The sequence below is a fragment of the Brevundimonas sp. TWP3-1-2b1 genome, from assembly GCF_049896165.1.
In the GTDB taxonomy this organism is placed as follows: Bacteria; Pseudomonadota; Alphaproteobacteria; order Caulobacterales; family Caulobacteraceae; genus Brevundimonas; species Brevundimonas subvibrioides_B.
On record NZ_JAFCTT010000021.1, the window covers coordinates 1 to 53,863 of the forward strand.

At 68.3% G+C, this 53,863-nt stretch carries 58 protein-coding genes and 1 pseudogene (1 of these 59 cut by a window edge); 20 read left to right on the forward strand and 39 right to left on the reverse strand.

The genetic code is table 11. From position 1 onward, the window contains the following. Positions 1 to 1,721 (reverse strand): DNA topoisomerase (ATP-hydrolyzing) (locus ACP7AB_RS15835; RefSeq protein WP_426046187.1); only part of this gene is annotated, 1,721 nt, incomplete at its 3' end. A 133-nt stretch (positions 1,722 to 1,854) separates the two neighbouring features. On the opposite strand from ACP7AB_RS15835, the gene ACP7AB_RS15840 reads away from it, so the two are divergent. Then, positions 1,855 to 2,424, forward strand: a complete 570-nt coding sequence (locus ACP7AB_RS15840) for a superoxide dismutase family protein (RefSeq protein ID WP_425990659.1) — start codon at positions 1,855 to 1,857, stop codon at positions 2,422 to 2,424. Between the two features lie 131 nt (positions 2,425 to 2,555). Here ACP7AB_RS15840 and ACP7AB_RS15845 read toward each other — a convergent pair whose 3' ends face one another. From ACP7AB_RS15845 to ACP7AB_RS15865, 5 genes are all read right to left on the reverse strand, one after another. Further along, entirely contained in the window at positions 2,556 to 3,464 is a 909-nt protein-coding gene (locus ACP7AB_RS15845) for a DMT family transporter (RefSeq protein WP_425990661.1), read from the reverse strand. Between the two features lie 81 nt (positions 3,465 to 3,545). Continuing rightward, complete coding sequence (gene ssb, locus ACP7AB_RS15850) at positions 3,546 to 4,046, reverse strand: single-stranded DNA-binding protein (protein WP_303697072.1); 501 nt, start codon at positions 4,044 to 4,046, stop codon at positions 3,546 to 3,548. A gap of 108 nt (positions 4,047 to 4,154) precedes the next feature. Next, positions 4,155 to 4,589, reverse strand: coding sequence for a hypothetical protein (locus tag ACP7AB_RS15855; RefSeq protein WP_425990663.1), 435 nt, complete (start codon positions 4,587 to 4,589; stop codon positions 4,155 to 4,157). Then, positions 4,589 to 5,287, reverse strand: coding sequence for a hypothetical protein (locus ACP7AB_RS15860; RefSeq protein ID WP_425990665.1), 699 nt, complete (start codon positions 5,285 to 5,287; stop codon positions 4,589 to 4,591). Before ACP7AB_RS15860 ends, ACP7AB_RS15855 begins: the two co-directional genes overlap by 1 nt. A 91-nt stretch (positions 5,288 to 5,378) precedes the next feature. Continuing rightward, positions 5,379 to 8,195 carry a transcriptional regulator gene (locus ACP7AB_RS15865; protein ID WP_425990667.1) on the reverse strand — a complete coding sequence of 939 codons (2,817 nt, stop codon included), beginning with the start codon at positions 8,193 to 8,195 and terminating at the stop codon, positions 5,379 to 5,381. A gap of 112 nt (positions 8,196 to 8,307) precedes the next feature. On the opposite strand from ACP7AB_RS15865, the gene ACP7AB_RS15870 reads away from it, so the two are divergent. After that, positions 8,308 to 8,436, forward strand: coding sequence for a hypothetical protein (locus ACP7AB_RS15870; protein ID WP_425990669.1), 129 nt, complete (start codon positions 8,308 to 8,310; stop codon positions 8,434 to 8,436). 3 nt (positions 8,437 to 8,439) lie between these two features. Here the strand turns inward: ACP7AB_RS15870 and ACP7AB_RS15875 are convergent, their stop codons facing one another. The 11 genes from ACP7AB_RS15875 to ACP7AB_RS15925 all read right to left on the reverse strand — a co-directional run bounded on the left by ACP7AB_RS15875 (position 8,440) and on the right by ACP7AB_RS15925 (position 15,872). Continuing rightward, positions 8,440 to 9,273 (reverse strand): flagellin, encoded by an 834-nt coding sequence (locus ACP7AB_RS15875; protein ID WP_425990671.1) that lies wholly within the window; start codon positions 9,271 to 9,273, stop codon positions 8,440 to 8,442. 137 nt (positions 9,274 to 9,410) lie between these two features. Then, positions 9,411 to 9,701, reverse strand: a complete 291-nt coding sequence (locus ACP7AB_RS15880) for a flagellar protein FlaG (protein WP_425990672.1) — start codon at positions 9,699 to 9,701, stop codon at positions 9,411 to 9,413. A 75-nt stretch (positions 9,702 to 9,776) separates the two neighbouring features. Beyond that, complete coding sequence (locus tag ACP7AB_RS15885; protein WP_425990673.1) at positions 9,777 to 10,610, reverse strand: flagellin; 834 nt, start codon at positions 10,608 to 10,610, stop codon at positions 9,777 to 9,779. A gap of 405 nt (positions 10,611 to 11,015) precedes the next feature. Then, positions 11,016 to 11,501, reverse strand: coding sequence for a hypothetical protein (locus tag ACP7AB_RS15890; RefSeq protein ID WP_425990677.1), 486 nt, complete (start codon positions 11,499 to 11,501; stop codon positions 11,016 to 11,018). Continuing rightward, positions 11,498 to 11,881 carry a M15 family metallopeptidase gene (locus ACP7AB_RS15895; protein ID WP_425990679.1) on the reverse strand — a complete coding sequence of 128 codons (384 nt, stop codon included), beginning with the start codon at positions 11,879 to 11,881 and terminating at the stop codon, positions 11,498 to 11,500. The genes ACP7AB_RS15890 and ACP7AB_RS15895 overlap by 4 nt, the downstream gene beginning before the upstream one ends. Then, entirely contained in the window at positions 11,878 to 12,162 is a 285-nt protein-coding gene (locus ACP7AB_RS15900) for a hypothetical protein (RefSeq protein ID WP_425990681.1), read from the reverse strand. The genes ACP7AB_RS15895 and ACP7AB_RS15900 overlap by 4 nt, the downstream gene beginning before the upstream one ends. Next, complete coding sequence (locus tag ACP7AB_RS15905) at positions 12,155 to 12,322, reverse strand: hypothetical protein (protein ID WP_425990683.1); 168 nt, start codon at positions 12,320 to 12,322, stop codon at positions 12,155 to 12,157. Before ACP7AB_RS15905 ends, ACP7AB_RS15900 begins: the two co-directional genes overlap by 8 nt. Before the next feature lie 5 nt (positions 12,323 to 12,327). Then, positions 12,328 to 13,776, reverse strand: a complete 1,449-nt coding sequence (locus tag ACP7AB_RS15910; RefSeq protein WP_425990685.1) for a DUF2793 domain-containing protein — start codon at positions 13,774 to 13,776, stop codon at positions 12,328 to 12,330. Positions 13,777 to 14,054: 278 nt separating this feature from the next. Beyond that, entirely contained in the window at positions 14,055 to 14,783 is a 729-nt protein-coding gene (locus tag ACP7AB_RS15915) for an anti-sigma factor (RefSeq protein WP_425990687.1), read from the reverse strand. Next, a complete protein-coding gene (locus ACP7AB_RS15920; RefSeq protein ID WP_425990689.1) occupies positions 14,780 to 15,337 on the reverse strand; it encodes a sigma-70 family RNA polymerase sigma factor in 558 nt (185 codons plus the stop codon). Before ACP7AB_RS15920 ends, ACP7AB_RS15915 begins: the two co-directional genes overlap by 4 nt. Before the next feature lie 73 nt (positions 15,338 to 15,410). Next, positions 15,411 to 15,872, reverse strand: coding sequence for a DUF4112 domain-containing protein (locus tag ACP7AB_RS15925; RefSeq protein WP_425990690.1), 462 nt, complete (start codon positions 15,870 to 15,872; stop codon positions 15,411 to 15,413). 68 nt (positions 15,873 to 15,940) lie between these two features. Here ACP7AB_RS15925 and ACP7AB_RS15930 point away from each other — a divergent pair, with 68 nt between their 5' ends. After that, the gene (locus ACP7AB_RS15930; RefSeq protein ID WP_425990692.1) at positions 15,941 to 16,909 is read left to right on the forward strand and encodes an endonuclease/exonuclease/phosphatase family protein; all 969 of its coding nucleotides are present in this window, start codon (positions 15,941 to 15,943) and stop codon (positions 16,907 to 16,909) included. On the opposite strand, the gene ACP7AB_RS15935 is transcribed toward ACP7AB_RS15930, so the two are convergent. The 6 genes from ACP7AB_RS15935 to ACP7AB_RS15960 all read right to left on the reverse strand — a co-directional run bounded on the left by ACP7AB_RS15935 (position 16,881) and on the right by ACP7AB_RS15960 (position 21,918). Beyond that, the gene (locus tag ACP7AB_RS15935; RefSeq protein ID WP_425990694.1) at positions 16,881 to 18,083 is read right to left on the reverse strand and encodes a CCA tRNA nucleotidyltransferase; all 1,203 of its coding nucleotides are present in this window, start codon (positions 18,081 to 18,083) and stop codon (positions 16,881 to 16,883) included. The two genes, ACP7AB_RS15930 and ACP7AB_RS15935, sit on opposite strands and share 29 nt — an antisense overlap. After that, complete coding sequence (locus ACP7AB_RS15940; protein WP_425990696.1) at positions 18,080 to 18,745, reverse strand: CoA pyrophosphatase; 666 nt, start codon at positions 18,743 to 18,745, stop codon at positions 18,080 to 18,082. Before ACP7AB_RS15940 ends, ACP7AB_RS15935 begins: the two co-directional genes overlap by 4 nt. Further along, a complete protein-coding gene (locus ACP7AB_RS15945; RefSeq protein WP_425990698.1) occupies positions 18,742 to 19,305 on the reverse strand; it encodes a DUF1285 domain-containing protein in 564 nt (187 codons plus the stop codon). The genes ACP7AB_RS15940 and ACP7AB_RS15945 overlap by 4 nt, the downstream gene beginning before the upstream one ends. A 173-nt stretch (positions 19,306 to 19,478) precedes the next feature. After that, entirely contained in the window at positions 19,479 to 19,970 is a 492-nt protein-coding gene (locus ACP7AB_RS15950; RefSeq protein WP_425990700.1) for a GNAT family N-acetyltransferase, read from the reverse strand. Positions 19,971 to 20,047: 77 nt separating this feature from the next. Then, the gene (locus ACP7AB_RS15955) at positions 20,048 to 20,830 is read right to left on the reverse strand and encodes an enoyl-CoA hydratase (RefSeq protein WP_425990702.1); all 783 of its coding nucleotides are present in this window, start codon (positions 20,828 to 20,830) and stop codon (positions 20,048 to 20,050) included. Beyond that, positions 20,827 to 21,918: an MBL fold metallo-hydrolase gene (locus ACP7AB_RS15960; RefSeq protein ID WP_425990704.1), complete on the reverse strand. Its 1,092-nt coding sequence runs from the start codon at positions 21,916 to 21,918 to the stop codon at positions 20,827 to 20,829. Before ACP7AB_RS15960 ends, ACP7AB_RS15955 begins: the two co-directional genes overlap by 4 nt. A 128-nt stretch (positions 21,919 to 22,046) precedes the next feature. On the opposite strand from ACP7AB_RS15960, the gene ACP7AB_RS15965 reads away from it, so the two are divergent. From ACP7AB_RS15965 to ACP7AB_RS15995, 7 genes are all read left to right on the forward strand, one after another. Then, a complete protein-coding gene (locus ACP7AB_RS15965; RefSeq protein WP_425990771.1) occupies positions 22,047 to 23,006 on the forward strand; it encodes a hypothetical protein in 960 nt (319 codons plus the stop codon). A gap of 99 nt (positions 23,007 to 23,105) precedes the next feature. Beyond that, entirely contained in the window at positions 23,106 to 24,071 is a 966-nt protein-coding gene (locus ACP7AB_RS15970; protein ID WP_425990773.1) for a hypothetical protein, read from the forward strand. Between the two features lie 114 nt (positions 24,072 to 24,185). After that, positions 24,186 to 25,106 carry a hypothetical protein gene (locus ACP7AB_RS15975; protein ID WP_425990706.1) on the forward strand — a complete coding sequence of 307 codons (921 nt, stop codon included), beginning with the start codon at positions 24,186 to 24,188 and terminating at the stop codon, positions 25,104 to 25,106. 56 nt (positions 25,107 to 25,162) lie between these two features. Next, complete coding sequence (gene xth / locus ACP7AB_RS15980; protein WP_426046188.1) at positions 25,163 to 25,957, forward strand: exodeoxyribonuclease III; 795 nt, start codon at positions 25,163 to 25,165, stop codon at positions 25,955 to 25,957. A gap of 1 nt (position 25,958) precedes the next feature. Beyond that, positions 25,959 to 26,471 (forward strand): hypothetical protein, encoded by a 513-nt coding sequence (locus tag ACP7AB_RS15985; RefSeq protein WP_425990710.1) that lies wholly within the window; start codon positions 25,959 to 25,961, stop codon positions 26,469 to 26,471. 222 nt (positions 26,472 to 26,693) lie between these two features. Continuing rightward, positions 26,694 to 27,599, forward strand: coding sequence for a cobalamin biosynthesis protein CbiG (locus ACP7AB_RS15990; RefSeq protein WP_425990712.1), 906 nt, complete (start codon positions 26,694 to 26,696; stop codon positions 27,597 to 27,599). Between the two features lie 93 nt (positions 27,600 to 27,692). Further along, a complete protein-coding gene (locus tag ACP7AB_RS15995) occupies positions 27,693 to 28,202 on the forward strand; it encodes a hypothetical protein (protein ID WP_425990713.1) in 510 nt (169 codons plus the stop codon). Positions 28,203 to 28,233: 31 nt separating this feature from the next. On the opposite strand, the gene ACP7AB_RS16000 is transcribed toward ACP7AB_RS15995, so the two are convergent. The 4 genes from ACP7AB_RS16000 to ACP7AB_RS16015 all read right to left on the reverse strand — a co-directional run bounded on the left by ACP7AB_RS16000 (position 28,234) and on the right by ACP7AB_RS16015 (position 32,939). Next, complete coding sequence (locus ACP7AB_RS16000) at positions 28,234 to 28,641, reverse strand: response regulator (RefSeq protein ID WP_425990715.1); 408 nt, start codon at positions 28,639 to 28,641, stop codon at positions 28,234 to 28,236. Next, positions 28,638 to 30,227, reverse strand: coding sequence for a sensor histidine kinase (locus ACP7AB_RS16005; protein WP_425990717.1), 1,590 nt, complete (start codon positions 30,225 to 30,227; stop codon positions 28,638 to 28,640). The genes ACP7AB_RS16000 and ACP7AB_RS16005 overlap by 4 nt, the downstream gene beginning before the upstream one ends. 98 nt (positions 30,228 to 30,325) lie before the next feature. After that, positions 30,326 to 32,026 carry a DNA repair protein RecN gene (gene recN, locus ACP7AB_RS16010; RefSeq protein WP_425990719.1) on the reverse strand — a complete coding sequence of 567 codons (1,701 nt, stop codon included), beginning with the start codon at positions 32,024 to 32,026 and terminating at the stop codon, positions 30,326 to 30,328. 52 nt (positions 32,027 to 32,078) lie between these two features. Further along, positions 32,079 to 32,939: an outer membrane protein assembly factor BamD gene (locus tag ACP7AB_RS16015; RefSeq protein WP_425990720.1), complete on the reverse strand. Its 861-nt coding sequence runs from the start codon at positions 32,937 to 32,939 to the stop codon at positions 32,079 to 32,081. Between the two features lie 202 nt (positions 32,940 to 33,141). On the opposite strand from ACP7AB_RS16015, the gene ACP7AB_RS16020 reads away from it, so the two are divergent. From ACP7AB_RS16020 to ychF, 7 genes and pseudogenes are all read left to right on the forward strand, one after another. Next, positions 33,142 to 34,074, forward strand: a complete 933-nt coding sequence (locus tag ACP7AB_RS16020) for a ribose-phosphate pyrophosphokinase (RefSeq protein WP_425990722.1) — start codon at positions 33,142 to 33,144, stop codon at positions 34,072 to 34,074. A gap of 78 nt (positions 34,075 to 34,152) precedes the next feature. Beyond that, positions 34,153 to 35,373, forward strand: coding sequence for a hypothetical protein (locus ACP7AB_RS16025; protein WP_425990724.1), 1,221 nt, complete (start codon positions 34,153 to 34,155; stop codon positions 35,371 to 35,373). A gap of 135 nt (positions 35,374 to 35,508) precedes the next feature. After that, positions 35,509 to 36,579 carry a hypothetical protein gene (locus ACP7AB_RS16030; protein WP_425990726.1) on the forward strand — a complete coding sequence of 357 codons (1,071 nt, stop codon included), beginning with the start codon at positions 35,509 to 35,511 and terminating at the stop codon, positions 36,577 to 36,579. A 136-nt stretch (positions 36,580 to 36,715) separates the two neighbouring features. Continuing rightward, positions 36,716 to 37,327, forward strand: a pseudogene (locus ACP7AB_RS16035) (50S ribosomal protein L25/general stress protein Ctc); the annotation flags it as partial. Between the two features lie 162 nt (positions 37,328 to 37,489). Continuing rightward, positions 37,490 to 38,104, forward strand: a complete 615-nt coding sequence (pth, locus tag ACP7AB_RS16040) for an aminoacyl-tRNA hydrolase (RefSeq protein WP_425990728.1) — start codon at positions 37,490 to 37,492, stop codon at positions 38,102 to 38,104. 266 nt (positions 38,105 to 38,370) lie between these two features. Further along, positions 38,371 to 38,853, forward strand: a complete 483-nt coding sequence (locus tag ACP7AB_RS16045) for a copper chaperone PCu(A)C (RefSeq protein ID WP_425990730.1) — start codon at positions 38,371 to 38,373, stop codon at positions 38,851 to 38,853. A 79-nt stretch (positions 38,854 to 38,932) separates the two neighbouring features. Beyond that, entirely contained in the window at positions 38,933 to 40,027 is a 1,095-nt protein-coding gene (gene ychF, locus ACP7AB_RS16050) for a redox-regulated ATPase YchF (protein WP_425990732.1), read from the forward strand. A 4-nt stretch (positions 40,028 to 40,031) separates the two neighbouring features. Here ychF and ACP7AB_RS16055 read toward each other — a convergent pair whose 3' ends face one another. From ACP7AB_RS16055 to petA, 8 genes are all read right to left on the reverse strand, one after another. Next, positions 40,032 to 40,529 carry a hypothetical protein gene (locus ACP7AB_RS16055; protein ID WP_425990734.1) on the reverse strand — a complete coding sequence of 166 codons (498 nt, stop codon included), beginning with the start codon at positions 40,527 to 40,529 and terminating at the stop codon, positions 40,032 to 40,034. A 78-nt stretch (positions 40,530 to 40,607) separates the two neighbouring features. Next, positions 40,608 to 42,254, reverse strand: coding sequence for a M28 family peptidase (locus ACP7AB_RS16060; RefSeq protein WP_425990736.1), 1,647 nt, complete (start codon positions 42,252 to 42,254; stop codon positions 40,608 to 40,610). A 247-nt stretch (positions 42,255 to 42,501) separates the two neighbouring features. Continuing rightward, the gene (locus ACP7AB_RS16065) at positions 42,502 to 44,145 is read right to left on the reverse strand and encodes a M28 family metallopeptidase (protein ID WP_425990737.1); all 1,644 of its coding nucleotides are present in this window, start codon (positions 44,143 to 44,145) and stop codon (positions 42,502 to 42,504) included. A gap of 33 nt (positions 44,146 to 44,178) precedes the next feature. Continuing rightward, on the reverse strand, positions 44,179 to 44,880 hold the full coding sequence (locus ACP7AB_RS16070) for a TMEM175 family protein (RefSeq protein ID WP_425990739.1): 702 nt from the start codon (positions 44,878 to 44,880) through the stop codon (positions 44,179 to 44,181). A 19-nt stretch (positions 44,881 to 44,899) separates the two neighbouring features. Next, positions 44,900 to 45,487, reverse strand: coding sequence for a DUF1579 domain-containing protein (locus ACP7AB_RS16075; RefSeq protein WP_425990741.1), 588 nt, complete (start codon positions 45,485 to 45,487; stop codon positions 44,900 to 44,902). Between the two features lie 120 nt (positions 45,488 to 45,607). Further along, entirely contained in the window at positions 45,608 to 46,480 is an 873-nt protein-coding gene (locus ACP7AB_RS16080) for a cytochrome c1 (RefSeq protein ID WP_425990743.1), read from the reverse strand. A gap of 5 nt (positions 46,481 to 46,485) precedes the next feature. Further along, the gene (locus ACP7AB_RS16085; RefSeq protein ID WP_425990744.1) at positions 46,486 to 47,814 is read right to left on the reverse strand and encodes a cytochrome b; all 1,329 of its coding nucleotides are present in this window, start codon (positions 47,812 to 47,814) and stop codon (positions 46,486 to 46,488) included. 11 nt (positions 47,815 to 47,825) lie between these two features. Next, complete coding sequence (petA, locus tag ACP7AB_RS16090) at positions 47,826 to 48,371, reverse strand: ubiquinol-cytochrome c reductase iron-sulfur subunit (protein ID WP_425990746.1); 546 nt, start codon at positions 48,369 to 48,371, stop codon at positions 47,826 to 47,828. A 196-nt stretch (positions 48,372 to 48,567) separates the two neighbouring features. Here petA and ACP7AB_RS16095 point away from each other — a divergent pair, with 196 nt between their 5' ends. Next, positions 48,568 to 49,011 carry a tRNA (cytidine(34)-2'-O)-methyltransferase gene (locus ACP7AB_RS16095; protein WP_425990747.1) on the forward strand — a complete coding sequence of 148 codons (444 nt, stop codon included), beginning with the start codon at positions 48,568 to 48,570 and terminating at the stop codon, positions 49,009 to 49,011. A 35-nt stretch (positions 49,012 to 49,046) separates the two neighbouring features. Beyond that, positions 49,047 to 49,580: a hypothetical protein gene (locus ACP7AB_RS16100; protein ID WP_425990749.1), complete on the forward strand. Its 534-nt coding sequence runs from the start codon at positions 49,047 to 49,049 to the stop codon at positions 49,578 to 49,580. A gap of 4 nt (positions 49,581 to 49,584) precedes the next feature. On the opposite strand, the gene ACP7AB_RS16105 is transcribed toward ACP7AB_RS16100, so the two are convergent. The 3 genes from ACP7AB_RS16105 to ACP7AB_RS16115 all read right to left on the reverse strand — a co-directional run bounded on the left by ACP7AB_RS16105 (position 49,585) and on the right by ACP7AB_RS16115 (position 52,859). Beyond that, positions 49,585 to 50,838 carry a dipeptidase gene (locus ACP7AB_RS16105; protein ID WP_425990750.1) on the reverse strand — a complete coding sequence of 418 codons (1,254 nt, stop codon included), beginning with the start codon at positions 50,836 to 50,838 and terminating at the stop codon, positions 49,585 to 49,587. Between the two features lie 64 nt (positions 50,839 to 50,902). After that, the gene (locus ACP7AB_RS16110) at positions 50,903 to 52,198 is read right to left on the reverse strand and encodes a M20/M25/M40 family metallo-hydrolase (RefSeq protein ID WP_425990752.1); all 1,296 of its coding nucleotides are present in this window, start codon (positions 52,196 to 52,198) and stop codon (positions 50,903 to 50,905) included. 193 nt (positions 52,199 to 52,391) lie between these two features. Then, a complete protein-coding gene (locus ACP7AB_RS16115) occupies positions 52,392 to 52,859 on the reverse strand; it encodes a hypothetical protein (RefSeq protein ID WP_425990754.1) in 468 nt (155 codons plus the stop codon). 102 nt (positions 52,860 to 52,961) lie between these two features. Between ACP7AB_RS16115 and hemF the strand changes: the two genes are divergently transcribed. Further along, positions 52,962 to 53,849, forward strand: coding sequence for an oxygen-dependent coproporphyrinogen oxidase (gene hemF / locus ACP7AB_RS16120; protein WP_425990756.1), 888 nt, complete (start codon positions 52,962 to 52,964; stop codon positions 53,847 to 53,849). 10 nt (positions 53,850 to 53,859) lie between these two features. Here the strand turns inward: hemF and ACP7AB_RS16125 are convergent, their stop codons facing one another. Further along, positions 53,860 to 53,863: the 3' end of a glutamine amidotransferase-related protein gene (locus tag ACP7AB_RS16125; RefSeq protein WP_425990757.1), read on the reverse strand. It continues 725 nt past the right edge of the window; only the last 4 of its 729 coding nucleotides appear in the window; its start codon lies off the right edge, out of view; it ends in the stop codon at positions 53,860 to 53,862.

A 53,863-nucleotide genomic window follows, 5' to 3' on the forward strand; every position in this document is an offset into this window, starting at 1 on the left:
GTCATGCCGGACTTGCCCTTGCCGCCGCGATGCTGGGTCCGATAGGCGTTCAGGGCGACGCGCTTGACGTAGCCGCCGTGGGTGACGGTGACGACCATGTCCTCGCGCGGGATCAGGTCCTCGTCTTCCAGTTCGAAGTCGCCTTCGCCGATGGTCGTGCGACGGGGCACGGCGAACTCATCGCGCACCTTCAGAAGATCCTCGCGGATGATGGCGATGATGTTCTTGCGGTCCGACAGGATCGTCAGGTGGCCCTGGATGGTGTCGGCCAGGCCGCGCGCCTCGGCGAAGATGTCGTCGCGGCCGAGGCCGGTCAGGCGGCTGAGCGTCAGGCCAAGGATGGCGCGGGCCTGTTCGTCAGTCAGCTTCAGGCTGTCGCCGTCGATCAGGACGGAGCGTGGATCGGCGATCAGCTCGACGAGGGCGATCATGTCGCCGACAGGCCAGGCCTTGGCCTGCAGCCGCTCACGCGCCTCAGCCGGATCGGCCGAGGACCGGATGATGTGGATGACCTCGTCGATATTGGCCACGGCGACGGCCAGACCGACCAGGACGTGGCCGCGGTCACGGGCCTTGGCCAGCTCGAACTTGACGCGACGGACCACGACCTCTTCGCGGAAGTCGAGGAAGACCTCGAGCATCTTGCGCAGGCCCATCTGTTCCGGGCGGCCGTGGTTCAGGGCCAGCATGTTGACGCCGAACGACGACTGCATGGCGGTGTAGCGCCACAGCTGGTTCAGGATCACGTCGCCGGACGCATCGCGCTTCAGTTCAATGACGATCCGCATGCCCTGGCGATCCGATTCGTCGCGGACGTCGGAAATGCCTTCGAGGCGTTTCTCGCGGACCATCTCGGCGATGCGCTCGATCAGGGTCTGTTTGTTGACCTGGAACGGAAGCTCGGTGACCACGATGGCCTCCCGGTCCTTGCGGATGGTCTCGACCGAGGCGACGCCGCGCACGATGACCGAGCCGCGACCGTCGCGCAGGGCGTTGCGGGGCGCGGTGCGGCCCAGGATTTCCCCACCGGTGGGGAAGTCGGGACCCGGCACGATGTCCAGCAGGGCGTCGTCGGAGATGTTGGGGTCGTCCAGCAGGGCCACGGCCGCATCGACGATCTCGCCCAGATTATGCGGCGGGATGTTGGTCGCCATGCCGACGGCGATGCCGCCCGCGCCGTTGACCAGCAGGTTCGGGATCCGCGCCGGCAGGACGACGGGCTCCAGCTCCTTCTCGTCGTAGTTCGGCTGGAAATCGACGGTGTCCTTGTCGATGTCGTGCAGCAAGGCGCTGGCCGCCGGGGCCATCCTGGCCTCGGTGTATCGCATCGAGGCGGGCATATCGCCGTCGACCGAGCCGAAATTGCCCTGGCCGTCGATCAGCATCAGCCCCATCGAGAACGGCTGGGCCATGCGGACCAGGGCCATATAGACCGAGGCGTCGCCGTGCGGGTGGAACCGGCCGAGCACGTCGCCGACGACGCGGGCGCATTTCGAATAGCTGCGCTCGGGCGTCATGTTCAGGTCATGCATCGAGTAGAGGATACGACGGTGAACCGGCTTCAGGCCGTCACGGGCGTCCGGCAGCGCGCGGCTGACGATCACGCTCATGGCGTAGTCGAGGTAGGAGCGTTTCAGCTCGGCCTCGATCGAGATGATGGAAATGTCCGAGCCGCCCGAACCGGCTGGCGGTGCGGCGTTTTCGTAGCTGTCGTCGGTCAAGGATTTTAGGCTTTAGATGGCCGGAATCGGAACGTGATCCGCTATGACGATTTCTAGCACCCGTGGGCCCGCGAGGCAAAGTTTCGCAGGCTTTTTCACAGGCGCCCGGCCTATCCGTGAAAGGACCAAATCCATGCGCACCGCAGCCCTTGCCGTCGCCCTCCTCGCGGCCCCGCTGGGAGCCTGCGTCAGCGTCACCGCCAACGACTACGGCGATCACACGATGATGCGGGCGACGCCGGGTGACTTCGGCGAGGCGACCCTCGTCAACGCCTCCGGCGCGCGAATCGGCCGGGCCGTCCTGACGCAGGGCGCGACGGGCCTGCTGATCCGGATCGAGGCGACCGGCCTGACGCCGGGCTGGCATGGGGTGCATATCCACGCCGTCGGCGAATGCGCCGCGCCCTTCACCTCGGCCGGAGCCCATGTGAACCACGGCGAACCGAAGGCCCCGCACGGCCTGATGAACGCAGGAGGGCCCGATGACGGGGATCTGCCCAACATCTTCGCGGCGCCCGACGGCTCGGTCTCGGCGGAGCTGTTCACCAGCCGCGCCCGGATCGCCGACGAAGGCCCGGGTCAGTGGCTGTGGGATGCGGACGGCTCGGCCATCGTCATCCACGCCAAGGTCGATGACCATGTCAGCCAGCCGATCGGCGGCGCCGGCGACCGGGTGGCCTGCGGCGTGATGGCGGCGGGCTAGAGCCTGATCGTTTGAGACGGAAGCGCTTCGCGCTTCTCTCGAAAGCGTGAATCAGGCTCTCGCTGATAACTGGAGCAGGATCCACGGCATCAGCGGAATCGCGAAGCGATTCCTCTCCAGCCGATCCTGCTCTAGGCCTTCGCCGCGCCTGCCCGCAGGCCCCGCTCCGCGAGCGCGACCACAGCCACGCCGGCCATGGTCAGGGCGGCGCCGGTGAGGATCTGCGGCGTCAGCACATCGCCCAGCAGGCCCCAGCCGATGGCGATCGAGACCACGGGCGTGGCGAGGAAATAGGGCGTCACCCGCCCCGCCTCGCGCTTCTGCACCAGCCAGAACACCATACTGGTGGCAAAGACCGACGAGATGATCCCAGCCCACAGCATACAGACCCAGATCAGCGGCGTCGCGGCCCGCACAGCCTCGACCTGACCGGTCTCGAACATGGCCGAGCCGAACGCGAGGGTCGGCAGGGCGACAAAGGCGAGCAGCCCTTGCATCTTCAGCGGCGGGATCGAGGTGGTCCGGCGCGCGATCACGGTCGTAATCCCCCAGAAGGCCGCTGCAGCGATAATCACCAGGATGGCGGGCCAGTCATGCAGGGCATGGGGATCGGCCGACATCCAGGCGACGCCGATCAGCGACACGACCATGCCGATCAGGGCGGCGATCGACAGCCGCTCGCCCAGCAGCAGGAAGGCGAACAGGGCCGTGAAGGGGATCCAGAGCTGGGACGCGACCGAGACCGGGCTGACGTCTTCGGCCAGGGCGAACCCCAGATAGAGCAGACCGTAGTGCAGGGGTCCGCCAAGGATGACGATCAGGACCAGGCTCTTCCAGTTCGGAAAGGGCGGGCGCACGAAGGGGATCAGGCACAGGGCGGCGATGGAGAAGCGAATGGCTCCGGTCAGCAGCGGTGGCAGCACCTCGGTCGCCACCTTGGCGGCGGCATTGTTAGCCCCCCAGATCACCACGATGGCGGCGATCGCGCCGATCTCCATCAGGGACAGGGGGCTGTGGGGCTTGTCGGGAGTTACGGGCACGGACGGCCTATCGCATGCCCGAACAAAAACGTCGGCTCACAATGCATGAGCCGACGTTTCGATTGCGCTGGACCGGTCTGTTTAGAACGGGATGTCGTCGTTGAGGTCGTAGCTCTCCTTCGGGCCGGAGGGCTTGTTGGCGCCGCCGGTGGAGAAGCCCGAGGAGTAGTCGTCGTCGTTCGAGCGACCGCCCGAACCCTGACCGCCGCCTTGAGAAGCGCCGCCGCCGTCACGGCCGCCCAGCATGGTCAGCTGACCGTTGAAGCGACCGATGATGATTTCGGTGGTGTATTTCTCGACGCCGTCCTTGTCGGTCCACTTGCGCGTCTGGAGCGAGCCTTCGACATAGACGGTCGAGCCCTTTTTCACATAGTTTTCAACGACCTTGACGATGTTGTCGTTGAAGACCGAAACACGGTGCCATTCGGTCTTCTCCTTGCGCTCGCCCGATGACTTGTCACGCCAGGTCTCGGAGGTGGCCAGGGAGAAGTTGGCGATACGGTCGCCGTTCGGCATGGAGCGGATTTCCGGATCGCGACCCAGATTGCCGATGAGGATGACCTTGTTGACGCTTCCCGCCATGATGAAATTCTTTCTCTGATCGCTCCGGCGCGACTGTGCGACCGGGCTGAAAATCCTGGTCCCGCGAGGCGCGCCCGCGAAACCGTTAACACGTGTTCCGAGTTTGTTCTACTGTCCCGGGAACGAGGGCGGGGCGCGTTCCTCGACCACGACGCCCAGTTCGGTGACGCCACGCTCGATGGCGCCCGGCACCGCCAGGCGACCGTCGCCGGTCCGCGCCAAGGCGAAGAACCGCGCCCCCTCCAGCGTCCGCGCGAACGAGACGCCCCGACGGTCGACGAAGATGAACTGGCCCTGATAGGCGCCGGTGACCTCCTCGCGCGTGCTGCCCAGGCTGCGGAAACGCAGACGCATTTCCTCCAGCCGGGCGGCGCACATCTCGATCTGGACCTGATCACGCGCGACGACGTTGAAGACCGGCTCGCCCTCAGACTGCTCAACCGCATAGCAGACGCCGGTATCGGTCGGGGCCTTCACCGCCTGGGCGCAACCCGCGAGGAGCGGGATCGCCAGGATCGATGCGATCAGGATGGGGCGGATCATCAGTTCAGGCTCGGGAACTGGCAGCTGCGATCCTGGTCGGCCAGGATGCGGAAGCGCGTGTTGTCATTGGACTGTTCGACGCGCCGGGGCACCAGACGCAGGGTCAGGTTGCCGTGGCGGCCGTACTGGGCGTCGCCAGGGCGGACGCAGGTTCCCGCGTACAGGGCCTGGACGCACTGGTTCAGGCTCATCTGGCCCAGCTCACGCCAGTCCGAGCCGGTGAAGCGCAGGCAGGATGCTCCGGACGCACGCTCCACGCGCGGCTGGGGCTGCGGCTGGGGCTTTTCGGGCAGGGTCGTGTCGTAGGGATCGACGACGCCGCTGCCGGCTGTCCCGGCCGCATCGGGCAGGGCTGGCGGCGGGGCGAAGGACGCCGTAGGGGCGGCGGCGAGGGCGCCCGTCTCGTCGAGACCCACATCCAGGGCGTCCGTGGCCAGGCCGTTGCGTCGGGCGCAGTCGGACAGGGTCGCCATGCCGATGAACTGGCCATCGACAAAGCAGCGCAAGGCTCGTGTCGGCTCCAGCGACGGCGCATCGCCGACATTGACCGTCAGCCCGCCGGGGCCTTCGGTTTCCGGCGCTTTCGGTGCGGCCGGTTCACGGCTTCCGCCGAACACCAGGGCCAGCACCACGGCCGCCAGGACGGCGAGGCCCACACCGATGGCGATGATGACGCGATTGTCGTTGGGCAGTTGCATGAAGCGGAGCTCGCTGGGCGTCGGGCCTTGAAGGCCTCAATAACCCCGCCCCGCCCCGGGGCGTCAACTGCGAAGCGAAAACGGCGCCCGCTTATCCGGTCAGGCGGGCGAGCGCAGCCTGATAGTTGGCGAGCTGGTTGGTCAGATAGGCGGGGACGGGACCGGACGCCGAAGCAGTCGCGTCCTGGGGCGCCAGTCCGCGATAGGCGTCGCGGATGACCTTGAGCGCGCCCTGAAGCTTTTCGCCGGCCGCCGTGATCGCAGCCTCGTTGTTCAGGGTCAGGTTGCCGGGCAGGTCCAGGCCGAAAGTCTTCACACTGGTGTCGGCCGAGGCCAGCCCGACATAGCCCGCCGACAGGCCGAGCCCCATCAGGGCGTCCCTGCCAGTCTCGCCGGCGGTCAGGATCGCGCCGGTCTTGCCGTCCTTGGCCATGATCGACAGGCGCTGGACGCCGCCGGTGGTGGTCGTGGTCTCGCCGTCCCTGCCGGTGACCGCGCCGCCTTCGGAGGCGACGGTGACCTTCAGCTTGCCGCCGGACGCCACGCTGATCTTGCGGGCCAGGGTCGCCAGGGTGTCCTTGGCGTCGATGGTCACAGCCTGGGCCCGGCCGCCGTTGGCGGGCGTGATATAGAAGCGGTCGCCGACCCGCAGGGAGGTGGCGTCGGTCAGTTTTTTGGAATCGCTCTGGTCGATCTCGCCCTGCGGCAGGCCCAGACGGTCCAGGACGCTGGCCCCGCCGGACGCGACAGCCAGGGTCATCGGCCTGGCCTGGTCGCCGTCTCCGGACCAGGTGCGGGTGTATTCGACCGCGCCGGTCAAGGGGTCGAGCCGGGTCAGATAGGCCTTGGTCGGGTCCGTGTCCTTTGCGGCGGGATCGCGGTCGGCGATGCCGGTGATCCAGACCTTCCCGTCATGCACCTTCACGTCGGCGGCCGTGTCGTCGCCCGCGTCGCCGTACCAGCTCAGCCGATCGGTCCCGGTGGCCGTCAGGTCGGTGGAGATGGCGGCGACGAAGACGTCCTTGCCGCCCGAATGGGCCGTGGTCGTGGTCCCGGCAGCGAGACCGCTGTCGCGGCTGGTCCCGGTCAGGATGACCTTCCCGTCGGCGACGGCGATGCCGGCGATCTCGCCCGAAATGGCGCCGAGGTCACGCGTCGAGGCCAGGGTCGGCACGCCCTCCGCGTCCAGGGTGAAGCGGCGCACCACGGCGCGGCTGTCCTCGACGCCGGCTGTATAGAGGTTGGAGCCGTCGATGGTCATCGCATCGACGCTGTCGTCGCCGCCGGTGCCGAACTGGCTCTGGCCGATCGCCTTGGAGACGATGCCCGCTGTCGGATAGGGCTCGCCCGCCTTGAAGGCCTGGACATATCCATCCCAGCCGCCGACCGAGACCGATCCGGGAATGGCCGATTTCGACCGCCCGCCGATATAGACCAGGCCGTCGGCGCCGAAGGAGACGCTGGTCGCCTCATCGGCCGCGCGGGCGCCGCGACGCTGGGTCCACCGCTCCTCGCCGTCCTTGTTGAACACGGTGACGAAGCTGTCGGCGACGTTGGCGACATCTCCGGTCCTGCCCGCGTCCGTGGTCGAGGTGTTCAGCGCCCCGGTAACCGAACCGGCGACCGCGACATCACCGTTGTCGTCGATTGCGATGGCATAGCCGCTGGCGGTCGAGGCGGCCCCCAGGGTGCGGGTCGCGACCAGCCGTCCAGCCGAATCGTACTTCATCAGGGCGACGTCCTGGACGCCCTTGATCGGCTGGCTCGTCCCGCCGGAGGTGACGTCGCCGACGATCCACAGCGAGCCGTCCGGCCCGACCGCGCTGGCGCGGACGGCTGTGACGCCCTCGGGCATCTTCTCCTGGGATATGCGGCCGTCGACCCATTGGGTCTCGCCGACGTTGCCGCCGGCGGGCTGGGCCGCCGTCCCGCCGTCGCTCTGGAACTTCAGGATCTGGTTGATGGTGGTGGCTGGAACGGTGGTCTTGGTGGTCGATACGCCGTTGACCGTCGTGGTCACGGTCGTGGCCGGGGCGCCGGCGGACTGGACGACATAGACGGCGTCCGATGTCTCGGAGGCGGTGAAGCCGACGGTCTCGGTCGAGGTCCCGCGGATCGCGAGCGCCCACCTGTCGGGGCCCGCCGGCAGGGTCACGGGCTTTCCTGCGACCTGGATGACCTTGGGCTCCGCCTTGATCTGGTCGCGGCCGATACGGGTCTGGAAGCCGGCGGCCTCCAGCTTGCCGTTGATGAAGCTCGTGACAAAGTCCATCGTCCGGGGCGTCGAACCCATATCAGACAGATCGATCGGCACGGCTGTGGTCTGGGTCGAAAGCCCGACCGGCGCCTTGATGGTGATGTTGAACCTGGTGTCGCCCTGGAAGGCCTTCACCGGCGTGTCCAGCGCGCCTTCGTGGATCGGGCCGGTGATCGAGTTGGAGCTGTCACGAGGGACGCCGGCGGTCGTCTTGGAGGTCGAGGACGACCTGCCCTGCACCATGCGCAGCGCGTCGAATTCGGCCTTGCCGAGGTAGGAGCCGATTTCGGCGAGGCCCGAGGCGAATCGTTTCTGGGTCAGGGCCAGGTCGGTCGTGCTCAGGCCCTTCACCGAGGCGCGATTGGCCAGGGCGTTGAGCGACTCCAGCCCCTGATAGAGGGCGAACAGCTTCCTGTAGTCGGCCGAGGCGCCCTTCACGTCGAGCTGGGCGGCGTCCTCGTTGACGAAGGCGCGGCCGCCGAGCGCGGCGCGAACGAGGGCGTCCGCCTTGGGCGCTGTCGCCTGGGCCGAGGTGCTCCACGGCGCGGTCGGCTGGGCCTTCTTCGTGACAAGCTTCGTCAGCGCAGCCGAGGATGCGGGGTCATACGAACCGCCGAACAGACCCATCAGATAGCTGTTGTTGATCGCCACTCGATCCTCCGCGGAGGACGGTACGCGAGCGGGCTCAATGCGAGATTAATGTTCGACCAGGGAACGATGGAATGCGAATCGTGTTCTGATCTCGTCGGACAGGAGTGAGATCATGATCTTCCCGAAGTCACTAATCCAGAACCTGCTGGCCCTGTACGGGTTCGGAGACCGCTCGCAGCCGCCGCGCCGCCGCCCTGCCCCCGTGGTGATCGGGCACACCCCGGGCTCGGGCCGCTTCTGATCCTTACTGGAACAGGGACAGAATGATCTGCGGCGCCTGGTTGGCGATCGACAGGGCCTGAGCTCCGAGCTGCTGCTGCACCTGCAACGCCTGCAAGCGCGCGCTCTCCTTGGCGAGGTCTGCGTCCACCAGATTGCCAATGCCCGATTCGATCGTGTCTGCGAGCTTCGAGACGAAGGTATTGTGCGCCGAGATTTGCTTGGCCTGGGCTCCGAGGTCGCCGAGCGCCGAGTTCAGCTTGCTGATCGAATTGTCCAGCTTGCTGAGCGCCGTGGTCGCGCCGGTGATCGTCAACAGGCTGTCAGCCAGACCAAGCGTCAGGATGGATCCGCTGAGGGTCAGGTTCTTGCCCGACAGGGTCACGAACGACGAGGCGTCGGCGTTGGCGAGGAACTTCAGCCCGTTGGTCAGGGAGCCGTTCAGGACGTTGCCGCCGTCGAACTCGGCGTTCTCCACGGCCGACTTGATGGCGCGGAGCAGGGCCTGGAAGTCGGCGTTGAGCAGTTCGCGGGACTGGGTCTTGAGCGAGACGTCCTTGGCCGCGACGACCTTCTCTTTCAGCTGGTTCAGCAGGTCGGAGATCGATTCGCCCGCCGACATGGCGACGTCGGCGATGGAGGTGGCGCGGTCCAGGCTCTGCTTCACGGCGGAAAGGGCGCCGAGGTCGGCGCGCTGGCCCTGGGCGATGGCCCAGATTGCGGCGTTGTCCTTGGCTCCCTGGATTTTCAGCCCGGTGGCGACCCGATTCTGCACCCCGGTCAGGTTGTCGTTGGTGCGGGACAGGTTCTGCAGCGCGACGGCGGCGGCGGCATTGGTGTGAACGCTGTTCGTCGTCATAGGTCTTCTAGCCCCGGGTTATCGCCGGAAGGCTAGGTCAGTAACAGTCACCGTATGGTTAACGCCTGTAAACCACGACGATTAACCGCGGCGGGCGATCCCGGGCGGTCTGGAAGGTTGGGCCGGCGTCTGAAAAATCAGGCGCTGGTGTCGATCAGGCCCCCGGCCGTGTAGCCTCCGCTTTCGGCCATTCGCAAAACCTGCTCTCGCGGGAACTGGCGGATGACCTCACCGGTGGTGCTGTCCAGGGTCTTGTAGATGAAGGTTCCGTGGATGGGCCCTTCCTCGATGATCAGACGATACCGGGCGGCCTCTTCAGCCTTCTGTTCGGCGCGGTCCTGATCGAAGTCGTTGCTCGTGGTCGCGGCCCCGGTGGCTGCGACGACGGGCAAAGCGGCGGCGCCTATCCTCTTTGCATTGGTGTCCATGGCTCCTCACGCCGGGTCTTCCGGCGTCCCCTAGGGAACGGTCGGGCGGGACCGAAGTCCCGCCCTTCCATTGGCTTATCGGAACAGGCCGAGCAGGATCGAGGTCGAGGAGTTGGCGATCGACAGAGCCTGCACACCCAGCTGTTGCTTGGTTTGCAGCGACTGCAGTCGCGCGCTTTCCTTGGCCAGATCCGCATCGACCAGGTTGCCCACGCCGTTTTCCAGAGCGTCGGAAAGCTTGCCGACGAACGTGCGGTGCGTGTCCAGCGACTTGGCGCCGGTGCCCAGGCGAGCCAGAGCGGACGACACGTTGTCGATGGAGGCGTTGACGGCGGCCAGAGCGGTGGTCGCCAGGGTCGAGGTGCCGATGGTGGCAGTAGCCGCGAGGGTCACGTTGGCGCCGCCCAGCGACAGGTTTTCACCCGCCACCTTGATGGTGGAGCCGGCCGTGTTCGACAGAGCCTTGTAGCCATTGGTCGTGGTCGAGTTGTCCAGCAGGTTCACGCCGTTGAACTTGGCGTTCGAGACCACCGTGGTGATCTGGTCGCGGATGGACTTGAAGTCTTCGTTCAAGGCCTTGCGCGAGGCCGTGGACAGCGACTTGTCAGTCGCCGACAGGGCCTTTTCCTTCAGCTGGACCAGCAGGTCGGAGACGGATTCACCGGCAGCAATGGAAACGTCGGCGATGGACGAACCGCGATCCAGGCTGTCCTTGACGGCGCCGAGGGCACTGATCTCACCGCGCTGGCCCTGGGCGATAGCCCAGATAGCGCCGTTGTCCTTGGCCGAGTTGACCTTTTTTCCGGTATTGATGCGGCCCTGCACGACGCCCAGCTCGGCGTTGGTGGATTGCAGGTTTTGCAGGGCGACGAGGGCGCCCGAGTTCGTGTTCACGCTGTTCAGCGCCATGACGAAAGTCCTTGTTTCAAGGTGTCCGACCGTCATTTTGACCGTCGAGAGCATTTTGCTCAGCAGCATCAGAAGCAATTGGCGCGCCAACCGTCGCAAGTTCGACAAACCACCAGCGCGTTGAAATAACTACGGTACTTTGCCTTAACCACGCTTCTCGCCCGGCAGGTTTTGCCGGTTTGCCGGCCGGACGGCAGGAAATGCCGGGCACCCGGCAGGTTTTGCCGGGCGTTTCGTCCGGACGAAACGAAAACACCCTGACGAAACGGACGAAACGGACGACGTCAGGGACGCTTCGCCGCCTCTCCCGCCCGTCGCTCGGCCAGCAAGGTCTCGACCGCCAGTCGCCGCGCGGCGTCGCAGTCCGCGATCTGGCGGCCCCGGGTCATATAGCCGGCCTCCAGGTCACCCAGGGTCGGGGCGGCGGGAAGACGATGCAATTCGCACGGCCGGCTCGCCATCGCCGGCAGGGTGAGGCGCGGCGGGGCAACCGACGAGATCGGGCGCGATCCGGCACAGCTCGCGGTCATGGCCGCGCAGGCGATCAGCGCGATCGGCAGGCAAGGGAAGGGAAGAGTCATCGGCGGTTCTCGCAGTCTGGATGGATCGGGCGGTGGCGCGTTCCAGCGTCACGGCGGACTGGACGGCGGCGTCGAGGCGGGCGACCTGGCCGGCCTGACCCTCGGCCTCGGCGGTTCGTGCGGCGGCCTGCTGCGTGGCGGCGGCGACCGAGGCCTCGGCGCGGTCGAGCCGTCGCCGGTCGAGGCCGAACGGATCCCAGCGGAAGCCGAGACCGCCGAGGACGACGGCAGCGACGGCGAGGACAAAGACGCCGAGGACCAGCCAGCCCATCGGCGCCAGCGTCCGCAGGACCGGAGACAGGCCGATCATGGGAACAGCCGCCGGTCGAGCTCGAAATGCGGCCCGTCGCGCAGGCGCGGCCAGTCGCCGCCCCAGACCAAGGCCACACCCTTCGCCTTCGCCGCCGTCTTGATGGCCTCGGCGATGCGCGGATAGAGGGGCCAGTCCCAGCGGATCGCACCATCGATCATGGCGGCGACATCGACCGCGTGGCCGGTTATGTGCCGCGAATTCAGGGTGCGGCTGGCTCCGGCGCGGACCAGACACGCCTGTCGGGCCGTTGTCCTCAGACCTTCGGTGACCATGATGTCGACCGGCGTGATGTGGATCGCCGCCTCGATGACGCCGACGAGGGCGGGATGGACGCCCCTCATCCGGGCGCGGGAACGTTCGGACAGACGGAAGCTCATTTCAGGGCTCCGAGACGCAGACGCAGATTGACCAGCAGGGCGACCAGTTGCTGGGCCGTCGGCGCGACCAGATAGAGGATCAGGGTCAGGGCCAGCAGCGACATGAGGCCCGAGGCCACGGCCGGGAGGGCGTGGGATTCGGTCCGGTCGATGACGGCGGACAGCGACCGCCACAGGGCGAAGCTGGCCGCGAAGACATAGAGCCGGCGCCACAGCCATCTGGCCTCCGCCAAAGGCAGGGATGGAGGCCGGGATGAGGGCTGGGGGTCGTTCTCAATCATTGTCAGGCTCCTCGTCGGAGGCGGGATGGATCCTGGACCAGTCGGCTCCACAGACGGCGCGGCTCTCGTCGCGGGACAGGCGGCGGGGCGCCTCCAGCGCGTCGAAATCCAGCAGAGGGCCGACACCGTCGAAGAAGGGGTCGGCGTCGGGATGCGGCATCGGCCTCATCCCTGAATCAGGATCACGACGACACCGCCCGAACCGGCGCCACCCGCACCACCGGAGATGACGCCCGCGCCGCCCCCTCCCCCGCCCGCGCCATAGCCGCCCGCCACGCCGCCCGCCGGACCTGCGCCGGAGGTCACCGCGCCCGCGCCGCCGCCGCCGCCGCCGGCCACCGCGATGCTCGAGGCCGGCGCCGATCCGCTCGAACCGGTCGTCGAAACGCCGCCCGCGCCCCCGGAAGCGGGACTGGCGAGAACACCACCCGCGCCGCCGGGCCCGCCGGCTCGCGCCACACCGCCCGCATCGAGTCCGCCGCCGCCTCCGCCCCCGCCTGGAGACCCCGGGCTCTCGAGACTGCGACCCGTCTCGGCCGTGGCGATGGCCGAGGCCGCACCGCCGGGGTTGCCGCCGTGGATGCCGGGTCCGGCCGCGCCCCCGGCGCCGCCCGCCGCGCCGCTCGCGCCGGGCTGGCCGCCGCACGCGGTCAGGAGAGTGACGCCCGAGGCGGTGATGAGGGTGTCGCCGCCGGTTGCGCCGGACGCCCCGCCCGCGCCGAGGGTCACAGTCAGGTGGCCGGGCAGGTCCTCTACGCGCCAGACCGCCCGGGACAGGCCGCCCCCGCCGCCCCCGCCCCCGCCCTGACGCACGCCGCTCGCGCCCGAGGCTCCCGCACCGCCTCCGCCCCCGCCTCCGAGCGCGGTGACGATCAGCAGCCGGGCCCAGTCGGGCGCGACGAAGTCGCCGCCGGCTGTGAGGCGCACCGTCTCGGCCCGCGTGGCGCCGCAGGAGAACCAGACGCGGGCGTCGTCCTTGTCGATGCGCAGGGCCTCGCGCCAGGTCCCGCCGTCGGGACTGACCTTCAGGCGCAGGTCGTCGTCGCCGATCAGGCCGAGTTCGGCGCGCCCGCCGTAGCCGCTCTGGAACAGCAGAGAGAGAACGTCGGCGGCGCCCGTCTTGTTGAAGGTGAAACGCAGGTCGCCGTCGCCGCCGTCACCCGTCGACAGGGCCGTCCACAGCGCCTTGTTCAGCCTGGCCGCGAAGGGATTGTCGGCGTCGGCCGCGGTGTTGAGGCCGAACCGGGTCAGGTCCTGCAGACGGACCGGAAACGGTGTCCAGCCGTCGTCACCGCGCACGACGAGGGCGCCCTCGTCCAGCACGACGGCCAGCGTCCCGACCGGCGCGGGCACGCGGGTCCAGCCGCCCAGTTCGGCGCGGGCGAGATCCCCATCCGACCACCCCGACCAGACGGCGCCGGTCGGGGTCGCGGGCAGGATGTAGAGGGCGCCGTCGTCCGGGTCGGCGGGCTGGGCCACGACGGTGCGGCTGACCACAGCCGTCTGGGCCAGAACGTCCAGTCGGGTCAGGGCCTCGTTGAGGGTGACATGTTTCTGCAACTGACCGGCCGCCAGATAGGGCAGGTCCAGTCGCGCGCTGTGGTTCGAAGCCATTTCGATCTCCGTTGGAATGCGGAGATCAGTGTGCGGGCGCCCCGGAGGCCCGCGCGTTGAAAGGCTCTAAAAAGAGCCGGCCGTTGAATTCATTGGGGTCCTGGGTCGATCCGTTGATGGGTATCGCCGGAAAACGGAGTGCGGGGAGACCATGGAAGGGCTGGGAGGCCTCCCCGCTGACCGGATCGCGGCTGTCAGGACCCACGACGCCGCGCGAGGCGGCGGCGTAACGGCCCGGTCCCGAACAACTACGGACGGCTCGCCGGGCCGGATGCTGTCTACAGGGACTGAAGCGCGCCGGTGGCGACCACCGGGCCATCCGGCTTGTCGGCGGCGGGGGTGTGACCGGGCGCCTCCATCGAGATGGCGACGGCGACCGCCTGACCCGCCGTAGAGGCCAGGACGTCGGTCAGATGGTGATGCGAGGCGGCCGAGCCGTCGATGGCGCCGATCAACTGGACCCCGGCCTCGCCCGGCCTGACCAGCCAGAGGTGCGGCACGGCGCTGACTCCATCCATCGCGTCCGTGGGAGCGATGAACAGATTTCCGGTCGCACTGTCATAGGCCAGGGCCACCACAGGAGTCCCGCCATCGGTCATGGCGATGGTGGCGACGCGGGTCACGCCGCCGGTCGGGACCGTCTGGACGATGGGCGCGGGGGTCGGGCGCGTGGCCAGCAGGGCGACCGCGACGAGGCTGGCGGCCAGCAGACCGGTCGAGCCCAGGGCCCACATCCTCCAGAAGCCGGCGCGGTTGTCGTTCGCAGCGACCGGGGCGATGCCCGCCTCGACGCGGGGCCAGACTCGGGCGGATGGCTGGACGGGTGGAATCTCGGCGATAAACCCGGCCAGATGCTCGTTCCAGACCTCGACCTCGGCAGCGAAGGCGGGGTCGGAGGCCTCGCGGGCGCGGGCGGCGCGCTCCTCTTCGGGCGACAGGACGCGCAGGGCCAGCTCGCCGGCCAGGGCGTCATCAGGGCCGGGTTTGTCGGAAGGGAGGTCGGTCATGATTCGAGGCAGCTCCTCAGCCTGAGCAATCCCCGCCGGATCCAGCTCTTCATCGTACCCAGCGGCACGTTCTCGCGGATCGCCAGGGCGTCATAGGTAACCCCCTCCAGGAAGGCAGTGCGGATCACGCCGCGGGCCCTGTCCTCCAGCGTGTCGAGACAGGCGTTCAGCCGGTTCACCTCGTCCGTCGTCTCGATCACGTCCGAGGCCAGGGGGGCGCCGTCGGCCAGGTCGTGGGCGTCCTCGACCGGGGCTGTGCGACGCATCGGCGCGGCCGACCTCAGACGGTCGATTGACCGGTTGCGCGCGATAGTCACCAGCCAGGTGATCGGGCTCGCGCGCGCGGGGTCGAAGGTCGAGGCCTTCCTCCAGACGGTGAGATAGGTGTCCTGCAAAACGTCCTCGGCCAATTGGCGGTCAGCCAAGATACGCAGGCACACGCCCAATAGCTTCGCGGAGGTCGCTTCATAGACGATCCTGAAGGCGGCCCGGTCGCCGTCGCCCGCGTTGCCGAGAGCCACGGCCAGTTCGTCTCGCGTCAGCATGGGGGTCATTCAGCGGGTCCGGCCAGTCTCGATGGCCGGAATAGGGATGGCCCCGACCGATCCGTCAAGCGAAACAGCGGCTTCAGTCGTGCAGATAGACGACGCGCCGTTTTTTCGGATCGGCCTTCATCGTGGCGACGTGCCGATCGTGCTCGCCGGATGCCCGCGCGTCGCGCTCATTCGCCTCGACCCAGTGGGTGCTCTCGATGTCCTTCTGCAACGCCTTGGCCGCCATCAGGTGGCCGGGGAAGAAGAAGTCGACCACATTGCCGGCCACCGGCACAGTCCCGGCGCCGACGTCGAGACCCAGGTAACCGGCCATCCGGGCGATGGTGTAAGGCGTGGCCCTGGCGCGCACGGCCTGGGTGAACAGCCATGCGGCGGCCCCGACGCTGTAGACCGTGCCGACGAGCGGGATCCAGGTCAGCAGACCGTCCATGCCGATGCCGAAGGGGCCGAAGCCGACGGCCCGGTCGGAGAGCTTCTTGACGCCCTCGACATTGGACCAGATCTTCTCGATATCCCCGATCGACCGCTTCGCCATGTTCGCCCTCCCAAGCGACGGATCAACGCACTACATCGACCCGCGTTCACCAAGGATAGCAAGTCTTAGTGACTGACAGAGCCTCGTATGCGCGATTGTTCGCGGCCGGTGTCGTGGGGCTGGCGCTTCTGGCTCCGCTGGCGATCGCGCTGGCGGGCCTGAGCGGGATCGGTCACCGGTGGATCGACATTCTTGCGCAGTTCACAGGGCCGGCGCTCATCGCGGCGGCGGCGGGGCTGGTCGCAGCGGCGCTTTTGCGATCGCGGACCCTGGTCGCGACGGCGGTGGTCGTCTGCGCCCTCGTGCTGGCGGCCGGGTCGAGCCAATGGGCGCCGCCGCGCGGAGACCCCGAGGCGGGCTCGCCGGACTTCACCCTCTACTCCGCCAATCTCCAGGCCCGGAATACTGATGTGGACGCGATAGCGGCCTCAATCGCTGCGGCCGATGCGGACGTCGTCGTCCTCGTCGAGCTCGGGGATGCGCCGGCGGCGGAGATCGACAGGGTGCTGGCGGGATACCCCTATCGGGCCGTCAACGGCCGCATCGACCGACCGGGCGGCGCCGCCCGGTCGGTGATCGCTTCGCGGCGGCCGTTGCACGACATCCGGCTTCGCATTCCGGCCCTGTTCGTTGTGGGGGCAAGGGTGGAGACCGATCTGGGCCCGGTCACGGTCGCGGGCGTGCACATGACGCGGCCATGGCCCTATCAAATCCAGTGGGAGCAGATTCGCCAGGCCGAGGGACTGTCGGACTGGGCGAGGTCCGTCGACGGGCCGGTGATCGCGGCCGGGGATTTCAACAGCATCTCCAGCGCCCGGATCGGCCGGATCATCAAGGGCAACGGCGCGTTGATCCCCGCGCCGGGTTGGCCGGGGACCTGGCCGACGAAGCTGCCCGACGCCGCCGGCATGACCATCGACCAGGTCTATCGCTCGCCCGATCTGGCCTTGGTGGAGCGGCGGTTGGGCCTGCCCACGGGATCGGACCACCGACCGGTCATAACCCGCTTCACAAGGGCCGCTTCGCCAGCCGAGTGAGCCGCTCCTGATGGCCGTCGGCGGGGAAGTCCTCGGCGATCCATTCGGCCTCGAAGGCCTTCAGGATGAGGCCATGCCCGGGGCCGGGCTCAAAGCCCATTTTCGCCAGGTCGCGGCCGCCGACCGGCAGGCGCGGAACGGGCCAGCTATCGATTAGCGCCAATGCCGGGGCGGTATCGGCCTGCGTCTGAAGCGCACCGCCGCGCCGGATACGGTCGCTGACGGCCTCCTTGCCGAGGCGATAGATCAGCGCGCGCAGCTCACGCTCGCCGGTCGTCGGATCAAGCGGTCCCCCGGCTGCGGCGGCAAGGCGGGTCTCGATCGCCCTGGGCAGACGCAGGCCGCGCGCGATGTCCACAACAGCGGCCGGGTCATCCGGCAGAAGGGCCGACAGCCGCAGGACCGGATCGTCGCTGGCGGCGCTCAACGCATCGAAGGCCCCGAGCCCGGACACCGCAGGCAACAGCCGCTCCAGCACCCCGGCGTCGCGCATCGCATGGATGGCCGGGCGCGGATCGGGCGCGGCCAGCAGCTTCATCAGTTCCTTCGACACCCGCTCGGCGGACAGCCGCGTCAACCCTGAGGCGTGGGTGGTGCAGGCGGCGAGGCCCTCGGCGTCAGGGTCCGAACCACCATACCAGGCGAAGAAGCGGAAGAAGCGCAGGATGCGGAGATAGTCCTCCGCGATCCGGGTGTTCGGGTCGCCGACGAAGACGACGCGTCCGGCGAGCGCATCCTCCACCCCCTGCCCAGTCGGGTCGAAGATGGCGCCGGTGCGATCGGCATAGAGGGCGTTCAGGCGGAAGTCGCGGCGCGCTGCGTCCTCGGCCCAATCGTCGGTGAAGGCCACGACGGCGCGGCGGCCGTCGGTCTCAACGTCGCAGCGCAGGCTGGTGATTTCATAGGGCTTCCTCTCCGAGACGGCGGTGACCGTGCCGTGGGCGATGCCTGTGGGAACGACCTTGATCCCGGCCACCTTCAGCGCCGCCATCGACTCCTCGGGCTTCAGCCGGGTGGCGACATCGAAGTCGTCCACGGGCCGTCCGACCAGGGCGTTGCGAACCGACCCCCCGACGAAACGGGCGCTGTCGGGGCCGCCCGCCGCCTCCAGCGCGTCGAAGACGGCGGCGGTCGCGGAACTCGTCAGCCAGTCCTGGCCCTCCAGCCGGATCATGCGGCGTCCTCGGCGGCCGATTCGGGGAGGTTCAACTCGTCGCCATAGAGGCGCGCGCGCAGGCCGCGGATAATGCCGGCGGTCACGCCCCAGATATACTGCTCGTTCCAGGTCATCGCCCAGAACCACCGTTTGACGCCCTCCGGCGCCTCAAGATGGTCGCGGCTGTGGTTGGCCGGGTCCATGAGGAAGTCCCAGGGGGTCTGGAAGATTTCCGCCACCTCGTCGGGCGAAGCCTTCAAGGGCGGCAGGCGCGCGATCCAGCCGACGACGGGCGTGACCAGATAGCCGGTGCCGGTCTCGTAGGGGTCGGACAGACCCAGGACGGTGACGGCGGCAGGGTCGAGGTCGACCTCCTCCCGCGCCTCGCGCAGGGCGGCGTCGACCGCCGTCTCTCCGGGGTCGAGCCGACCGCCGGGAAAGGCGACCTGGCCGGTGTGTCTGGCCAGGCTGTCGGCGCGACGGGTCAGCAGAACGCGCGCGCCCGCGGGATCGGCGACGATCGGGATCAGGACGGCGGCGGGCTTCAGCGGACCGGGCGTCCAGCGCGGCGCGCCGGGGTTCAGGTCGAAGTCCGAGCGGATGGCGCGTGTCTCCGCCCGCCAGTCGCCGACCGGCGCCAGCCGCTCGACCAACCGATCTTTCAGGGTCCGATGGCTCATTCCACGCCCGCTCCCGGCGGACCGAGCGGGAACCAGACTCCGCCGGACCGGACGGCGAGGCGGCCATCCCTGACTTCGGCCAGCTCGACCAGATCGTAGAAGACGGTGCGTGCGATGCGGGCCTCGAGGTCGGCGCGGACATGGACGCGGGGCGCGGGTTCTCCGGTCTCGGGATCGGTCTCGACGGTGATCGGGTGGTCGGGCCCGGCGCGGGTCTCGTCGCCGACATCGGTGGTGAAGACCAGGTCGTCGCCGTCGCGGGTCATGGTCACCGCGCGGAACGGCAGGTCCTCGACCTCGATCCGCATCTTCTCGCCGGGGGTGACGAGGTGATAGCCGTCAGGGTCGCGCCTCAGCACCGTCGAGAACAGCCGCACCAGTTCGGCGCGGCCGATCGGCGAACCCTCATGCATCCAGACGCCGTCGGCGCGGATGACGATGTCGATGTCGCCGCAATGCGCCGGATGCCAAAGATGCACCGGCGGCAGGCCGCGACCCGGCGCCTGTCTGGCGGCGGCCGTTATTCCGGCGAGACCCTGGGGTGGTTCAGAAGCGCTCATTCATTTCACCGTGCACCCCGGCCCACGGGTCCGGCAATGCCGGCCCGGGGATAAACTACGTCCGGGGTCCAAATGGAAAACTCCTGCGGGGCCGATGTAGTCCCGGTGCGTCGTCCCGGCCGCCTGAATCCGTGATCTGGACCCCGGCCTTCGCCGGGGTGCAAGAAGTGGGGTTATGCCGGAAGCGCCAACCCGGAAGGCGCGGCGCTGGTAATCGGCAACCACATCACGCGCTGCGGATCGGCGGGTCCGGGCAGGCGCACGTCCGGCGCGGGCTGGAAGCCGAAGCGCGAGAAATAGGGCGGGTCGCCGACCAGCAGCACGCCGGCCACGCCCCGGGCCTGCGCCTCGCCGAGGCAGGCGCCGACCAGATCCGCGCCTATCCCGCCCCGCCGCGTATCCTGAGCCACGGCGATCGGCCCGAGGAACAGGGCGTCCAGCCCATCCACCGTGATCGACCACAGTCGCACCGAGCCGATCATCCGGCCATTCTCGCGCGCCACGAAGGCGGCCGCGATGCTGGCGGATTCACGAATGCGCTCCGCCGTCTTGGCGAAACGGCCGGGGCCGAAGGCGGCCATCACCAGCGCCTCCGCCTCTTCGCGGTCGGCGGGCGTCTCGGAGGCGATCCGGAAACTGTTCGAGAGGACGGGCGCGGCGCTCATGGCGCGGGCGCTTAGGGGCAATGGGGGGCGGGATCAAGGCCGCTGTCTTCCTTCTCCCAGCGGGAGAGGGAAGCCGCCTACGAAAACACCGGCGCCCGCTTCTGGGTGAAGGCCATGAAGGCCTCCATGGCCTCGGGGCTGGACATCTGGGAGCCGAAAGCCTCGCCCTCGCGCTGCATCAGGCTCCACAGGGCCTCGGCGTCGCGCATCAGGCGCTTGGTCTTGCGCAGGGAGTTGGGCGCGCGGGCGACGAGTTTGGCGGCCAGGCCGTCGGCGACGGCGTCGACCTCGGCGGCGGGGACGGCGCGGTTGGCGAGGCCCCAGGCCAGGGCCGTCCGCCCGTCGATCGGCTCGCCCAGGGCGAAAATCTCGAACGCGCGTTGATGGCCGATGGCCAGCGGCAGGAGCAGGGACGAGCCCGCCTCGGGCGCCAGGGCCAGGTTGATGAAGGGCGCGGACAGAAGCGCGTCCTCAGCCACGACGACCATGTCGCAATGGAGCAGAAGAGTCAGGCCGATGCCCACGGCGCGACCGCGCACCGCCGCGACCACTGGCTTGTCCATCTCGGCCAGGGCCTTGAGAAACTGGAAGACGGGCGCATCGACGACCTGCCCGCCGCCGCCCTGGGCCCCGATGGCGATGAAGTCGGCGATGTCGTTGCCGGCGGAGAAGCTGTCGCCCTCAGCCTTGAACAGCAGGACGCGGACGGCGTCGTCGGTGCGGGCGCGGTTCGTCGCTTCGGCCAGCAGGGCGTACATCGCCTGGGTGATGGCGTTCTTCTTCTCCGCGCGGGCGAAGGTGACGGTCAGAACGCCGTCCGACAGGTCAACGCTGACGGGGGGGCGGATGGGGTCGCTCATGCGGTCTCCGTTTCGGTGAGGCTCCACCAATCCACGCCGTCGGCGTCGCGTTCGCGGCGCACGCGGCCCTGACCGGCCAGATAGTTGAGGTGGGCGATGGCCTCGCCCGTGGCCATGCCCAGAATGCCGTCGCCGACCGGGCGGGCAAACAGGGAGGCGAAGACATCGACGGCCCGTTTCGGCTCGCGCAGCGTCCGCTCCAGCCGTTTCAACGCGACGGCATGACCGCGCTTCAAGGCCTCGATGCGCGGCAGGACGCCCGTGAAGGGCTCGCCGTGGCCAGGCAGGACGAGCAGATCAGCCGGCAGGAGATCGCCGAGCCGGTCCAGCGAGGTCATCCAGTCATCCAACGGATCGGCGTGGGGTTCGGTCGGCCAGACGGAGATGTTCGACGAGATTCGCGGCAGGATCTGGTCACCCGAGATGAAGACGTCATCCGACTTGCGCCACAGACAGGCGTGCTCGGGGCTGTGACCGTTGCCGATCACGATGGTCCAGTTCTCGCCGCCGATCGACAGGACCTGGCCCTCCCGGATCCGCTGATAGCCGGCCGGCATGGCCGTCATGCCCTTGGCGAACATGCCGTAGGACTGGCGGTAGCGCTCGATCTGCGCCTCGTTCCAGCCGCCGGCGCGCCAGAAGATCGCGCCGGCCTCTGGCGCCGTGCCGGTGTCGGCGAACAGCATGCGGCCAGTGACATATTCCAGCTGGGTCATCAGCAGGGGCGCGTCGAACCGCTCGCACAGCCAGCCGGCCAGGCCGATATGGTCCGGATGCATATGGGTGCAGATGACCCGCGTGATCGGCTTGCCCGCCAGCGGCCCGGTCAGCGCCGCCTCCCAGCCCGCGATGGAGTCCGGTGTTCGGATGCCGGTGTCGACGACGGCCCAGCCTTCGCCGTCCTCGATCGCATAGACGTTGATGTGATTGAGCTGCATCGGCAGCGGCAGGCGCAGCCACAGCACGCCGGGGGCCGCCTGGATCGCCTCTCCGGGCGCCGGAGGGGGACCGAGCGGATAGGTCAGGCCGCGCAGGCCGTCGCCGCCGGTCTCGGCCTCGCCTTCGCTCGTGATCACGCCGTCCGCCAAGTCAGTCTCCAATCGCAACGCGCCGACCATAGGCCGGGGAGGATACGCGCGTCCAGCGCCCGGTCTTGACCTCATCACAACGGCTCGCCAAGGCTTCAGGACAAGTTTCAAGGAGAGTGTCCGTGTTCATGAAAACCCTGGCGGCCATCAGCGGCGCCGCGATGATGGCGATGGCGATCGTTTCGCCCGCCTCGGCCCAGGAGCCGAACAATACGGGCTCGGGCTACGGCGCGGCCAACCCCGAGACGACGCCAACCGCTCCGGCGGCCCGCACGACTCCGACCCGGACGCCGCGCCAGGAACGCCAGCGGGCCCCGGCCCCGCCGACACCGGAAGAAAATATCGCGGCCGCCCAGGCGATCGCCACATCGGCGTCGGTCGCCTGCCAGGTCAGCGAGGCCAATTTCCTCGGCCTCGCCCCGGACGGCGCCAAATCCTACGAGGCCGTCTGCGCCACCGGCCCCGGCTATATTCTGATGGCCTCTGCCCCGCCCCTGGCCGTCGACTGCGTCCTGCTGGCCGGCCAGGCCGAGATCGACCGCGCCCGTGACCCGCTCGCCGATGTGGGCACCCAGTGCGCCATCCCCCAGAACCTCGACGTCGTCCGCGTCATCTCGGCCTATGCGAGCGAGGCCGGCATCGCCTGTGCCGTCGACCAGGCCGCCTCGATCGGCAAGTCGAGCGAAGGCAATCTGATCTATGAGGTCGGCTGCAACGGCGTCGACGGCTACTGGCTGGAAAAGGTCGGCACGAACTGGAAGGCCTCGGAATGCGCGATCGTCACCACCCAGAACGCAACCTGCCGCTACTCCACCGCTGCGGAACTGGTCGCAACGTTCAAGACGCGTCTGGCCGGCAGTGAGGCCGCGTCCTGCGATCTGACCGAGGGCCGCTACATGGGCGCGAACGCCAACGGCGCCTTCTGGGAAGCCAAATGCAGCGCCGGCAACGGCGTCATCGTGCGTTTCGACCCGCAGTACGCCGTGCAGCAGGTCTATCCCTGCGAGACCGCCCAGCGCATCGGCGGCGGCTGCCGTCTGACCATCGTGCCTGAAGCCCCGGCCGCCCCCCCGGCGACCCAGCCCTAGAGGCCAGCGCTGGAGCCCGCCCCCCGGGCGGGTCCGTCTTGACCTCGTCCCGATGGCCCGCCAAGGCTGTCGGGACAGTTCAGGGAGATCGCCGTGTTCATGAAAACCTTGGCCGCCATCGGCGGCGCTGCACTGATGGTCGTGGCGATCGCATCGCCCGCCTCGGCCCAGGACCCGAACGACAGGGGCACCGGCTTCGGCTCCGCGCCGACCGAGCCGGTCATCACGGCGCCGACCGCGCGTGTGACGCCGACGCGCACGCCGCGTCAACAACGACAGCAGGAAGCCCCGGCCGCCCCGACCCCCGAAGAAACTGCCGCTGCGGCCCAGCAGATCGCCACCGCCGCCGGCGTCGCCTGCCAGGTGACCCAGGCCAACCTGCTCGGTCTGACCGCCGAACAGGCGGCGACCTATGAGGCGGCCTGCGCCACCGGTCCGGGCTACATCCTGATCAGCTCGGCTCCGCCCCAGGCCGTGGACTGCGTCCTGCTGGCCGGACAGGCCGAGATCGACCGCGCCCGCGACCCGCTCGTCGACGTCGGCACCCAGTGCATCCTCCCCCGGAACACGGACGTCGTGCGGGTCGTTGCGGCCTATGCGCGCGAGGCCGGCATCGCCTGCTCCGTCGATCAGGGCGCATCGATCGGCAAGTCGAGCGACGGCAATCTGATCTACGAGATCGGCTGCAATGGCTCGGACGGCTACTGGATCGAGAAGGCCGCGACCGGCTGGATGACGACAGAATGCTCGGTGATCTCGACGCAGAACGCGACGTGCCGCTACACCACGCCCGCCGAAGCGGTCGCCACCTTCAGGACGCGCCTGGCCGGCAGTGAGGCCGCAGCCTGCGACGTGACCGAGGGCCGCTACATGGGGGCCAACGGCAACGGCGCCTTCTATGAAGCCAAATGCGCCGCCGGCAACGGCGTCATTGTCCGCTTCAACCCGGACTTCGCCGTTCAGCAGGTCTACCCCTGCGAGACCGCCCAGCGGATCGGCGGCGGCTGCCGTCTGACCGTCGTGCCTGAAGCCCCGGCCGCGGCCGATCCGGCGACGGAACAGTAGCTGAAGGTCCGAAGCGGCGGGCATCCTGCTCGCCGGTTCGGATTCTGGCATAGAATGCTTGACCGACCCGCTCGGTCCGCTCCACGCTGGTTCTGTCGATCAGGAGCCGTGACCGTGTTCAAATATTCCCACATTGCAGCCTTCGGAGCGGTCCTTGCGGTCGCCCTGTCGGCGCTGCCCGCCCTTCCCGCCGCCGCCCAGGATACGGGCGCCCAAGGCATGCCGCAGGATCCGGGCGCCACGCCGGCCCCCGAGGGCCCGAACCGGGCGCCTCCGCCGCTGGCGACCTCCGGCCCCGCCGCCGCCGCAGCCGCGCAGCGCATCGCCAATGCCGCCGGAACGGCCTGCCGGGTCGTCGAGGCCAATGTGATCGGCCAGACCACCAACCAGCAGCGCATCACCTACGAGGCCGCCTGCGCCGCCGGACCGGGCTATATCTTCGTCAACTCCCTCCCGCCGGAGGCCCGCGACTGCGTCCTTCTGGCCGGGCAGGCGGAGGCGGATCGCGCCGCCAATCCCAACGCCGACGTGGGCGCCCAGTGCGTGATCCCCCGCAATACCGAGATCGCCCGCGTTGTCGGCGCCTATGCCGCCGAGGCCGGAATCGCCTGCACCGTCGACCAGGGCGCCTCGATCGGCCGCACCAGTGAGAACACCCTGATCTACGAGGTCGGCTGCGATGGCCTGGACGGCTACCGGATCGAGAAGGCCGCAGCGGGCTGGACCAGGACCGAATGCGCGGTCATCGCGACCCAGAACTCGACGTGCCGCTTCTCGACCGCCGAGGAACAGGCCGCGACGCTGAAGGCGCGACTGGCGGGCAGCGAGGCCTCGGCCTGCGATGTTGTGCAGGCCCGCTATGTCGGGGCCAGCGCGGGCGACACCCTGTACGAGGCCCGGTGCGGCGCCGGGAACGGAATCATCGTGCGCTTCACCCCCGAGCACATCGTGCGTCAGGTCTTCCTCTGCGAGGTCGCCCAGCGGATCGCCGGCGGCTGCCGCCTGACCACGGTCGCGGCGGCGCCAGCCGCTTAACAGAGACGACGTTCCGGCGCTTGCTCGGTGAGGCGACGCCGCCTAGCGTTCCGGCGATGCGCATCGCCACCTGGAACGTGAACTCGGTCAACGCCCGCCTGCCCACCGTGCTCGCATGGCTGGAGGCTGCCCAGCCTGACGTGGTCTGCTTCCAGGAGATCAAGACCGTCGACGACAGGTTCCCCAGGGAGCCGTTCGAGAGCCTGGGCTACAATGTCGAGGTCCACGGCCAGAAATCCTACAACGGCGTCGCCCTGCTTTCGAAATACCCGGTCTCGGACGTGCGGCGCGGCCTGCCCGGCCAGGACCTCCTGACCGGGGATGCGGGGGATCAGGCCCGATACATCGAGGCGGTGATCGAGGCGCCCCGCCCCGTCCGCGTCGGCGGGATCTACCTGCCCAACGGCAATCCGATCGGGACAGAGAAGTTCGATTTCAAGATGCGCTGGATGGCGCGGCTGAACGCCCATGCCCGGGACCTGCTGGCGCAGGAAGAGGCCTTCACCCTGTGCGGCGACTACAATGTCATTCCCCTGCCCGAGGACGCCAGGAACCCGTCCGCCTGGGTCAATGATGCCCTGTTCCAGCCTCAGAGCCGCGCCGCCTTCCGGGCGCTGAAGGGGCTGGGCCTCTATGAAGCCGGGGAGTTGGGCCGCCAGCCGCCGGGGACCTACACCTTCTGGGACTATCAGGCCGGCGCCTGGCAGCGCGACCACGGCATCCGCATCGACTTCCACCTGCTGTCACCGCAGGCCGCCGACCGGTTCGTCGGCGTCGAGACGCATCGCGACGCCCGCGACATGGACAAGCCGTCGGACCACGTGCCGGTCGTGATCGAACTGGCTGACTGAGATGGGCGAGGCGCTGCGCGTCATACTGCTGGTGTCGCTGGCCGCCGCCGCCCTGACCACAGCCGCCCTGACGCTGAACTGGTGGATGGAGCCTGAGCGCCGGCTGCGTCGGGCCATGCTGAAATCCCTGGGCGCCGTGGCCGAGGCCGAAGCCATCTCGGCGCACGAAGGTCGCGCCGCCGGGCTGGACTTCGAGGGCGGCCAGATCGCCGTGCTGTGGGATCGCGGGGCGCACGGGCTGGTCTACAGTTTCGACGAGGTCGAGGGCGGCGAGGTCATCGTCGACGGCCATGTCGTGGCGCGCGTCCGCCGCGGCGAAGCGCGCAAGGCACTGGACATCATGGCCCCGGACGCGGAGCTGGTGACCCTGAGGCTGCTGTTCGCCGACGCCCGCTATCCGGAGTTCGAACTGGCCCTGTGGAACGCCACCGCGCCGGGCCACGCCGGGTCGCCGCCCGAAGCCATGCGGCTGGGGCGCCGCTGGCTGTCGCACCTCGAGGCGCTGTTGAAGTAGTGTCTCCTCCCTGTCGCGCAGCGATGGGGAGGTGGATGCGAGCTCTTGCGAGCAGACGGAGGGGGCGACACCGTATCGCCGGCCAATCTCCAATCTGACACAGCGTGTCGCCCCCTCCGTCACGACGCGAAGCCGCGCCGCGCCACCTCCCCATTGCTGCGCAACGGGGAGGAGAGGTAGAAGCCCCAATCCTTCCGTTCGCGTATCCCCAAGGAGCCCGCCGTGGCCCGCCTGTTCGACGCCTATGTCATAGCCGACTGGACTGCCGCCGAAGGCAAGAAGCTTGGCGAGAACTCGGTCTGGATCGGCGTGGCCAAGCGCGACGTGCGCTTCCGCCTCTATACCGAAACCCACAATACCGCGACGCGCGCCGAGGGCGAGGCGCTGCTGAAATCCATCCTGGCCGATCATCGCAAGCGCGGCGACCGGGTGTTCGTCGGCTTCGACTTCTCGCTCGGCTATCCGGTCGGCACGGCCGCGCGCCTGAAGCTGGCCGAGACTCCGGCGTGGTCGGCGATGTGGAAATTCATCGCCTCGAACGTCGTCGACAAGGACGACAACACCAACAACCGCTACCAGGTCGCGGCCAAGATGAACCGGCTGATGACCGACGAGGCCTGGCCTCTGTGGGGCGCCCCGGCCAAACAGGCGCAGCGCTGGCTGACCACGACCAAGCCGTCGCAAGGCTCAGGCGACATCCCCGAATACCGGGCGACCGAGAACGCCGTGCGCAAGGGCAAGCTGCAGCCCAAGTCGAACTGGCAGATGCATGGCGCGGGCGCCGTCGGCGGTCAGACCCTCGTCGGCATTCCGATGGTGCGCCGTCTGCTGGAAAGCCTGGGCGCATCGGGCGCCGTCTGGCCGCTGGGCACGGGATGGCGCGCGCTGGACGCCGCCGACGTCGAACCCCTGTCGGTCCTGGTCGCCGAGGTCTGGCCCTCGATGTGGCCGACCACCGCCGCCGAGGGCGAGTTCAAGGACCAGGCCCAGGTCCGCACCACGGCCGAGGCCTTCGCCCTGATGGACGAGCGCGGCGAACTGTCGACCGCCTTCGGTCCGAAGAAGGGAACCGACGAGGCCCTGATCGCGCAGGTCGAGGGCGAAGAGGGCTGGATCCTGGGGGTCTGACGAAACCGATCGGTCGGCGCTGGTCTCTGGACCCACGGCCAGGCTTGAGAGACAGTGATCTCCGACAGTCCTTCGGGATGGGGAGCACAGACCATGCGTACGATGATCCCGGCGATGGCCTGTATGGCGGGGCTTGTCCTGTCCGCCTGTGGCAAGGCAGAGAGCTCGGTGGACGCGCCGGGCGCCGACGCCGCCGAACCTGCCGCGGCCGACGCCGCCAAGCCCACGGCTGCGTCAGCCGAGGGACCGGCCGCCCCGCCTCCCCGGACCGCTCCCGCGACACAACGCGCCGCCTATACGCCGGTCCCGATCTCCGCCGAGGACCAACCCGGCCGCGCGCGCCAGATCCGCTGTCAGGTCGGCAGTGCGCCGGAGACCAGTTGCACCTTCACCCCCCTGTTCGGCGACGGAAGCTTCCAGCTGGATGGGCCCGACATCGCCTACCGCATGGTGATCTCTGACGGAGAGGGCGGATTGTTCGCGGTCTTCGGCCCCGAGGACCGCGTGCCGGTCGGCGGAACCTATCGCCGTGACGCGCGCGACGGCGCCTGCTGGATCGCCAACGAAAGCACGCCCGCCCCCTCTCCGATCTGTGCACGCTAGAGGTCAGCGGAGGGCGAACGCCGCCTTCACGTCAGCTAAATACCGTCAGGGACCGGGGCGCCGTCCGCGACGGCCCGCCCCTGCGCCATTGCATGGCGAAGGCCACAGCGGTCCGCACGGAGTCGTCGTCGGTGGGCTTGCTCATCACCCCGAAGGTCCCGGGCACGCCATCCCGGACCATTTCCGGGTTCGCCGTGAGGTAGAGCACCGTGATGTCGGAGCCCTGCCCGATCTCCCGGCCCAGATCGAGGCCGGTCGGTCCGTCGGACAGATGGATGTCCACCAGCGCCAGCTCGATTCCGCCGGCCAGGACCAGCAGCCTGGCGGCCGTGGCGTTCGCCGCCATGCCGACCACCGTATAGTCCAGGTCTTCCAGAACGTCGCGAAGCTGGGACGCGATCAGGATCTCGTCCTCGATGATCAGGATCCGACCCTTCATGCGACCGCCATGGCGGCGCGGCGGGGCTGAAGTGCGGATCGCGGAACATCGACCGTGACCTTCAGCCCCTCGCTGGCCCATTCGAGATCGAGCCGGCCCGCCAGCTGTCCCTCGACCGACATGGCCAGAAGCGTCGATCCAAACCCGGGGGTCAGGGGCGGTCCGTCAAGCTCGGGCCCACCATGCTCCGCCCACACCAGGATCATGCGGTCGCCGCGGTGAGACAGGGTCAGGTCGACCCGGCCATCGGGCTGCGAAAGGGCGCCGTATTTGGAGGCGTTGGTCGCCAGCTCGTGGAACAGCAGGGCGACCGGGGTGGCCGCCTGATCATCGAAGATCGTATCGTCGCCGGTGATGCGAACGCGGGGAACCCCATCCTCTCCGTCATAGGCCTTGAACAGATCCAGCAGGAAGGCGGCCAGGGTCGTGCCGGCGATTCCGGGACGAGATTCCTCGCTGTGGGGCCGGACGAACTCGTGCGCCCGGGCCAGGGCGCCGATCCGGTTGCGGGCCGACCTGGCGAAGTCCTTGGCGTCCGGATGGTGGCGGGCCGACAGCGAGAGCAGGGCCGAGATCACCGCAAAGATGTTCTTGATCCGGTGGCTCAGCTCCTGGCTCAGCAGCGCCTTGGCCTGCTCCAGCCGTTTGATGTCCTCGATGTCGGTGCCCGTTCCGAACCAGCGGGTCACGGCCCCTGCCGAGTTGCGGATCGGCGTGGCCCGACCCAGGGTCCAGCGATAGCCGTCCGCATGGTGCTTCAGCCGGTATTCGACCTCATACGGCTCCCCGGTCGCCAACGAGGCCTGCCAAGCCGCGAGCGCCCGGTCGCGGCATTCAGGGTGGATCTGGGCGCTCCAGGCGTCGGTGTCGTTGGGCGTCGCAGTCTGGCCGGTGAAATCGAACCAGCGCGCATTGAAATAGTCGTGATAGCCGTCCGCCCCTGCCGACCAGACCATCTGGGGCATGCTGTCGGCGATCGCCTGGAACCGCGCCTCGCTCTCCGCCAGCTTTTCCGAGGCCTGAAGCGCGACCTCGACCGCGGCTTCCGCCTGCTCGTCGCTGAGCCGTCGCGCGGTCAGGGCCCGCCGTCGCTCCATCAGCGCCATCACCTGGGTCGCCAATACCTCCAGCGTCATATGCTGGGTCTCGGTCAGACCGTCCGGACGGGCGGTCGTGTCCACGACGCAGAGCATGCCCAGGGTCATCCCCTGGTCGTCGATCAGGGGCGCCCCGGCATAAAACCGGTAGTGGGCAGGCCCGGTGACCAGCGGATGGTCGATATAGACGGGGTCGATAGACGCGTCCCGGACGACATAGACGCCATCGTACTCCATCGCGTGCTGGCAGAAGGAATCCAGTTCCTGCCCCGTCTCGTCAGCCATTCCGATTCGCGCCTTGAACCAGAGCCGCTCACCCAGAGCCAGGCTGACCATGGCGACGGGGGTTTCGCAGATCCGCGCGGCCAGTCGCGTCACGTCGTCGAAGGCGCGTTCGGGATCAGTGTCCAGGATGTCGTAAGAGCGCAGCACACGGAGGCGCTCGGCCTCGATACCGGCCTGGCGGGGTGCATCCAGCTCGATTGTCAAAGTCGATATCCCCTGGCGCCCCAGCGCCGGAGGATGGTTCATCCCCATTGGCCAACCCACCACAATGGTGAAGGTTCCGCCATCCCGGAACAAGACGTCTAGCCGATCAGCGACCGTGCGGCGGCGCGGGCTTCTTCGGTGACGATCGCCCCTGACAGCATGCGGGCGATCTCTTCGCGGCGGGCCGTCTCGTCGAGGGTGTCGACGGTGGTGGTGGTGACGCCGGCGGCGTCGGCCTTGCGCACCTTCCAGTGGGCGTGGCCACGGGCGGCGACCTGGGGGCTGTGGGTGACGACCAGGACCTGGGCGCCGTTGGAGAGACGTTTCAGGCGCTGGCCCACGGCCTCGGCCACGGCGCCGCCGACGCCCTGATCGACCTCGTCGAAGATCATGACCGGCTGGCGCTGGTCCTCGCGGCCCGCGAGCGCGGCCTTCATGGCGAGGGCGAAACGGGCCAGCTCCCCGCCCGAGGCGATGGCGTCCAGCGGGCCGAAGGGGGTGCCGGCGTTGGTGGCGATCTCGAACCGGGCGGTCTCGACGCCAAGCGGGCCGCGACGGCCTTCGGCGACAGGCTCCAGGGCGACGCGGAAGCGGGCGCGGTCCAGCTTCAACGGGCCCAGTTCCTCCATCACGGCCTTGGCCAGCCGGTCGGCGGCGGCTTCGCGGCCGGAGCTGAGCAGGCTGGCCGTGACGTCATACGTCTCGCGGGCCGCAGCGGCGGCGCGGGCGGCGACGGTGATGGCCTCGGCCCCGTCCTCGATCAGGCGCAGTTGTTCGCGCAGCGAGATGCGAAGGGCCGGCAGGGAATGGACGGTGGTGTTCAGCTTCCTGGCGGCGGCGCGCAGGGCGAACAGTCGTTCCTCGGCCTTGTCGAGGCGGCCGGGCTCGAAGTCGAAGGCGTTGGCGGCGGCGTCGACCTCGGCGATGGCCTCGGCGGCCTCGACCATGGTGCGGTCGATGGCCTCGGCGGCGCTGGTCAGGCGCACCAGCACGGGGTGATCGGCCTCGACGCCCGCCTGGGTCGCGCGCTGGCGCGCATGTTCGACGGCGCGCAGGGCGGCGGACAGCTTCTGGCTCAGCTTGTCGCCGCCCAGATTGGCGCGGGCGTCGGCCAGATCGGCCACCGCCTTCTCCGCTGCACCCAGCACGGCGCGCTCGCCGGCCAGTTCCGTCTCCTCGTCCTCGCGCGGATCGAGCGCGTCGAGGTCGGCGAGGTTCAGGGTGATCTCTTCCGCCCGCGAGGCCGCATCGGCGGCGGCGGCGCGCAGGCCTTCCAGCTTCGCCTCGGCCGCCTTCAGCTTGTCGGACGCGGCGGTGACCCCGCCGAGCTGGGGCGCCAGACCGCCATAGGCATCCAGCAGCCCGCGATGGGTCTTCCAGTCGAGCAGGCCCACGGTCTCATGCTGGCCATGCACCTCGACCAGACGGGCGCCAATCTCGCGCAGGGCGGCAACCCCGGCCGGCTGGTCGTTGACCCAGGCCCGGCTGCGGCCGTCGGCGGACAGGACGCGACGCAGGATCAGCGCTTCGCCCGGGGTCACGTCGAAGCCCTTCTCCCGGATCAGTTCGATCAGGTCCTCATCGTCAGGGGCGGTGAAGACAGCGGTGGCCACGGCCTGTTTGGCGCCGGAACGGACCAGCCCCGCCTCCCCTCGCCCGCCGAGCGCCAGGCCCAGGGCGTCGAGGATGATCGACTTGCCGGCCCCGGTCTCGCCGGTCAGCACGGTCAGGCCCTCGTCGACCTCCAGATCGAGGACGTCGACCAGCACCACGTCGCGGATCGAAAGACTGGTCAGCATGGGGTGCGATTCGGCATCCGCGACAGTGTAGACCAGAACAGGCGGGGAACGGTCAGCCCGGAATGATCCGGCGCAGCCAGCTCTCGCGCTCGCCGGTCGGGGCCGTCTCAGGTTGGCGGCCATCCTCGGTCAGCAGGGCGTAGGCCTCAGCGTACCAGGGGCTGCCCGGGTAGTTGAAGCCAAGCACCGAGCCGTTGCGCTCCGCCTCATCCTTCAGGCCCAGCGTCAGATAGACCTCGACCAGACGATACAGGGCTTCCGGCGTATGCGAGGTGCGCTGGAAGGCCTCGTTGTCGATGACGGCCTTGTAGCGGCCAATGGCGGCCAGCGGCTGGTTGGCGCGCTGGTAGTAGCGGCCGATGTTCATTTCCTTGCCGGCCAGCTGGTCGTTGACCATGTCGATCTTCACGGTCGCGTCGGTGGCGTAGGATGAGTTGGGGTAGCGGCGGGCGACGTCGCGAAGACCGGCCAGCGCCTGTTCGGCCTGGCCCTGATCGCGGCCCACGTCCACGATCTGCTCGAAGTGGCATGTGGCGCGCATGTAGAAGGCGTAGGCGGCCGACGGGCTGCCCGGGAACAGCTGGATAAAGCGGTCCGAAGCGGCGATCGATTCCTCGTAATTGCCGTTCTGGTAGTAGGCGTAGATCTGCATCAGGATCGCGCGGCGCGACCATTCCGAATACGGGTGCTGGCGCTCGACTTCCTGGAAGTAATCCACAGCGTCGGCCCAGCGGTGACGCTGAAGCCGCTCGTAGCCGGTGTTGTAGAGCAGTTCGACGGGCCGCTCCTCATAGGCCAGGCGCGGGCGATTCTGACCGCCGTTGCACGCCGCGACGGCAAGCGTGGCGACAGTCGCCAGCAGCAACACGCCGCCCCGGCGCAGAACGGACGAAGACCGGAAGGAAATCGGCAACTTGGAACCTCATCACACGCCGCCCGGACGCCGCCAGAGGCGCGTCGGGTATCAAGATCGCGTTCTCTAACATCGGCGTTCGCAACGCGCCATGCGCCGGAGAAGGGCAATCACGGCTTGATACGGGCCGACGCGCTGCTAAAGAGCGCGCAAGACGGAACAGACGTCATTGGCGGTTCGATGACGGCGAAAGGATGACCGGATGAAGCTGCTCGCTGGCAACTCGAACCGGACCCTGTCCCAGGCCATCGCCGACCACCTCGACATGCCCCTCACCAAGGCCCAGGTGAAACGCTTCGCCGACAACGAGGTGTTCGCGGTCATCGAGGAGAACGTCCGCGGCGAGGATGTCTTCGTCATCCAGTCGACCTCCTACCCGGCCAACGACAACCTGATGGAGCTGCTGATCTGCATCGACGCCCTGGTGCGGGCCTCGGCGCGGCGGATCACGGCGGTCATGCCGTATTTCGGCTATGCGCGTCAGGACCGGAAGACCGGCGGCCGCACGCCGATCTCGGCCAAGCTGGTCGCCAACATGATTACCCGCGCCGGCGCCGACCGGGTCCTGACCATGGACCTGCACGCCGGCCAGATTCAGGGCTTCTTCGACATCCCGACCGACAATCTGGTCGCCACCCCAGTGCTCGCCCAGGACATCAGGGATCGCTACACGCGCGGCAATCTGATGATCGTCTCGCCCGATGTCGGCGGCGTGGTGCGTGCCCGGTCGCTGGCCGAACGTCTCAACGTCGACCTGGCCATCGTCGACAAGCGCCGTCCCAAGGCGGGCGAGAGCGAGGTCATGAACATCATCGGCGACGTCGCGGGCCGCGAGTGCATCCTGTTCGACGACATCGTCGATTCGGGCGGCACCCTGGTCAACGCCGCCAAGGCCCTGATCGCGGCCGGGGCGACGAACGTCTCCGCCTATATCAGCCACGGGGTCCTGTCGGGCCCGGCGGTCCAGCGCGTCACCGACGGCCCGCTGAAGGAGCTGGTGATCACCGATTCGATCGAGCAGCCGCACGAGGTGCTGTCCTGCTCCAAGATCCGCACCGTCCCGGTCGCCCCCCTGATCGGCGAGGCCATCCGCCGGATCGCGAACGAGGAATCGGTCTCCAAACTGTTCGACTGATCACGAAAAAGTCGGCGGCCATGCCTCAAAACGGCCGGACTGGGCGTTTCAGTCGGAACATGCTTTCGGGGATCTTCCATGCGCCTTTCCTTCAGTAGCCAGGGCCCGACCCTGGCCGCCCTCGCCGTCACAAGCCTTCTGGCCGCATGCGGCCCCAGCCGTGCCGAGCTGCAGGCCGAGGAAATGCGCGTCGCGGCCATCGAGGCCGCCGCGATCACCGCCCGCCTGCCGCCGCCTGTCGCCCTGAACGACAGCGTGGCCCAGTCTGCGGCCGTATATCTGACCTTCACCCGCGACATGGCGACGATCCAGGGCGGCTTCGCCAGCCCCGACGCGGTTCAGGCGGCGCTGCGGCGCGGCGCGTCCTACGATGCCAACCAGATCTCGCGCGGTCTGGTCGCCTATGCCTCCATCCTGGCGCTGCAGTCGCCGGAGTTCGTTTCAGACGTCCGTCAGGCCGGGGCCGAGCCCTCCGAGAGGCGCCAGATCATCGACCGCATCGTCGCCAATCCCGAATACGCCTCGACCCTGCCCGGCGCCGAAGCCGCCGCCAGTCTGGTCATGTCGGTGCTGGAAGCCGACATCGTCGCGCTCAGCTCGGCCGCCGATTCGGTCGAGAGCGACGCCTACAACATCCAGTACACCGGCGATCAGCGTCACGGCTGGGGGCGCGCCACGCCCCCGGATCGCGAAGGCCGTCTGCAGGCGGTCAAGGACCTGTCCCGCACCATCCTGCCCTCCGCCTCGGAGGCTGCGCGTCTCCATGCCGCCTCGAACAGCGGTTCTGGCCTGGGGGTGACCGCCGGACGCACGCGGCGAGCGCCCTATGCCCCGTCGGTGACCAACGCCATCGCCATGGCCGCCCTCGCCGCCCTGGGCGCCGCCGGGGACAACGCCCGCGCCAACACCGAAGCGCTGCAATACGACCGTGCCAGCCAGGACTGCCTGGCCAGTTCCAAGCTGAACCTGTTCCAGTGTCTGGCCGCCGCCCGCCCGACCTATGAGGACATGTTCTGCCTCGGACGCCATGTGATCCGGGACCTGTCGACCTGTGCGCGCGGCGCCGCCTTGCCGACCGCGATCATCACTGTCGGCAATCCGACCCAGAGCGGCGGACCCGCACGCTCACCCGCGATCACGCCGGAACCGCTGCAACCCGCGACCCCGACCGAACCGAGCATCTCGCCGCTTCCCCTCCAGGCCCCGCCCCCGCCATCGACCGCGCCTCGACCGACCCCGGTCGCGCCCCCGGCCGGGCAGACCGCGACCCAGCGGCTGAACGCCGGTCCCAACGGCTGAGTTTCGCCGTCCGGCGCCGGAGAGTTGAACGGCCGAGGCCCGGATTAACGTTCGGAAAACCCTGGCTAAGGCTTATAAGCCGATATCGATACGGCGCCGGGAGAGCGCCGCTACATCCTTGTGGGGAAATTCATCATGCGCCTGGCCCTTCCGCGTCGCGGCCTCGCCATCGCCGCTGCCGTCGCAGCCGCCATCCTGGCCTCGTGCAGCACGCCCGAGCCGATCGTTCCTCCGGCCCCGCCGCCGCCGCCGCCGCCGCCGCCGCCGCCGGTGACCCTGAACGAGGGTGTGGCTCAGGCCGCCTCCATCTATGTCACCTTCATCCGCGATGTCGGCACGATCCAGGCCGGCTTCCCCGACGCGGAGTCGATCCAGGCCGCCATGCGCAAGGGCGCGGCCTACGACCCCGCAACCCTGTCGCGCGGCATGATCGCCTATGCGTCGATCCTGGCCCTGCAGTCGCCGGAGTTCGTCGCTGGCGTCCGCAGCTACGCCAACGACCCGCAGCAGCGCGCCGACGTCATCGCCAACCTCATCCGCGATCCGGCCTATGCCGCCGGCCTGCCGGGCGCGGACGTAGCCGCCGGCCTGATCATCTCTACCCTGGGCCAGGACATCGCCGCCCTGACCACCGTCGCCGACGCCGTCGAGCAGGATGCCTACACGATCCAGGAGCGCAACGACCCGCGTCGCCGCTGGGCCGTGACCCCGATTCCGAATCGCGAAGTGCGTCTGGAGACGGCCAAGACCATCTCGGCCGGTCAGATGCTGCCCTCGGCGGAAGAATCCGCACGCCTCTTCACCGCCGCCAATAGCGGAACCGGCCTCAACCTGCCCGGAGCCACTCACGCCCCGCCCTACACCCCGGCCGTGGTCAATGCCCTCGCCATCGCGGCCCTGGCCGCCATGGGCGCGGCGGGCGACGACGCCCGCGCCAACACCGAAGCCCTGTCGATAGAGACCAACGCCCAGTTCTGCCTGGATATGTCCAAGCTGAACCTGTTCCAGTGCCTGGCCGCCTCGCGCCCTAGCTACGAGGACATGTTCTGCGTCGGCCGCCACATCGTACGCGATCTGGCGACCTGCACCACGGCGGCGACCATCCCCGTCCCTGTGGACCCGGCAATCGCCACCGCAGGCGTCACGCCGGTGGCCGTCGAGGCGACCACGGCGTCGCTTTCCGCGCCCGCGCCGGCCGCCAACTGATCTCCACATCCAAGGCCAGTTGCACACGCGGGCTCTTGCGTGTAATGACCCGCGCTCTTGAATTCGAGGGTCCATGACCCCGCCGCGCGGGCAGCTTTGGTCTGCGCAGGCGTTTTTTGTTGTTGAGGCGAGCCAGATGGCCGAGATCATTCTGAACGTGGATGTCCGCGAGAACACCGGCACCGGCGGCGCGCGCGCCGCGCGGCGCGCGGGCGCCGTTCCGGGCATCCTGTACGGCGGCGACAAGGCCCCCGTCGCCATCTCGGTCAACGAGAAGGATTTCCGCAAGAACCTGTACACCGGCAAGCTGCTGGGCCACCTGGTGACGCTGAAATACGGCGAAGAGACCCAGTCGGTCATCGCCAAGGACGTGCAGTTCGACCCCGTGTCGGACCGTCCGCTGCACTTCGACCTGATGCGCGTCGACGAAAACGCGACCATCAAGATCGAGGTCCAGATCCAGTTCATCAACGAAGACCAGTGCAAGGCCTTCCGCCAGGGCGGCTCGCTCGAGATCGTCCGTCACTCGGTCGAGATCATGGTCGCCGCCAACCACATCCCGGAAGACCTGGTCGTCGACCTGGCCGGCCACAAGCTGGGCGACATCATCCGCTGGTCGGACGTCAAGGTCCCCTCGGACGTCAAGCCGACCATCACCGACCGTGACTTCGTGATCGCCTCGATCAAGACCTCGTCGGCCGCCATCTCGGCCGCCCACGACGAAGAGACCATCGCCGAGGAACAGGCCGCCGCCGCCGAGGCTGCTGCGGACGACGTTCCCGCCACGGAACAGGGCGACGAAGCCGCTGCGGAAGACGGCGAGAAGTCGGAAGGCTGATCGACCGATCCACTCCTTCGGAAACGGCCCCTCCGGCGACGGACGGGGCCGTTTTCATTTCCGGATAGCGCCATGCTCATCATCGCCGGCCTGGGCAATCCGGGCGCCAAATACGAGAAGAACCGCCACAACATCGGCTTCATGGCCGTTGATGCGATCGGCTCGCGGTGGCGGTTCGGCGTCCAGCGCGCCAAGTTCCAGTCGGTGATCTCCGAGGGTGAGGTCGAGGGTCAGAAGATCCTGCTGATGAAGCCACAGACCTTCATGAACAACTCGGGCAACGCCGTCGGCGAGGCGGCGCGTTTCTACAAGATACCCCCTGCGGACATCATCGTCTTCCACGACGAGATCGACCTCGCCCCAGGCCGGTTTCGCATGAAGACCGGCGGCGGGGCGGCAGGCCAGAACGGCGTGCGCAGCCTGATCAGCCAGCTCGGCCCCGACTTCCGCCGCGCCCGCATGGGCATCGGACATCCCGGCGCGCCGGAACTGGTCATGCCCCACGTCCTGGGCGACTTCCACAAGGCGGAGCAACCCTGGCTCGAGGCCCTGCTGAACGCCTGCGCCGACGCCTTGCCGTTCGCCGTGAAGGGCGAGGACGAACGCTATCAGGGCGAGGTCCTGCGCCTCGCCCCCGCACCCAAGTTCAGCCCGCGCCAGGCCGCTCAGGCGGCGAAGGGCGAGTAATTCTCCTCCCCCTCGCTGCTGCCAGTTCGGCGTCAGCGCCATCGTCATGTGGTGGAAGCGCCGCCCCAAGGGTCGTCTGGCCGCTCCCGTCGCGCCGCCCGGCGCCCGGCGCCCGCGCATATACCGCGGTTCTGACCATCGTCCTGCCGTTCGCCATCCTGTATCCTCTGACCGGTCTCAGCCTAGTCGTCGCCGTCGCAATCGATCGGCTCGTTTCAATGTTGAACCGCACGCGTTCGATCGTCTTGTGAAAGCACCGGAAACCCATGACACGCATTCTCGCCCTGCTACCATTGCTGGCCCTCACTGCCTGCGGCAGCTCCGACAACACCACCGTCGATGCCGAGGGGAATACGATCACGCCGATCGTGGTCGCCAACGCGGTCTGCCGGCCGACGCCGACGGGACGTCAGGTGACCGCCTGCTATCTGAACCTCGTCGCCGCCTCCGATGATCGGCTTGTGTCGGTCGATAGCCCCGCCGCCGCCCTGGCGCAGATCCACGAGACCTCGATGGAGGGCGGCATGGGGATGATGCGGCCCATCGAGGGCGGCGTGCCCCTCGCCGCCGGGGAGCCCGTGGCCTTCAGCCCGGGCGCAAACCACATCATGCTGAGCGGCGTGCGTGAGCCTCTGGCGACCGGCGACACGGTCGAACTGACCCTGACGTTCGAGAACGCGCCCAAACTGGTGGTCGCCGCCACCGTTGGTCAGCCGACCGAAGCCAATGCGGGCGCTCCGGCGGCCTGATCGGGAATGAGACTGCGAGCCTGACAAACGGGTCCGAACCCGTTAAAGGCTCGCCCTCCATTCAAAGTCCGAAAGCCCCATGGCCCTCAAAGTCGCGATCGTCGGCCTGCCCAACGTCGGCAAGTCCACCCTGTTCAACGCCCTGACCAAGACGGCGGCGGCCCAGGCCGCCAACTATCCGTTCTGCACCATCGAGCCGAACACCGGCGACGTGGCCGTGCCGGAGCCGCGTCTGGACGCCCTGGCGGAGATTGCAGGGTCGAAAGAGGTCATCCCCTCGCGCATCACCTTCGTGGACATCGCCGGCCTGGTGCGCGGCGCGTCCAAGGGCGAGGGCCTGGGCAACCAGTTCCTGGCCAACATCCGCGACTGCGACGCCGTGGCCTTCGTGGCCCGCTGCTTCGTCGATGACGACATCACCCATGTCGAGAACCGCATCGACCCGATCAGCGACCTCGACATCATCGAGACCGAGCTGATGCTGGCCGACCTCGAAAGCCTCGAGAAGCGGGTCATCAACGTTGAGAAGAAGGCCAAGGGCGGCGACAAGGACGCGCAGCAGACGCTGAAGCTGATCAATATGGCCCTGACCCCGCTGCGCGCCGGCAAGCCCGCCCGCACGGTCAAGGTCGACAAGGAAGACGAGAAGGCCTGGCACATGCTCCAGCTGCTGACCTCGCTTCCGGCCCTGTACGTCTCGAATGTCGATGAGGGTTCGGCGGACAAGGGCAACGCGCTGTCCGACCTGGTAGCGAAACGGGCCGCCGAGGACAATGCGAACTCGGTCGTCATCTCGGCCAAGATCGATTCCGAACTGGCCGTTCTCGACGCCGCCGAACAGGCCGAGTTCCTGGAAGGCCTCGGACTGGCCGAACCCGGCCTGAACCGCCTGATCCGCGAGGCCTATTCACTGCTGGGGCTGCAGTCCTACTTCACGGTCGGACCCAAGGAGGCCCGCGCCTGGACCATCCACGTCGGCGACACCGCGCCCCAGGCGGCCGGCGTCATCCACACCGACTTCGAGAAGGGCTTCATCCGCGCCGAGACCATCGCCTTCGAGGACTATGTCGCCCTGCGCGGCGAGGCGAAGGCGCGCGAGGCCGGCAAGCTGCGCGCGGAGGGCAAGTCCTATGTCGTCAAGGACGGCGACGTGATGAACTTCCTGTTCAACTGACGGATCAAGGCACGACGGGTTGCGTCGTGGCCGTGTCCTCCAGCGACGTGCATTTCTTGAGCGTCACCGGCTTTCTCGCCCGGTCGAGATAGCTCAGCCGCATGACGTCCTGTCTCACCTGGAACCGGACCCGCTCCGACCGCGCCGTCCCCTCGGAAATGCAGGCGAGGGTCGCGACATAGCCGTCGGCGACCTCGTCGACCGCCGCGATCATGCAGCTGTTCTCATAGCCCTCGAACCGGGTCGCGGTGATCTGGATCGGCCGGCGCTCACCCTGGGGAGTCGCGCACCAGCTAACGTCCGCCGCCCAGCGGCCGACGAAACTGGCCGCGCCCCGACCGGGCAGCATCGAGGTCTGGCCTCGCGCGGGCGGCGCGGACGGATCCTCGACGGTGATCGCTGCGGCGGGTTCGGTCGGCGGATTGACCGGGCCATTGTCTCCGCAGCCTCCCAAACCAAGAACAAGGATCGCCGGGGCGAGGGTCCGCAGAAACAGGGTCATGGCCCTTCAACGCCCGAGCCATGGTCAAGGTTCAGGGCCGTCATCCCCGGATCAAGTCCGGGGATGGCGGGGCTCGACCTATTGCCGCGCCGCGTCGCTGGCGGCCCGGCGGGCGCCGAACTCCGAGGTCGGCTTCCAGGTCGGCCATTCGTCGCCGTTGGCCAGTTGCAGCCCCAGCCGGTAAAGCAGGGTCAGGTTCTCGACCGCAGAACGCAGGTCCCAGTCCGCCGACCATTCGTCGGAGGGCTTGTGATAGTCGGCGCCGAACTTGGCGTCCCAGGCCGCCTGACCGGCTTCGACGCCGCCCTCGTCCCAGTCCACGCCATGCCAGGTCATCAGGGCGGGCACGCCCATGCGGACGAACGGGAAGTGGTCCGAGCGGGTGTAGAAACCCTGCTCCGGCTGGCGATCGTCGGTGATCACCCGCCCCTCCGCCGCCGCCAGCGTCGCCAGATCGTCTTCCAGCGTGTTCTGGCCCAGGCCGAAGATGGCCACGTCGCGGGTCGGACCCGACAGCGGCAGCATGTCGATGTTGATGTCGGCGACGGTCTTCTCCAGCGGATAGACCGGGTTGGCGGCATATCCGTAGGACCCCAGCAGGCCCATCTCCTCGGCCGCCATATGGGCGAAGACGATGGTGCGCTCCGGCTGCGGAGCCGCCTTGATCTGGCGCGCCATCTCCAGGATGCCGATCGTGCCCGAGGCGTTGTCCCAGGCGCCGTTGTAGATGTTGTCCTCGGTGGTCGAGACCGGGCTGACGTGGTCCGCCCCGACGCCGACGTGGTCCCAGTGAGCCGAATAGATGATGGTCTCGTCAGGCCGCTCCGTGCCGGGGATTCTGGCCAGCAGGTTGTGGGTGGTCAGGCTGTCGATGGTCTCCTCCTGGGCGATCGACAGGGTCACGCCGTCCAGCGCCACCGCCGTGAAGTTTCCGCTCTCGACAGTATCCAGCGTCGCCATGTCCAGACCGGCGGCCGTGGCCCACGCCAGACCGACGTCGTGGTTGACGGCGCCGGAGAACTCCAGATCCGCCGCACCCGGCGTCAGGGTACGCTGGCGGTTGGCGAACTGCGCGCCGCGCAGCCAGCCGGGATCGGTCGCCGGGACCGTGGCCAGGGTGATGACGCCGACGGCGCCGCGCGCGAAGGCCTCGTCGGCCTTGTAGGCGCCGCTGTTGTAGGCGGTCGGATAGACGCCGTTGAACCGCTCTGCGACCTCGGCGGAGTTGGGTTCCCCGGACATGACGATGACGACCTTGCCGCGCACGTCGATGTCGCCGTAGTCGTTCCAGTTCCGCTCGGGCGCATTAATGCCATAGCCGACGAACACCAGGCCGGCGTTCTCGATCGACGCCTTGCCGTCATTGGTCGCCGCGCGCAGCATGATGTCGGTCCCGACGGTCATCGGATGGACCGTGCCGTCCGGCCCGGTCCAGCTGGCCGAGGCGGCGCCCGCGACGGGCGTAAAGCGCTTCAGCACAACGTCCTGCAGCCACTGACCGTTCGGCCCGCCGGGCTCCAGACCCATTTCCTCATACTGGGCCTGCAGCCAGGCCAGGGTCATGCGCTCGCCGTCAGTGCCCGGGTAACGGCCCTGGAAATCGTCGGCGGAGATGTGGCGGATACCTTCGGAAATCCGTTCGGCCGAGAAGTCCTGGGCCGAAGCCAGTCCCGCCGACAGAACCAGGGCCATCGCGGCCACACCACCGAACAATCCACGCAACATCAGGGCTCTCCTCGCCATTTCGGCGCGGACATTAGGGCGGGGTGAGCGACGGGGCGCGTTACGGTTTTGTCATCTAGGCCTTCCCTTCTCCCCTTGCGGGAGAAGGTGGCAGCCGAAGGCTGACGGATGAGGGGTCATACCGGCGGCTGGAGTGAGGGCAGGCAGGACTGACCTTCGAAGGTCAGCGCAACCCCTCATCCGACCTCGCTTCGCTCGGCCACCTTCTCCCGCAAGGGGAGAAGGACAACTACTCCCGCTCGCCGGCCGTCGCCGCCCGTGCGGGGCCGAACTCCGAGCCTTCCTTCCACTGCGGCCAGTCGCGGCTGTTGGCCAACGCCTGCCCCAGCGACCAGTAGACCTGCAGGTCCTGGATCTGGCCGGAATAGTCCCAGTCGGCCGACCACTCGTCATCGGCCTGGTGATAGCGGTTGGCCCCATAGGCCTGACGCGCGGCCTGGCGTTCGGCGATCGGCTCGTCGATGAAGTCTCCGGTCGAGGCGCCGTAGGCCATCGGCACGCCGCGCTTGGCCAGCGGGAAGTGATCGGACCGGAAATAGACGCCCGACGCCGGATTGCTGTCCGGCCGGACCTCGCGATCCTGGGCTTGCACGAAGCCGGTGATCCGCTCATCGAGGTTCGACTGTCCATAGCCGACGACGTTGAAGGCCTCGGTGCGACCATAGACGTTGGCCGAGTCCATGTTCACCCCGCCGACGGTCGTGGCCAGCGGATAGATCGGGTTGGCGGCATAGTATTCCGATCCCAGCAGACCGCTCTCCTCGGCCGTGAAGCCGATGAAGACGATCGACCGTTCCGGCCGCTCGCCCGCCGCATAGACGCGCGCCAGTTCGATCAGCCCGGCGATGCCGGACGCATTGTCGACCGCACCGTTGAAGATGGCGTCGCCGTTCGCGTCCGGGGTCCCCACGCCGATGTGATCCCAGTGGCCGGTGTAGAGGAAGGTCTCGTCCGGATGGGTCGAACCCTCCAGGCGACCGATGATGTTGTGCGTCTCGATCCGCTCCGAAGCCACGTTGAACATCACGTCCATCCCCGCGCCCTCGAGCGTCACCGGCTGGAAGTCGCGGCTGCGCGCCTGCACCTTCAGAGCCTCGAAATCGAGGCCGGCGCGCTGGAACAGCTCTACGGCGACATCGCGCTGGATCCAGCTTTCCATCGGCACACGCTCGTCGGCGTTCTCGCGCACGATGTCGAAGTTCGGCCCGGTCCAGCTGTTGCGCACCGTGGTCCAGCCATAGGAGGCCGGATCGGTCTCGTGGACGATGATGACGCCCGCCGCCCCCTGACGCGCCGCCTCCTCGTACTTGTAGGTCCAGCGCCCGTAGTAGGTCATGGCCCGGCCGCCGAAGGTGTTCAGCGCCGGCTCCTCGAAGTCCGCGTCATTGACGAGGACGACCAGGATCTTGCCCCGCATGTCCTGGCCCTTGAAATCGTCCCAGTCCCGCTCCGGAGCCTTGACGCCATAGCCGACGAAGACCAGCGGCGCGTCCATCAGCATGACATGGTCCTCGCCCGGACGCCGGCTGGAGATGATGATCTGTTCGCCCTGGGCCAGGGGCTGGGTCCAGTCGCCCACGGTCAGCCGGGCCTGGATGTTCGAGGCGGAGAAGCGGTTCAGCGCCACGGCCTGGGTCCAGCCGCCATTGTCGCCGCCGGGCTGCAGACCTGCCGCCTCGAACTGCCCGGAGACGTAGTCGATGACCTTCTGTTCCGCCGGGGTGGCGATGCCCCGTCCCTCGAAGTCGTCGGCGGACAGGATGCGGATGTGTTCGGACAAACGTGCCCCGTCGAACGCGGGGTCCTGCGCCCAGGCGACGGCAGTCAGGCACAGACCGGCCAGCAGCGCGGCGACGGCGGTGAACGAACGCATGGCGAACCCTTCGAAACTTGATGGTGCCGAAGGTTAGGGGCCGGCGGCCTCGGTGTCGACTTGCGTCGCTCGTGACATGGCGCGCACATGGAAGATCGAACTGATCCCGATCAGCGCCGGCACGCTCATATAGACGAACCCGCCCGCCCACGGGGCCAGGGCGTCGGGCGCCGTCAGGGCGACGACGATGGAGGTCAGGGACGCCCCGGACAGGATCATCCAATTCTGGATCCAGATACGAGCGCTGACGGCCTGGGTCGGGCTGGCGGCGCCCTGTTTCAGGTGATGGCGATAGAGGGACCCGAACAGCAACGACAGCGACAGGCACCCCGCCCCGTAGGCGACATACAGGAACCGCAGATCCCCGACGCTGTGGATCAAGTCGCCGCCGGGCAGGATGCCGCCCGACAGGGCGTGCAGGGCCGACTGCATCATCAGCCGCAGCGGAAACACATAGAGCAGGACGACAAACACCACCGCCACGCTCATCGCCGTGGACAGCCCATCCCGCAGCGGCCACAGGCGACCGAGGTCGCGATAGCTCAGCCAGAACATGACGATCAGGGCGAAGCTGGCGCCGTAGGCCGGGGCGCTCAGCAGCATCCCCTGCATCTCCTCCAGCGTCGTCGGCGGGTCGCCACCACCCGCCACCAGCAGGGCCACGGCGAAAGCGAAGGCGGCGTCGACGAAGGCGTCAAGCCTGCGTGCCATTTCCAGCTTGGGCGTGTCGGTCATGACCGACACTGTGCCTCGCTCATTCCGTCGGCGCTACTGCGCCCGCGCCCGGCCAGTCGCTGTCGCCGACCCGGCGCAGGTCCATCTCGATATAGGGCAGCGGCGTCTGGCCCTCGCGGACGAAGTGGCCGACCTCGTGCCAGCGACCGTCTTTGATCGTGGCGACATACTGGATGCTTGCGCCCGGTCCGGCCGGCGTCTGCCAGCGGAAGCCGTCCTCGGTCGCCTCGAACGGATAGTCGCCCTGATAACCCTGGGCATAGGCGCGGAAGGTGTAGGCCTGCGCCCGCTCATCCCAGCCGATGATGGCGAAGGCGTTGAACTGCGTCGCGCCGTCCGCCGCATAGCCGCGGCCCTCGACCACCCGGACCGATCCGCCCAGATGAGGGCCGACACGTTCGGTCTGGGTCAGGGTCACGCGTCCGCCGGGGCCGTTGATGACCGCCGTGCCCCGCCATTCCCCGTCCATGAAGGCCAGCCGCGCCATGGCCGCGCGCTGGGCCGGGGAGCCGGCAGCATCCTGCTGGCGCGCGACGGCGGGCGTCAGCGTCGCTGTGGAAACGGCGACCATCGCAAGCGGAAGAACCAGTAGACGGATGATGGACAAGGCGGCCTCCTCAGCTGCTTTGCTTTACAAAGCACTTTTACACACGGCCGTCAACGCAAGAAAAAGCCCGCCGGGGGAACCGGCGGGCTTGATGTCTTCGGCGTGAACCGAGGCCTGACGCTAGTGCGCCACGCCCTTCCAGATGCGGCGATAGCTGGCGTAGGTGATGCCGGCGAAGATGGCGAGGAAGGCGAGGACGCCCATGCCCGACTGTTTCCGTTCCGTCGCCCTGGGGTCCGAGGACCAGGCGATGAAGGCCGCGACGTCCTTGGACATCTGGTCGACCGTCGCCTCGGTGCCGTCGTCATAGGTGACCTGGCCATTGGCCAGCGGCGCGGGCATGGCGATGAAGCCACCGGCCGGGACGTGTTCCGGATCGCCGTCCCAGAACGGGGTCATGTCGCCCGCCATGTACGGATTGTAGTGCTGGGTCGCCGTGATCCGCAGTCCGGCCGGCGCGGCTGCGTAGCCCGAAAGCAGCGAATAGATGTAGTCGGCGCCGCCGTGACGGGCCTTGGCCATGACCGACAGGTCGGGCGGGGCCGCACCGCCGTTCGCGGCGGCCGCGGCCGTGCGGTTGGGATAGGGGTTCGGGAATTTGTCGGCCGGGGTGGCGGGACGCATCATCGCCTCGCCGGTCTCGGTGTCGATGTCCCCGACCTCGATCTCGGCGGCCAGGGCCCGGACGAACCGATTGGCGGCCGGGTTCTCGGCGTGCGGGTCATAGAAGGGACCGCCCTTCTCACCCAGATTGCGGAAATGCATCAGGTCCATCGAGTGGCAGGCCGCGCAGACCTCGCGATAGACCTTGTAGCCGCGCTGCAGTTGCCCCTGGTCGAACGTGCCGAACGGCCCGTCGAAGGTGAAGCCGCCCGAACGCGGGTGATGGGCGCCGCCCTCGGCAAGAGCGGGAGACGCCGCGCCGACCACTGCCAGAGCAGCGACCGACAGGGCCAGTTTGCGAATATCCATGGTGACTTTCTTGGCGGACATCGCGATCAGCCCTTCTTTTCGGCGTCGGCGGGAACGGCGCCGCTCATCGCGAGCGGCCCCGACAGGACCGGCTCGGAGATCGACGCGGGGATCTTCAGCGGCGTCTCCTTCAAGCCCACGAAGGGCATGATGACGAAGAAGAAGGCGAAGTAGTAGAGCGTGGCCAGGCGGGTCAGCCACAGGTAGCTGTTCAGCTGGCCGTCGATCAGGGTGAAGCTCGGCATGCCGGGAACCACCTGAGCGTCCGGCAGCTGGCCGCCGCACCAGCCCAGGATCAGGCCGACCACCACGAAGATCAGGAAGAAGATCTTCATCGTCGGGCGATAGCGCATCGACCGCACCTTGGAGGTGTCCAGCCACGGCAGGATGAACAGCACGCCGATAGAGCCGAACATGGCGACGACGCCGCCGAACTTGTCAGGAATGGCCCGCAGGATCGCGTAGAACGGCAGCATGTACCACTCGGGCACGATGTGCGCCGGCGTCTGCAGCGGGTTGGCCGGGATGTAGTTGTCGGCGTGGCCCAGGGCGTTCGGCATGAAGAAGACGAACAGCGCGAACATCATCAGGAACACCAGCAGGGCGAAGCCGTCCTTGACCGTGTAGTAGGGGTGGAACGGGATCGTGTCCTTGGCCTCGCGCTCCTTGGGGATCAGGATCCCGACCGGGTTGTTCTGGCCGGCCGTGTGCAGGGCCCAGAGGTGCAGCACCACGACGCCGAAGATCACGAACGGCAGCAGGTAGTGCAGCGAGAAGAAGCGGTTCAGCGTCGCGTTATCGATGGCCGGGCCGCCACGCAGCCAGATCAGGACCGGTTCGCCGATCATCGGGATGGCCCCGATCAGATTGGTGATGACCTCGGCGCCCCAGTAGGACATCTGGCCCCACGGCAGGACGTAGCCGAGGAAGGCCGTGGCGATCATCAGGAAGAAGATCACGCAGCCGAGGATCCAGATCATCTCCCGCGGCGCCTTGTACGAGCCGTAGTAGAGGCCGCGCAGCATGTGGATGTAGACGGCCACGAAGAACATCGACGCGCCGTTGGCGTGGACGTAACGGATCAGCCAGCCGCCGTTGACGTCGCGCATGATCCGCTCGACGGAGGCGAAGGCCATCGCCGTGTTCGGCTGGTAGTGCATGGCCAGGAAGATGCCGGTGGCGATCTGGGTGACCAGGCAGATCGTCAGGATCGCGCCGAAAGTGTACCAGTAGTTCAGGTTCTTCGGCGTCGGCAGCGACAGGTAGTCGGCGCCGAAGCGCACGATCGGAAGCCGGGTGTCGAGCCACTTCTCGACGCCGGTCTTGGGAACGTAGGTGGATTCGTGTCCGCTCATCTTGTCCGCTCTCAGCCGATCCGAATGGTGGAACCGGCGGTGAATTCGTAGTTGGGCACCACCAGGTTCTTCGGCGCCGGACCCTTACGGATGCGACCCGAGGCGTCGTAGTGCGAACCGTGGCAGGGGCAGAACCAGCCGCCGTAGTCGCCCGAGCCGAAGGTCGGGATACAGCCCAGGTGCGTGCAGGACCCGATCACGATCAGCATCGGCTCGTGGCCGACCTTGGTGCGTTCCTGGTCGGTCTGCCGTTCCTTCAGGTCGGAGGCGTCGTTGTCGGCGATCACGCGCGTCAGCTCGGCGGCGGTGCGGTTGCGCACGAACACCGGCTTGCCCTGCCAGGTGATGACGATCTGCATCCCCTCGGCGACCTTGGAGGTGTCGAACTCGACGGTCGACAGCGCCAGGGTGTCGGCGGCCGGGTTCATGGAGTTGACCAGCGGCCACACCATCATCACGCCCGCGCCGAAGGCCGCGGCGCCGGCCGCGATATGGATGAAGTCCCGGCGGGTGGCGTCACCTTCGGGATGCTCGTTCGTCACGACCGATTCGGCCACGTCTCACCTCTGTAAAACTCGCATCGTGGTCCGTGGGAAGACGGCCCGCTATCGAGGGAATGTTCTTAGCGCGATGAAGAGGTTTATACCCGGTCAGGCTTTGCGGCTTGTCGCCGCAAGGGCTGCGGTTACATGAGAACCGCTCGCAATACTGACCGCGACAAGACCCCTGCCCGCGCGTATGGAGGGCCTTAGAATGCGTCTCGCCCTTTTTCAACCAGCCATTCCCCAGAACGTGGGCGCCTGTATCAGGCTGTCGGCGTGTTTCGGGATCGAGCTGCACATAATCGAGCCCACGGGCTTCCTGTTCGACGACAGGGCCATGAAGCGCGCGGCGCTCGACTATGGCCCCCTGTCGCACATGACGCGCCATGCGAACTGGGGGGCCTTCCAGGCTGCGCGAGGTCCGGGGCGGCTGATCCTGTTCACGACCCGGGGCGCCACGCCGCTGACCGCCTTCGTCTTCCAGCCCGACGACACCCTGCTGTTCGGTTCCGAGAGCTCGGGCGCGCCCGACTTTGTCCATGCCGCCGCCGACGCCCGCATCTTCATCCCCATCCGCCCGGAGGCGCGCTCGCTGAACCTGTCGGTCAGCGCGGGGATAGGCCTGTTCGAGGCCCTGAGACAGACCACCGCCTGACGTGCCACTGTCCCGGCCCAACGGGAACGGCGACCATGGGTCTCTTCGACATCTTCACCGGCGGCTCCAGGCCGAGCGGCCCTCGCGTCGGCCCCGCCGAGCTCCGCGAGGCCCTGCTGGCCGTCAACCGGGACGGCGCGCCCTGGCATGTCCGCGACGGCGCCAGGGAGAAGGTCGATCTGGTCGCCGAATGGAAGATCGTCGACGCCGCCTGGTACGAGATCTTCGCCAAGGCCGGGGTGAAGCGCGTCTTCAAGATCCTGATGACGTTCGACGAGGCGTCGGGCCAGGTCCGTTCGGTCGACCAGGAGTTCGAAGTCGAATGGCGCGCGGGCGTGCCTTCCCTGAGCGACCTCTCCGTCGTCGGCGGCCAAGCCAGGATCAGCGGCTTCCGCGGTCAGTCGTGGGAGATGAGCACGGAAACGGTCTGGGCCTTCCGCGAGGAGGACCTCAGCTGGGGCAAGATCTACAGCTACAACTTCAACACCGACGAGATGAAAAAGCCCCTCGAAGCCGCCGCAACGGCCGCCGGCTGGGGCTGGCGCGGCGTCGCCTTCGGCAAGCTGTAGCCGATCACTCGGGCGCGCCCGCCGTCGCGATGACCGCCAGGCTCGGCCGCTCGCCGGACCTGGACGCCGCCACCGCCTCGACCGCCCGCATGACCCGGAGCACGTTCTCTCCGGCCAGTTTGCGGATGTCGCCCTCCGACCAGCCGGCCGCCATCAGGGCCGCGAGGATGCGCGGATAGGCGTTCACGCCCTGGACCTCCTCGGGCAGGCTGGTGACCCCGTCGAAGTCGCCGCCCAGGCCGACGTGATCGATACCGGCGACCTCACGCACATGCTGGATGTGGGCGATGACATCGGCGAGGCCCGCTGTCGGTTGCGGATGAGCCCCGTCCCAGGCCGCCGCGCGCGCCGTCACCGCCCCTGCGTCTCCCGGATTGAGCGCCAGCAGCCGCGCCGCCTCCGCTGCCCGGTCGGCGTTCCAGCTCCGGACCGCCTCCGAGATGAACCCGGGCACGAAGGTCACCATCACCACCCCGCCGTCGTCCGCCATGGCGCGCAGCACGCTGTCCGGCACATTGCGCGGATGGTCAGTCACCGCCCGCGCCGAGGAGTGGGAGAAGATCACCGGCGCCTCCGACACCCGCATGGCGCCGATCATCGTCTCCTCCGAGACGTGGCTCAGGTCGACCATCATGCCGATACGGTTCATCTCGCGCACCACCTCCTCGCCGAACGGCGACAGCCCGCCCCATTTCGGCGCGTCCGTGGCGCTGTCCGCCCAGGTCGTTGTCTTCGAGTGGGTCAGGGTGATGTAGCGCGCGCCCGCCTGATGGAATTCGCGCAACAGGCCCAGCGAATCGTCGATCGAATAGCCGCCCTCCATACCGATCAGGCTGGCGATCTTGCCTGCCTTATGGATTCGCTCGACGTCGTCGGCGGTCGTCGCCAGTTCGAACACGTCCGGATGGGCGGCCACGATGCGCCGGACCGTGTCGATCTGTTCGAAGGTCTCGCGCGCCGCCTCGGTCGGGGTCAGGGTCGCCGGCACATAGACCGACCAGAACTGGCCGCCGACGCCCCCGGCCCTCAGGCGCGGGATGTCGGTGTGGAGCGCCGTCGAGGCGTCGAGATTGGTCGCCAGATCGACGGCGTGCGGGTCGTTGCCATAGCCCTGCCGCAGCGCCCACGGCAGGTCGTTGTGGCCGTCGATCAGCGGTGTGGTCCGCAGAATTTCGCGCACCCGCGCCTCTCCATCCTGAGCCGCTGCGGGAACGGCCAAGGCCAGCATGGACGCGGCGAGCAGGCAGGAACGGATCATGGCGACCTCCGGAAAACAATGACGGGCGGAGACTGGCAGACGCCGGGCTCCAGAAACAAAGCGGCTATCGGTCGCCCAGGCTGAGCCGTCCGATCAGGACCGCCGCGCGCTGCGACTGGCGCACCAGACTGTCGAGATCGATCGACTCGCCCACGGCATGGGCGCCCGACCCGGCCGTGCCGAGCCCGCCCAGCGTATCCACATCTGCGGCGACGAAGCCCGAGTCCGCCGCCCCGCGCTTGGCCGGGTCAAAGGGTGCCATCTCGGGCAGGCCGAGGTCGCGGTTGACCGCGTTCAGCCGTTCCAGCAGCGCGGTATTGCCCGGCGTCGGCGCCATCGGCGGATAGCCGTCCTCGGCGAAGACGAGCTCGGCCGTCGTCTTCGCCAGGTGATCATCGACGATCCCCGCCATCCGGTCGCGGACCCGGGCGTCCTGTTCCGGCGTCAGGGTGCGCAGGTCCCCGCGCGCGATCGCCGTCTCCGCCACGATATTGGTCTTGCCCGAGGCCTGGACGCGGAAGCCGGCCGCATCGATCTCCGCCGGCGTCCCGCCCGCGATGACGCCCACGTTGTAGGTCAGGTTCGGCTCCGGCAATTCGCGCCGGAAGTTGTCGAGGATGCGCGCCATCTCATAGATCGCGCCATAACCCAGAGTGTCGCCGAACACGCCGCTGGAGTGGCCGGTCCGGCCGCCGGTGGTCAGGGTCCAGCTGGACGAGCTGCGCCGGGCGATCGTGCCGAACTCCTCGCCGTTCTCGATCGCCAGTCCCTCGAATTCCAGCGCATAGTCCGCGACCTGACCCGCCGCGATCAGGTCCCGACGCGCCACCGCCAGCGGCGAACCGGGCCGCTCTTCATCGCCGGTCAGTACGATGGTGATGTTCGATCCCTCCAGCGTACCCGCCGCCTGCATCGCGCGCAGGGCTGCGATGATCACGACCACCCCGCCCTTGTCGTCGCCGACGCCGGGACCGGTCGCCTGCGAGCCGTCCCTCACGAAGCGCTGGAACGGACTCTCCGGCTCGAACACCGTGTCCAGATGGCCGATCAGCAGGATGTTGCGCCCGCCGCCGTCATGGGTCGCGATCAGATGCCCGGCCCGGCCGGTCTCGGCCATGTCGATCCAGCGCACCTCGAAGCCGAGCGGATCGAGTTCGGCGCGGACCATCTCGCCCACCGCCGTCACACCCGCCAGGTTCAGCGTGCCCGAGTTCACATTCACCATCCGCTCCAGCAGATCGATGTGCCGGCCGTGCTCGGCGACCACGGTGGACATGATCGTCCGCTCGGCCTCAGGCGTCTGGGCCATCACGGGCGGGGTGAAGGCAAAAACCATCAGGGCGGACAGGATCAGACGCATGGACGACCTCGCTATGAAGCCACGACCGTGGCCGAGGCCGCCCTGCGAGTAAAGGCAGCCAGAGCCTGATCGTTTGAGACGGAAGCGCTTCGCGCTTCTGTCGAAAGCGTGAATCAGGCTCTCGCTGATATCTGGAGCAGGATTCACGGCATCAGCGGAATCGCGAAGCGATTCCTCCTCAGCCGATCCTGCTCTAGCGGTCGCTCCTCGCCGGAGCGGGCAACGCGCCCGGCTGAATCGTCGGCGATCGGGACGGGGCCTGCGCCTGCTCACGGCAGCCTCGCCCGATATGCAGACCGTTCAGATAGTACCAGCGGTTCTGCACCGCCGCCTGTTCGACTTCGTCGCGATCGCGCGCCGGCTGACGCACCGCATCCACCCCGGCGATGGCGAGGCCGCCGCCGGGTACGAGCATCGCGGCGCCCGACCGTGCGATGCCGCCGAGCGAACTCAGCCAGCCGCCCTGGGGCGTCGCGTCGCCCATGGCCTGGCCGAGCTGCGCCGCCTCGTCGCTGATCCGGGCGCATGACAGTCTCTCGTCGGTCTCGCGAAACACGCCCGTCTCCTGCGCCCCCGATTCCTGGCCCCCCGCGTCCTGGGCCAGGGCGGCGCCCGCCGAGAGCAGGGTGATCGTCAGGGTCGGGATCAACAGGGATCGCATTGCAAATTCTCCAAACAGCCCGTCGTCCAAACGGCTGCGGACCTGCGCGGTTCATTCCCGGCCCGCGTGACCTCGCGCGCGAGACGTGATTGAACGCCGCCCATGAGCCAGTTCCCCCTCCCCGACACCGATCCGCTGGACCTCAAGAAGGTCGAGACCCGCGCCTGGTTCGAGGCCCTGCGCGACCGTATTCACGCCGGGTTCGAGGCGCTGGAAGACGCGGCCCCCGCCGACCTCTTCCCCGGCGAGCCGGGTCGGTTCGTGCGCACGCCCTGGTCGCGGGACGCCGGCGGCGGCGGGGTCATGGGCGTGATGCACGGCCGCCTGTTCGAGAAGGTCGGGGTCCACGTCTCCACCGTCCACGGCGAGTTCCCCGCCGACTATGCGAAGACCGTCCCCGGCGCTGACGAAGACCCCCGCTTTTTCGCCACCGGCATCAGCCTGATCTGTCATCCGGTCAGCCCGCGCGTCCCCGCCGTGCACATGAACACCCGCTTCATCGCCACGACGAAGAGCTGGTTCGGCGGCGGCGGCGACCTGACCCCCGTGCTCGACGTCGATCGTCGCCAGGACGCGCCGGACACGGTCGCCTTCCACGCCGGGATGAAGACGGCCTGCGATGCCCACGACCCGACCTGGCATCCGAAGTTCAAGGCCTGGTGCGACGACTATTTCTTCCTGCCGCACCGGAACGAGCCGCGCGGAACGGGCGGCATCTTCTACGACCACCATGACTCGGGGGACTACGCGAAGGACTTCGCCTTCACCCGCGATGTTGGTGAGGCGTTCCTGGAGACCTACGCCGCCATCGTCGAGCGTCGCATGACGGAGGCCTGGACGCCCGGGGAGCGCGAGGAACAGCTGGTCCGGCGCGGCCGCTACGTCGAGTTCAACCTGCTCTACGACCGCGGCACGATGTTCGGTCTCAAGACCGGCGGCAACGTCGAGTCGATCCTCAGCTCGATGCCGCCGGTGGTGAAATGGCCGTGACGGGCAGGCGCTAA

What these genes read in the sequence shown, in the direction of transcription:
- ACP7AB_RS15875 (WP_425990671.1), bottom strand. Translation starts at nt 9,273, where the DNA reads ATGACGACGAACAGCGTTCACACCAATGCCGCCGCCGCCGTCGCGCTG.
- xth (WP_426046188.1), top strand. Translation starts at nt 25,163, where the DNA reads ATGCGCATCGCCACCTGGAACGTGAACTCGGTCAACGCCCGCCTGCCC.
- ACP7AB_RS15885 (WP_425990673.1), bottom strand. Translation starts at nt 10,610, where the DNA reads ATGGCGCTGAACAGCGTGAACACGAACTCGGGCGCCCTCGTCGCCCTG.
- ACP7AB_RS15900 (WP_425990681.1), bottom strand. Translation starts at nt 12,162, where the DNA reads ATGATTGAGAACGACCCCCAGCCCTCATCCCGGCCTCCATCCCTGCCT.
- ACP7AB_RS16110 (WP_425990752.1), bottom strand. Translation starts at nt 52,198, where the DNA reads ATGCGTCTGATCCTGTCCGCCCTGATGGTTTTTGCCTTCACCCCGCCC.
- ACP7AB_RS15880 (WP_425990672.1), bottom strand. Translation starts at nt 9,701, where the DNA reads ATGGACACCAATGCAAAGAGGATAGGCGCCGCCGCTTTGCCCGTCGTC.
- ACP7AB_RS16095 (WP_425990747.1), top strand. Translation starts at nt 48,568, where the DNA reads ATGCGTCTCGCCCTTTTTCAACCAGCCATTCCCCAGAACGTGGGCGCC.
- ACP7AB_RS16070 (WP_425990739.1), bottom strand. Translation starts at nt 44,880, where the DNA reads ATGACCGACACGCCCAAGCTGGAAATGGCACGCAGGCTTGACGCCTTC.
- ACP7AB_RS15905 (WP_425990683.1), bottom strand. Translation starts at nt 12,322, where the DNA reads ATGCCGCATCCCGACGCCGACCCCTTCTTCGACGGTGTCGGCCCTCTG.
- ACP7AB_RS16115 (WP_425990754.1), bottom strand. Translation starts at nt 52,859, where the DNA reads ATGCGATCCCTGTTGATCCCGACCCTGACGATCACCCTGCTCTCGGCG.
- ACP7AB_RS15840 (WP_425990659.1), top strand. Translation starts at nt 1,855, where the DNA reads ATGCGCACCGCAGCCCTTGCCGTCGCCCTCCTCGCGGCCCCGCTGGGA.
- ACP7AB_RS16025 (WP_425990724.1), top strand. Translation starts at nt 34,153, where the DNA reads ATGCGCCTTTCCTTCAGTAGCCAGGGCCCGACCCTGGCCGCCCTCGCC.
- ssb (WP_303697072.1), bottom strand. Translation starts at nt 4,046, where the DNA reads ATGGCGGGAAGCGTCAACAAGGTCATCCTCATCGGCAATCTGGGTCGC.
- ACP7AB_RS15895 (WP_425990679.1), bottom strand. Translation starts at nt 11,881, where the DNA reads ATGAGCTTCCGTCTGTCCGAACGTTCCCGCGCCCGGATGAGGGGCGTC.
- ACP7AB_RS16105 (WP_425990750.1), bottom strand. Translation starts at nt 50,838, where the DNA reads ATGATCCGTTCCTGCCTGCTCGCCGCGTCCATGCTGGCCTTGGCCGTT.
- ACP7AB_RS15915 (WP_425990687.1), bottom strand. Translation starts at nt 14,783, where the DNA reads ATGACCGACCTCCCTTCCGACAAACCCGGCCCTGATGACGCCCTGGCC.
- ACP7AB_RS15955 (WP_425990702.1), bottom strand. Translation starts at nt 20,830, where the DNA reads ATGAGCGACCCCATCCGCCCCCCCGTCAGCGTTGACCTGTCGGACGGC.
- ACP7AB_RS15985 (WP_425990710.1), top strand. Translation starts at nt 25,959, where the DNA reads ATGGGCGAGGCGCTGCGCGTCATACTGCTGGTGTCGCTGGCCGCCGCC.
- ACP7AB_RS15970 (WP_425990773.1), top strand. Translation starts at nt 23,106, where the DNA reads ATGAAAACCTTGGCCGCCATCGGCGGCGCTGCACTGATGGTCGTGGCG.
- ACP7AB_RS15940 (WP_425990696.1), bottom strand. Translation starts at nt 18,745, where the DNA reads ATGAGCCATCGGACCCTGAAAGATCGGTTGGTCGAGCGGCTGGCGCCG.
- ACP7AB_RS16065 (WP_425990737.1), bottom strand. Translation starts at nt 44,145, where the DNA reads ATGCGTTCGTTCACCGCCGTCGCCGCGCTGCTGGCCGGTCTGTGCCTG.
- ACP7AB_RS15935 (WP_425990694.1), bottom strand. Translation starts at nt 18,083, where the DNA reads ATGATCCGGCTGGAGGGCCAGGACTGGCTGACGAGTTCCGCGACCGCC.
- ACP7AB_RS16085 (WP_425990744.1), bottom strand. Translation starts at nt 47,814, where the DNA reads ATGAGCGGACACGAATCCACCTACGTTCCCAAGACCGGCGTCGAGAAG.
- hemF (WP_425990756.1), top strand. Translation starts at nt 52,962, where the DNA reads ATGAGCCAGTTCCCCCTCCCCGACACCGATCCGCTGGACCTCAAGAAG.
- ACP7AB_RS16000 (WP_425990715.1), bottom strand. Translation starts at nt 28,641, where the DNA reads ATGAAGGGTCGGATCCTGATCATCGAGGACGAGATCCTGATCGCGTCC.
- ACP7AB_RS16030 (WP_425990726.1), top strand. Translation starts at nt 35,509, where the DNA reads ATGCGCCTGGCCCTTCCGCGTCGCGGCCTCGCCATCGCCGCTGCCGTC.
- ACP7AB_RS15860 (WP_425990665.1), bottom strand. Translation starts at nt 5,287, where the DNA reads ATGCAACTGCCCAACGACAATCGCGTCATCATCGCCATCGGTGTGGGC.
- pth (WP_425990728.1), top strand. Translation starts at nt 37,490, where the DNA reads ATGCTCATCATCGCCGGCCTGGGCAATCCGGGCGCCAAATACGAGAAG.
- ACP7AB_RS16060 (WP_425990736.1), bottom strand. Translation starts at nt 42,254, where the DNA reads ATGTTGCGTGGATTGTTCGGTGGTGTGGCCGCGATGGCCCTGGTTCTG.
- ACP7AB_RS16100 (WP_425990749.1), top strand. Translation starts at nt 49,047, where the DNA reads ATGGGTCTCTTCGACATCTTCACCGGCGGCTCCAGGCCGAGCGGCCCT.
- ACP7AB_RS15855 (WP_425990663.1), bottom strand. Translation starts at nt 4,589, where the DNA reads ATGATCCGCCCCATCCTGATCGCATCGATCCTGGCGATCCCGCTCCTC.
- ACP7AB_RS15950 (WP_425990700.1), bottom strand. Translation starts at nt 19,970, where the DNA reads ATGAGCGCCGCGCCCGTCCTCTCGAACAGTTTCCGGATCGCCTCCGAG.
- ACP7AB_RS16055 (WP_425990734.1), bottom strand. Translation starts at nt 40,529, where the DNA reads ATGACCCTGTTTCTGCGGACCCTCGCCCCGGCGATCCTTGTTCTTGGT.
- ACP7AB_RS16020 (WP_425990722.1), top strand. Translation starts at nt 33,142, where the DNA reads ATGAAGCTGCTCGCTGGCAACTCGAACCGGACCCTGTCCCAGGCCATC.
- ACP7AB_RS15920 (WP_425990689.1), bottom strand. Translation starts at nt 15,337, where the DNA reads ATGACCCCCATGCTGACGCGAGACGAACTGGCCGTGGCTCTCGGCAAC.
- ychF (WP_425990732.1), top strand. Translation starts at nt 38,933, where the DNA reads ATGGCCCTCAAAGTCGCGATCGTCGGCCTGCCCAACGTCGGCAAGTCC.
- ACP7AB_RS15965 (WP_425990771.1), top strand. Translation starts at nt 22,047, where the DNA reads ATGAAAACCCTGGCGGCCATCAGCGGCGCCGCGATGATGGCGATGGCG.
- ACP7AB_RS16080 (WP_425990743.1), bottom strand. Translation starts at nt 46,480, where the DNA reads ATGTCCGCCAAGAAAGTCACCATGGATATTCGCAAACTGGCCCTGTCG.
- recN (WP_425990719.1), bottom strand. Translation starts at nt 32,026, where the DNA reads ATGCTGACCAGTCTTTCGATCCGCGACGTGGTGCTGGTCGACGTCCTC.
- ACP7AB_RS15995 (WP_425990713.1), top strand. Translation starts at nt 27,693, where the DNA reads ATGCGTACGATGATCCCGGCGATGGCCTGTATGGCGGGGCTTGTCCTG.
- ACP7AB_RS15945 (WP_425990698.1), bottom strand. Translation starts at nt 19,305, where the DNA reads ATGAGCGCTTCTGAACCACCCCAGGGTCTCGCCGGAATAACGGCCGCC.
- ACP7AB_RS15890 (WP_425990677.1), bottom strand. Translation starts at nt 11,501, where the DNA reads ATGATCGGCCTGTCTCCGGTCCTGCGGACGCTGGCGCCGATGGGCTGG.
- ACP7AB_RS15925 (WP_425990690.1), bottom strand. Translation starts at nt 15,872, where the DNA reads ATGGCGAAGCGGTCGATCGGGGATATCGAGAAGATCTGGTCCAATGTC.
- ACP7AB_RS15910 (WP_425990685.1), bottom strand. Translation starts at nt 13,776, where the DNA reads ATGGCTTCGAACCACAGCGCGCGACTGGACCTGCCCTATCTGGCGGCC.
- ACP7AB_RS16045 (WP_425990730.1), top strand. Translation starts at nt 38,371, where the DNA reads ATGACACGCATTCTCGCCCTGCTACCATTGCTGGCCCTCACTGCCTGC.
- ACP7AB_RS15870 (WP_425990669.1), top strand. Translation starts at nt 8,308, where the DNA reads ATGATCTTCCCGAAGTCACTAATCCAGAACCTGCTGGCCCTGTACGGG.